This is a genomic window from Shewanella submarina, assembly GCF_042646185.1.
Taxonomy (GTDB): domain Bacteria; phylum Pseudomonadota; class Gammaproteobacteria; order Enterobacterales; family Shewanellaceae; genus Shewanella; species Shewanella corallii.
Window position 1 is genome coordinate 807399 of record NZ_JBHRTD010000006.1, and the last position, 57671, is coordinate 865069.

Annotated in this window: 45 protein-coding genes (2 of these 45 cut by a window edge); 25 read left to right on the plus strand and 20 right to left on the minus strand. The window is 50.1% G+C overall.

All coding sequences use genetic code 11. The features are described from left to right. Nucleotides 1-1081, minus strand: the 5' portion of a protein-coding gene (locus tag ACFOE0_RS06560) for a DUF294 nucleotidyltransferase-like domain-containing protein (RefSeq protein WP_248934936.1). Its footprint begins 809 nt before the window's first position; only the first 1081 of its 1890 coding nucleotides appear in the window; it begins with the start codon at nt 1079-1081; its stop codon lies off the left edge, out of view. Nucleotides 1082-1336: 255 nt separating this feature from the next. Between ACFOE0_RS06560 and ACFOE0_RS06565 the strand changes: the two genes are divergently transcribed. Then, nucleotides 1337-1696: a YajD family HNH nuclease gene (locus tag ACFOE0_RS06565; protein ID WP_115135650.1), complete on the plus strand. Its 360-nt coding sequence runs from the start codon at nt 1337-1339 to the stop codon at nt 1694-1696. A 216-nt stretch (nt 1697-1912) separates the two neighbouring features. Beyond that, complete coding sequence (locus ACFOE0_RS06570) at nt 1913-3442, plus strand: peptide MFS transporter (protein ID WP_248934935.1); 1530 nt, start codon at nt 1913-1915, stop codon at nt 3440-3442. A gap of 5 nt (nt 3443-3447) precedes the next feature. Here ACFOE0_RS06570 and ACFOE0_RS06575 read toward each other — a convergent pair whose 3' ends face one another. Together ACFOE0_RS06575 and ACFOE0_RS06580 are read right to left on the minus strand one after the other, a co-directional pair. After that, nucleotides 3448-5067 (minus strand): diguanylate cyclase domain-containing protein, encoded by a 1620-nt coding sequence (locus tag ACFOE0_RS06575; RefSeq protein ID WP_248934934.1) that lies wholly within the window; start codon nt 5065-5067, stop codon nt 3448-3450. Between the two features lie 70 nt (nt 5068-5137). Then, the gene (locus ACFOE0_RS06580; RefSeq protein ID WP_248934933.1) at nt 5138-5365 is read right to left on the minus strand and encodes a DUF1289 domain-containing protein; all 228 of its coding nucleotides are present in this window, start codon (nt 5363-5365) and stop codon (nt 5138-5140) included. 132 nt (nt 5366-5497) lie between these two features. Here ACFOE0_RS06580 and ACFOE0_RS06585 point away from each other — a divergent pair, with 132 nt between their 5' ends. From ACFOE0_RS06585 to ACFOE0_RS06625, 9 genes are all read left to right on the plus strand, one after another. Continuing rightward, nucleotides 5498-6664: a chemotaxis protein gene (locus ACFOE0_RS06585; protein WP_248934932.1), complete on the plus strand. Its 1167-nt coding sequence runs from the start codon at nt 5498-5500 to the stop codon at nt 6662-6664. A gap of 130 nt (nt 6665-6794) precedes the next feature. Then, complete coding sequence (locus ACFOE0_RS06590; protein ID WP_248934931.1) at nt 6795-8141, plus strand: methyltransferase; 1347 nt, start codon at nt 6795-6797, stop codon at nt 8139-8141. A gap of 98 nt (nt 8142-8239) precedes the next feature. Then, entirely contained in the window at nt 8240-9283 is a 1044-nt protein-coding gene (locus ACFOE0_RS06595; RefSeq protein WP_248934930.1) for a 3-oxoacyl-ACP synthase III, read from the plus strand. Then, nucleotides 9283-10197, plus strand: coding sequence for an alpha/beta fold hydrolase (locus ACFOE0_RS06600; RefSeq protein ID WP_248934929.1), 915 nt, complete (start codon nt 9283-9285; stop codon nt 10195-10197). Before ACFOE0_RS06595 ends, ACFOE0_RS06600 begins: the two co-directional genes overlap by 1 nt. Continuing rightward, nucleotides 10194-11879, plus strand: coding sequence for a fatty acid CoA ligase family protein (locus tag ACFOE0_RS06605; RefSeq protein WP_248934928.1), 1686 nt, complete (start codon nt 10194-10196; stop codon nt 11877-11879). The genes ACFOE0_RS06600 and ACFOE0_RS06605 overlap by 4 nt, the downstream gene beginning before the upstream one ends. Then, entirely contained in the window at nt 11840-12937 is a 1098-nt protein-coding gene (locus ACFOE0_RS06610) for an NAD-dependent epimerase/dehydratase family protein (RefSeq protein WP_248934927.1), read from the plus strand. Before ACFOE0_RS06605 ends, ACFOE0_RS06610 begins: the two co-directional genes overlap by 40 nt. Before the next feature lie 149 nt (nt 12938-13086). Continuing rightward, nucleotides 13087-13314 (plus strand): hypothetical protein, encoded by a 228-nt coding sequence (locus tag ACFOE0_RS06615; protein ID WP_248934926.1) that lies wholly within the window; start codon nt 13087-13089, stop codon nt 13312-13314. A gap of 76 nt (nt 13315-13390) precedes the next feature. Next, a complete protein-coding gene (locus tag ACFOE0_RS06620) occupies nt 13391-13894 on the plus strand; it encodes a GNAT family N-acetyltransferase (protein WP_248934925.1) in 504 nt (167 codons plus the stop codon). Nucleotides 13895-13953: 59 nt separating this feature from the next. Continuing rightward, a complete protein-coding gene (locus ACFOE0_RS06625; RefSeq protein WP_248934924.1) occupies nt 13954-14664 on the plus strand; it encodes a phosphatase PAP2 family protein in 711 nt (236 codons plus the stop codon). A gap of 67 nt (nt 14665-14731) precedes the next feature. On the opposite strand, the gene ACFOE0_RS06630 is transcribed toward ACFOE0_RS06625, so the two are convergent. Continuing rightward, nucleotides 14732-15940 carry a NupC/NupG family nucleoside CNT transporter gene (locus ACFOE0_RS06630; protein WP_248934923.1) on the minus strand — a complete coding sequence of 403 codons (1209 nt, stop codon included), beginning with the start codon at nt 15938-15940 and terminating at the stop codon, nt 14732-14734. A 484-nt stretch (nt 15941-16424) separates the two neighbouring features. Here ACFOE0_RS06630 and ACFOE0_RS06635 point away from each other — a divergent pair, with 484 nt between their 5' ends. Then, a complete protein-coding gene (locus tag ACFOE0_RS06635) occupies nt 16425-17528 on the plus strand; it encodes a YjgN family protein (RefSeq protein ID WP_248934922.1) in 1104 nt (367 codons plus the stop codon). Further along, nucleotides 17525-18541 carry a M48 family metallopeptidase gene (locus ACFOE0_RS06640; RefSeq protein ID WP_248934921.1) on the plus strand — a complete coding sequence of 339 codons (1017 nt, stop codon included), beginning with the start codon at nt 17525-17527 and terminating at the stop codon, nt 18539-18541. Before ACFOE0_RS06635 ends, ACFOE0_RS06640 begins: the two co-directional genes overlap by 4 nt. A gap of 58 nt (nt 18542-18599) precedes the next feature. Here the strand turns inward: ACFOE0_RS06640 and ACFOE0_RS06645 are convergent, their stop codons facing one another. Then, entirely contained in the window at nt 18600-19136 is a 537-nt protein-coding gene (locus ACFOE0_RS06645; RefSeq protein WP_248934920.1) for a GNAT family N-acetyltransferase, read from the minus strand. Nucleotides 19137-19345: 209 nt separating this feature from the next. Between ACFOE0_RS06645 and ACFOE0_RS06650 the strand changes: the two genes are divergently transcribed. From ACFOE0_RS06650 to ACFOE0_RS06660, 3 genes are all read left to right on the plus strand, one after another. After that, on the plus strand, nt 19346-21064 hold the full coding sequence (locus tag ACFOE0_RS06650) for a phospho-sugar mutase (protein ID WP_248934919.1): 1719 nt from the start codon (nt 19346-19348) through the stop codon (nt 21062-21064). Nucleotides 21065-21232: 168 nt separating this feature from the next. Next, nucleotides 21233-21616 (plus strand): VOC family protein, encoded by a 384-nt coding sequence (locus tag ACFOE0_RS06655; RefSeq protein WP_248934918.1) that lies wholly within the window; start codon nt 21233-21235, stop codon nt 21614-21616. A gap of 94 nt (nt 21617-21710) precedes the next feature. Continuing rightward, nucleotides 21711-22430, plus strand: a complete 720-nt coding sequence (locus ACFOE0_RS06660; RefSeq protein WP_248934917.1) for a helix-turn-helix transcriptional regulator — start codon at nt 21711-21713, stop codon at nt 22428-22430. Between the two features lie 98 nt (nt 22431-22528). On the opposite strand, the gene ACFOE0_RS06665 is transcribed toward ACFOE0_RS06660, so the two are convergent. After that, a complete protein-coding gene (locus ACFOE0_RS06665) occupies nt 22529-24490 on the minus strand; it encodes an EAL domain-containing protein (protein ID WP_248934916.1) in 1962 nt (653 codons plus the stop codon). 223 nt (nt 24491-24713) lie between these two features. Here ACFOE0_RS06665 and ACFOE0_RS06670 point away from each other — a divergent pair, with 223 nt between their 5' ends. Together ACFOE0_RS06670 and ACFOE0_RS06675 are read left to right on the plus strand one after the other, a co-directional pair. After that, complete coding sequence (locus ACFOE0_RS06670; protein WP_283106365.1) at nt 24714-25070, plus strand: alpha/beta hydrolase-fold protein; 357 nt, start codon at nt 24714-24716, stop codon at nt 25068-25070. Continuing rightward, the gene (locus ACFOE0_RS06675) at nt 25034-25810 is read left to right on the plus strand and encodes an alpha/beta hydrolase-fold protein (RefSeq protein ID WP_283106364.1); all 777 of its coding nucleotides are present in this window, start codon (nt 25034-25036) and stop codon (nt 25808-25810) included. Before ACFOE0_RS06670 ends, ACFOE0_RS06675 begins: the two co-directional genes overlap by 37 nt. On the opposite strand, the gene panP is transcribed toward ACFOE0_RS06675, so the two are convergent. The 12 genes from panP to ACFOE0_RS06735 all read right to left on the minus strand — a co-directional run bounded on the left by panP (nt 25778) and on the right by ACFOE0_RS06735 (nt 44050). After that, complete coding sequence (panP, locus tag ACFOE0_RS06680) at nt 25778-27439, minus strand: pyridoxal-dependent aspartate 1-decarboxylase PanP (protein WP_248934915.1); 1662 nt, start codon at nt 27437-27439, stop codon at nt 25778-25780. The two genes, ACFOE0_RS06675 and panP, sit on opposite strands and share 33 nt — an antisense overlap. A 177-nt stretch (nt 27440-27616) precedes the next feature. Beyond that, the gene (locus ACFOE0_RS06685) at nt 27617-28789 is read right to left on the minus strand and encodes a glycerate kinase (RefSeq protein ID WP_248934914.1); all 1173 of its coding nucleotides are present in this window, start codon (nt 28787-28789) and stop codon (nt 27617-27619) included. A gap of 83 nt (nt 28790-28872) precedes the next feature. Next, nucleotides 28873-30231 carry a GntP family permease gene (locus ACFOE0_RS06690; protein ID WP_248934913.1) on the minus strand — a complete coding sequence of 453 codons (1359 nt, stop codon included), beginning with the start codon at nt 30229-30231 and terminating at the stop codon, nt 28873-28875. Between the two features lie 231 nt (nt 30232-30462). Further along, complete coding sequence (locus tag ACFOE0_RS06695; protein ID WP_248934912.1) at nt 30463-31611, minus strand: sugar diacid recognition domain-containing protein; 1149 nt, start codon at nt 31609-31611, stop codon at nt 30463-30465. A gap of 1 nt (nt 31612) precedes the next feature. Continuing rightward, a complete protein-coding gene (locus ACFOE0_RS06700; protein ID WP_248934911.1) occupies nt 31613-32233 on the minus strand; it encodes a uracil-DNA glycosylase family protein in 621 nt (206 codons plus the stop codon). Nucleotides 32234-32267: 34 nt separating this feature from the next. Further along, nucleotides 32268-32858 carry a hypothetical protein gene (locus ACFOE0_RS06705; protein ID WP_248934910.1) on the minus strand — a complete coding sequence of 197 codons (591 nt, stop codon included), beginning with the start codon at nt 32856-32858 and terminating at the stop codon, nt 32268-32270. Nucleotides 32859-33017: 159 nt separating this feature from the next. Beyond that, complete coding sequence (locus ACFOE0_RS06710; protein WP_248934909.1) at nt 33018-33617, minus strand: hypothetical protein; 600 nt, start codon at nt 33615-33617, stop codon at nt 33018-33020. Between the two features lie 76 nt (nt 33618-33693). Beyond that, nucleotides 33694-36027 (minus strand): M4 family metallopeptidase, encoded by a 2334-nt coding sequence (locus tag ACFOE0_RS06715; protein ID WP_248934908.1) that lies wholly within the window; start codon nt 36025-36027, stop codon nt 33694-33696. Between the two features lie 333 nt (nt 36028-36360). Continuing rightward, nucleotides 36361-38469 (minus strand): MtrB/PioB family decaheme-associated outer membrane protein, encoded by a 2109-nt coding sequence (locus tag ACFOE0_RS06720; RefSeq protein WP_248934907.1) that lies wholly within the window; start codon nt 38467-38469, stop codon nt 36361-36363. Nucleotides 38470-38482: 13 nt separating this feature from the next. Beyond that, the gene (locus tag ACFOE0_RS06725; protein ID WP_283106393.1) at nt 38483-39424 is read right to left on the minus strand and encodes a DmsE family decaheme c-type cytochrome; all 942 of its coding nucleotides are present in this window, start codon (nt 39422-39424) and stop codon (nt 38483-38485) included. A gap of 104 nt (nt 39425-39528) precedes the next feature. After that, nucleotides 39529-41514: an OmcA/MtrC family decaheme c-type cytochrome gene (locus ACFOE0_RS06730; RefSeq protein ID WP_248934905.1), complete on the minus strand. Its 1986-nt coding sequence runs from the start codon at nt 41512-41514 to the stop codon at nt 39529-39531. Nucleotides 41515-41788: 274 nt separating this feature from the next. Continuing rightward, nucleotides 41789-44050, minus strand: coding sequence for an OmcA/MtrC family decaheme c-type cytochrome (locus tag ACFOE0_RS06735; RefSeq protein WP_248934904.1), 2262 nt, complete (start codon nt 44048-44050; stop codon nt 41789-41791). Between the two features lie 418 nt (nt 44051-44468). Here ACFOE0_RS06735 and ACFOE0_RS06740 point away from each other — a divergent pair, with 418 nt between their 5' ends. The 3 genes from ACFOE0_RS06740 to glnS all read left to right on the plus strand — a co-directional run bounded on the left by ACFOE0_RS06740 (nt 44469) and on the right by glnS (nt 48834). Beyond that, nucleotides 44469-44708, plus strand: coding sequence for a FeoA family protein (locus tag ACFOE0_RS06740; protein WP_115135619.1), 240 nt, complete (start codon nt 44469-44471; stop codon nt 44706-44708). After that, nucleotides 44701-46998: a Fe(2+) transporter permease subunit FeoB gene (feoB, locus tag ACFOE0_RS06745; protein WP_248934903.1), complete on the plus strand. Its 2298-nt coding sequence runs from the start codon at nt 44701-44703 to the stop codon at nt 46996-46998. The genes ACFOE0_RS06740 and feoB overlap by 8 nt, the downstream gene beginning before the upstream one ends. A gap of 165 nt (nt 46999-47163) precedes the next feature. Then, entirely contained in the window at nt 47164-48834 is a 1671-nt protein-coding gene (gene glnS, locus ACFOE0_RS06750) for a glutamine--tRNA ligase (protein WP_248934902.1), read from the plus strand. Nucleotides 48835-48924: 90 nt separating this feature from the next. Here glnS and ACFOE0_RS06755 read toward each other — a convergent pair whose 3' ends face one another. Next, nucleotides 48925-49521: a Yip1 family protein gene (locus ACFOE0_RS06755; RefSeq protein WP_115135616.1), complete on the minus strand. Its 597-nt coding sequence runs from the start codon at nt 49519-49521 to the stop codon at nt 48925-48927. A 325-nt stretch (nt 49522-49846) separates the two neighbouring features. Here ACFOE0_RS06755 and miaE point away from each other — a divergent pair, with 325 nt between their 5' ends. Together miaE and ACFOE0_RS06765 are read left to right on the plus strand one after the other, a co-directional pair. Continuing rightward, nucleotides 49847-49978 (plus strand): tRNA isopentenyl-2-thiomethyl-A-37 hydroxylase MiaE, encoded by a 132-nt coding sequence (miaE, locus tag ACFOE0_RS06760; RefSeq protein ID WP_380711637.1) that lies wholly within the window; start codon nt 49847-49849, stop codon nt 49976-49978. Nucleotides 49979-50018: 40 nt separating this feature from the next. Next, nucleotides 50019-51800, plus strand: coding sequence for a recombinase family protein (locus ACFOE0_RS06765; RefSeq protein WP_248934901.1), 1782 nt, complete (start codon nt 50019-50021; stop codon nt 51798-51800). A gap of 186 nt (nt 51801-51986) precedes the next feature. Here ACFOE0_RS06765 and ACFOE0_RS06770 read toward each other — a convergent pair whose 3' ends face one another. After that, nucleotides 51987-52232 carry a hypothetical protein gene (locus ACFOE0_RS06770; protein ID WP_248934900.1) on the minus strand — a complete coding sequence of 82 codons (246 nt, stop codon included), beginning with the start codon at nt 52230-52232 and terminating at the stop codon, nt 51987-51989. Between the two features lie 806 nt (nt 52233-53038). Between ACFOE0_RS06770 and ACFOE0_RS06775 the strand changes: the two genes are divergently transcribed. Next, nucleotides 53039-53917: a hypothetical protein gene (locus ACFOE0_RS06775; protein ID WP_248934899.1), complete on the plus strand. Its 879-nt coding sequence runs from the start codon at nt 53039-53041 to the stop codon at nt 53915-53917. A 545-nt stretch (nt 53918-54462) separates the two neighbouring features. Then, nucleotides 54463-57671, plus strand: the beginning of a protein-coding gene (locus ACFOE0_RS06780; RefSeq protein WP_380711640.1) for an Lcl domain-containing protein. The gene runs 7456 nt beyond the window's last position; 3209 of the gene's 10665 nt are visible here — the first part of the coding sequence; its start codon is at nt 54463-54465; its stop codon lies off the right edge, out of view.

Sequence of the window (57671 nt, forward strand, 5' to 3'; positions counted from 1 at the left end):
CCATGGCTACCAGACAGTAGGGCACAGGCGCAGCGCCCAGCGCCTCTTCGGCCAACTCCGCCAGTCGCTGCTTGAAGCTACGGCCAATAACCGACATGGCGGTACCCACCATATGGGCGTTGGCATCTTCATCCACCATGCGAACAAAGCAGTCTTTGACCTGGTGGGAAAGAGACGCCAGCTCCTCTTTGGTGTGACAGGTATAAATGGAGTTAACCAGCAGCAGGCTGTTTTGCGACTCGTAGCGGACGATATCTGTCATACCGATTACGCCCACTGGTTTCTTATCCTTGAGAATAGGCAGGTGGTGCAGGTTGTATCTGAGCATCATCATCATGGCTTCAAATACGTAGGCGTTGTAGTCCAGAGACACAACATCTGCGCTCATTACCTCAGATACAGGAGTTTGGGTATCTATACCATTGGCTAGTACTCGAATGCAGAGGTCACGGTCGGTAAGGATCCCCAGCAAGATATCTGTATCTTCATCTTCAATGTCTTCAGGGTTACGGACCACGATAACCGAAGTCACGTTCTCTTCAGCCATCAGGTTGGCGGCGGTTTGAATACTGGCATCCGGGGGTAGGGATACTGGATCGCGGGTCAGTAGTTTACGGGCTTTCACCGTGGTGAGGTCGTTGCCTTCGGCGCGTGTGGAGATGGCATTGCGCAGCTGGGTGCCATCCTGCCACTCCATAAAGTCGGCAAAATGGTCAAATTCATCACACAGACTTTTAAATAGAGGATCAGGAATACAGTAGACCAGAGTATCTTCTATCGCTTTGGCCGGCATACGCACCTTGTTGTTCATCAACAGGCCTTTCTGGCCAAATACAGCGCCTGTATCCAGCCGATTGTAAAGCTCACCCTTGTCACCCTTACGCAGATAAACTTCCACCACGCCGCTGCGGACCATATAGAGATCTTTGATGATATCGCCGTTGTTCAGGATCATGCTGTCAGCCCTGTAGTAAGCGACTTCAGTATTGAGAGCGATCTCTTTGAGCTTCTCTTCCGGCAGCTCATCAAAGGGGGCATATTGGGAAATAAAATTCAGTACTTCCAGTTGTTCGGCTTCCATCTACGATTCCGGTCGTTTTTTTCTGGATGTGATAGCTATCACTCTGCCCTGAATGATGCAATGATTTCCACCTCTAGAGTTGGGGGATAGGTCAGATCCTGATATGAATGTGTGAACTGGATCCGCTTCTAGCCCTGAGAAACAACAGGCTGTGCTGGACGTTAACGCAGCGCAGTGTTAGAAGGTGTGTACAGGTAATAGATGATAATTTGCGACTGAAAGTGATGACTTTCGGTCCGGTAAGATGAGAGCAAAATGACTCAGGCAGGACAAAGTAAACTGGATCGTGTGTTGGCCCAGCAAAGAGAGTACAAGGCACAGCGTGAGAAGGGGTATCGTGAGCAGGCCCTGAAGCTGTATCCATGGATTTGTGGCCGTTGTACCCGTGAGTTCACCCACAAGAATCTGAGTGAACTGACTGTGCACCACAGAGACCACAATCATGACAACAATCCTTCAGACGGTTCCAACTGGGAATTGCTGTGTCTGTATTGCCATGACAATGAGCACTCGCGTTATGAAGAGCTGGTGCAGTATGGCGATACCACAGAGACCAAACAGCAGGCTGCCACCTACAATCCTTTTGCGGATCTCAAAGCGATGATGAAGAAGTAAACAGAAATCTGTACAAGGTTTCATGATAAAGCGGGCGATATGCCCGTTTTTTTGTGTCAGGACGGGCTCAAACCCAATAAAGACGGGAGTTTTAGTTAAATACTAATTCACTTTTAACAGGTCGTTTCAGTTGTTATTGTGCTGAACAATTGTCTTTGTCCGGCGCGAAAATCCTGTCCGCCGTGCTGTTCACCCATTCAATATAAGGCGGAATGAATGACTACTGCCAATTCCCGGGTGAGTCAGACCAAGTCTTTTATGACAGTCTCTCTCATCGAGCTTTGGGAGCGCTTTGGCTATTACGGCATGCAGGCGCTGATCGTTTACTTTATGGTGCAACGCCTTGGTTTTGAGGATAGCCGTGCCAACCTGGTCTGGAGTGCCTGTGCGGCGCTGATCTATGTATCCCCCGCCATAGGTGGTTGGGTTGGTGACAAGGTGCTGGGAACCAAACGCACCATGCTGCTTGGTGCTGGTATTCTGGCCATAGGTTATGCCCTGATGACAGTGCCAACAGAGAATACCCTGTTCCTGTTTATGGCGCTGGGTGTGATTGTGGTGGGTAACGGCCTGTTCAAACCCAATGCCGGTAATCTGGTCCGTAAAATTTACGACGGCGAAGATGCCAAAATCGACAGTGCTTTCACCATCTACTACATGGCGGTGAACATTGGCTCCACCTTCTCCATGCTGTTGACCCCCTGGATAAAAGACTATGTGAGTCATCACTATGGGGAGCAGTTCGGCTGGCATGCGGCTTTTGCCGTGTGTTTTATCGGTCTGCTGGTGGGGATGGCCAACTACATGGTAATGCGATTTACCCTGGATGCTTATGGTTCAGAGCCGGACAAACATCCGGTAGACAAAAAGAAGCTGATGATGGTGCTGGGCGCTTCTGTGCTGATTGTGCTGATGTCCACCATTATCCTGGAGTCAGAGACCATAGCCCGTCTGTTTGTATATACCGCTGGTGCAGTGGTATTGGGGATTTTTGCTCACCTTATCCGCAGCAGTGAACCCAGTGAGCGCGCAGGCTTGATTGCGGCGCTGATCCTGACGGTACAAACGGTATTCTTCTTTATCTTCTATCAGCAGATGTCCACGTCACTGGCACTGTTTGCCCTGCGTAATGTGAACTGGGACTTTACTGTGTTTGGCGCGCACCTGTGGACCTGGTCTCCGGCTCAGTTCCAGGCGCTGAACCCCATTTGGATTATGATTCTGAGTCCTATTCTGGCCTGGGTATATGCCACCGCCGGTCGTAATAACAAAGATATCTCCATCGCCGCCAAGTTCGCGCTGGGCTTTGCCGTTGTGGCTGCCGGATTCTTTATTTACGGCTTTGCCGGTAACTTTGCGGTTAATGGCAAGACCTCATCCTGGGTGATGATTGCAGGCTATGGCGCGTATTCGCTGGGTGAGCTTTTGGTGAGTGGTCTGGGATTGGCTATGATAGCCCGTTATGTGCCAGCACGCATGGGGGGCTTTATGATGGGGGCTTATTTCGTCGCGTCAGGGATTTCTCAGTACCTGGGGGGCGTGGTGGCGAACTTTGCCAGTGTGCCTGAGGGGCTGACCAATCCGCTGGAAACCCTGCCTATCTATACCAGCCTGTTTACCAAGCTGGGTATTGCGGCACTGTTCTGCACTCTGCTGGCGCTGGCTGTGTTGCCTTTGATGCGCAGGCTCACTGCCACTCATCAGGCTCATGCAGCAGCGAAGGAATCCAGCCCTGCTGAGCAGTAACAAGTCTAATCCTGTATGCCCGGATTGCTGATGATCCGGGTTACCGGCTGATGTTCATTGTGATAGCGGATAACCCGGTTTCTGCCAGACTCTTTTGCCATGTATAGCGCTTTGTCTGCCTGCTCCAGTGCCAGATCTCTTGGTATTCCAGCTTCCGGGCTGATACTGGTAAAGCCTGCACTGATGGTCACTATGTCAGCGACAGGTGAGTCTTCATGTCTGAGTTTCATGCAGGCCACACCATGACGGCAATCTTCGGCAACTGTTTGGGGGTTCTCGGTATCTGTCAGTAACACCACAAATTCTTCACCTCCAAGTCTGGCAACCAGATCCCCTGGGCGTTTGGCGTGACGAGACAGTATTGAAGCAACTGCTTCCAGACAATGGTCACCTGCGAGGTGGCCATACTTGTCATTAAAGCGTTTAAAGTGGTCAACATCGAAGATAATGACAGAGATTGTTGTTTTGTTCCTGACTGCCCGTTGCCACTCTCTTGCATAAAACTCCTCAAAACCCCTTCGGTTATACAGAGAGGTCAACTCATCGATTCTGGCAATCTGTTGGAGTTTTCTGTTCATTTCATTCAACTCTGCCGTGCGACTTTTAACCTCTCTCTCAATCAACCTTGTTCGTTTGCTCAGCAGATAAATATAGAGGTTAGTGAGCAGGGTAAAGGTAATGCCTACCAATAATATGATTCCTGCATAAGGCGCTTGTTTGGAGTCTATATAACCTTGTGTGGGGATTGATTCGATAACCCATTGGCGACCCCATATCAGGGGCAATAGCTGGGTTTTGCTGTAGTCGTCAGCAAGTGTATATGGGGCAAGAGGTTGGCTGATGAAAAAGGGGGCTTCTTCCGGTTCAGTGGTGATATCGGTCAGTCTGAATTGAATGTTGGAGGCGATACTGGGCATAGAGCTGATATCGAATATTTCATCAATATAAAAGACCCCAAGTACAAACCCCTGAAGGTTCTCTCTACGGGCGTCCAGGGTAACAGGCATGCCCTGGTAGTGTGGCAAAAAGGCCAATATACCTGAACTTTGAGAGTTTCCCTGTACTAAAGACAAAGGAGCACTGGCCGAAGGAGAGGCGTTATCTCTTGCGTTGTTGAGTGCACTGAGGCGAACCGGGTTGGAAGCCAGATCAAAACCGAATGCATTTTCATTACCGATAAGGGGTTCGACAAAGTAGACGGGAAAGTACTCTGGCCGCTCCTCAACGGGTTGCAGGTTGTTGTTCTTATCCAGTTCGGTAAAGGTAAATCCAGGATAACGTTGCTTTTGCTGCTCCTCCAAATCTGACTTTTTCGCCAGCTTGACTCTTGGGATCCACTCCAGAGCCTGGACGCCGGGGTGACGATTGATCACTTGTCTTGCGGTAAAATGAAACTCTGCCCGGCTGGGGGCTGATTTATCAGTCAGCAGAGCAGATAGAGAGTATAGGGACTCAAGGGAGACCTGTATCTCCCGATGCAGCGCTTCCGCCTGAAGTTGGCTTTCGTGTTGAAACCTGGCGTCGATATAAAGCTCTTGATCATGCTGAAGTTTCCAACTCAAAAGCGCAGATAACCCAAGCCCTGCAGCCAACACCAGTAGTTGTACAGTCTTTGCTTTCAACATATTTATGACAGCGTTAGTTATTATTAAGAGTTTCAATAACTCTAGTTCAGCCGTCGCAAATATCCAGCAATCAGGACTTTAGCTTTTCTTCAGTTACCAACCATTTATCTCTGCCCAGTTTGTGCGTATTGGTTTGGCCGGTAAACCTGGCTTTACGTGCGGGCAAAGCTTCAATGATCTGCTGCTTTTGTTCATTTGAAGATGAAGACCAGCCCACTATCTCTTCAATGTGGCGGAAGCAGCCCATACAGTAGTCTTCATCATTCAGGCCGCAGTGGGCAACACAGGGGGAACGCATAGTCATCCTTGTCGTGATTAGTGGGAAACCAGTGTGAGATGGCTCACCCTTTTTTCGTATCGTTCGGGGGAAAAGTCGGCATAATGCTAGAATCCCCGGGTGTTTGCAATCGTCTGCTGTGGTGGAGTTCTCATGGGTTCTTTAAGGTCTTTTGGTCTGATTTTATGTTTGTCGCTAATGACTTCCGGCTGCTCTTTGCTTGAGGTGAAACTGGAAAGTGGTATTGAGCCATTGCCCCAGGAGCAGTTGGGGATGCGGGTGTTCACCCGTGAATATGCCACCACCTTCTACGCCGGGGTAGAGCAGAGCGCCGATGTGATGTTGCAATCTGACGACATCATGGTGAAGTCCAATGCCCTGATGTGGAAAATTTATGCTGAGCAAACCCTGGGACAGACGATATTTCAGGTTTCTCCGGTCGCGGCTATGGTCGATACCTGGGCCTTTACTGCGCAGATGGCGGACTTCTTTGAAAATGGCAAAGGTCAAGCCCTGTTTGGTGAGCGTACCGATCTGGCGGCCAAAACCAGCCAACAGTTACTGGCGGACTATGAGCGCCGCATGCAGGGGCTGATGAGCCAATCTGACTTTGCCACCAATAAAGCCTTTATCAAACAGTATGTTGCAGCCAACCCTTTGTTTGATATTACCTTCCCAAGGGTGTCTGCCTTTAATGACTGGCTGAAGTATCGCAACATAGGTGAGTTTGAAGCGGTGAAAACCTTCGGCAGTGTGCCAGAGGTGATGAGTGATATGTCGGACCGCATGGCGATGCTGGCGGGTCAGACTCCCAAGATTCTGGGGTGGAAAGCAGAGCTGTTTGCCCTGCACTCCAATATTAACTCTGCCGAGGTGCAACAGACTTTAAAAGATATCAGTGAAACTTCGGCCAGGTTCCAGGCATTGATGGCCCAAAGCCCTCAGATGATGTCTGAACTGGCGGTGGATTTGCGCCATGAATTGACCCCTCTGCTTACGCAGCTGGACGCCAGCGCCGAGCGTAATCTGGCTCAGTTGTCAGTGGAACGTCAGGCACTGGAGAAGATGGTGGAGCGTGAGCGGATGGCGCTCGAGCAGATGGTGGACCGTGAGCGTCAGGCGGTGGCCAAAGAGGCGGATGCCCTGGTGCAGCGCACTGTGGCTCAGGTGTTTGAAGAGATCACCAATGTGCTGAAAAGCCTGATCCTCTATATCGTGCTATTTCTGGTGGTCGTCTTCTTCGCGCCTCTGGGGCTTGGGGTATGGCTGGGTAAACGTATTGGGATGAAACAGGCCAACAAACAGGCGGATAGAGCTTAACCTCAGTACAGCCAAGGCCACTGGCTCATTGCTCAGGCTTTGAATCATAGCTGGCAAAAGTTAAAATCGGGGCGTTGCGGACTGGTATTCGCAGCGCCTTTTTGATTGCATCACTTCAGGAAACCATTACGTGCTGTCTTCCCGTGCCTATGAACACTATTCCCACAGCGAACTGCTGCTTAGACTGACGGCTTTACTGAAGATGCTCAGTCCACTGTGGCGTTTGCGCACCTTTGATTGCAGTGATTTGCCCTGGGCTGAGCACTTTCCTGAACTGGCCTGCGTGGTTAATGCCATTAATGATGATGAGTTGGATGATATAGATGCCGAGCCGGAACGCCTGCTGCGCACCTTGTTGCCAGCCCTGAAAGCCGATTTGGCCAAAGCGGATACAGTCTTTATTGAATGTGGGCTCGAGAGTTTGTTGGGGATCTGTTTACCCAGTCCTCTGCCCGTACAATCCCTGAATATCGACGATAAAGAGTTGGCCCATTTCAGCGCCCACATCAAAGGGCGTAAGTGGCAGCAGATCACCGATTTTGTGCTGGCGCTGCCTTTTGCCAGCAGCCCTGAATGTGAGGCCAGCAGCGCTGAGCTCGGGGGAATCAGCCCTGAGTCTGAACTCAGTCAATCTGAGCCCAATTCCAGTGTGCTGGAGTGGTGCGCAGGGAAAGGCCATCTGGGCCGTTTGCTGGCAAAATCCACTGGGGTGCCAGTGGTTAGCCTGGAGTGGCAACAGGCGCTGTGTGATGCGGGGGAAAGCTTTGCCCAGCGTTGGCAGTTGCCTCAGAAATTTATCTGTGGCGATGCTTTTAACGCACCAGCAGAGTTGTTTACCGGTAGCAAACATGCCGTGGCGCTGCACGCCTGTGGAGACCTGCATGTCAGCCTGCTGAAACAGGGCACCAAAGCCGGTATGAACTCTATCTCTATCTCCCCCTGCTGTTACCACCTGATCCGTGATAACCAGTATCAGCCCCTGTCGACAGCGGCCAAAGCCACGGGGTTTGAACTGTCAAAGCAGGAGTTGCAATTGCCATTGCAACACAGTGTGATTGCATCAGATACAGCCAATCTTCTACGCAATAAAGAGATGGCCTGGCGTCTTGGCTTTGACCGATTGCAGCGAGAGGTCAGAAATGAAGAGACCTACCTGCCTTTGCCCACAATCAAACAGTCTCAGCTAAGCGGCAGTTTCACTGAATTTGTACGCTGGGGAGCGCAGCGCAAGCAACTGGAATTGCCCTCAGAACTGGAGATAGCCGGTTATGAAGCTATAGGCTCTGCACGGCTTGGATTGGTGCGCAGGCTGGATCTGGTGGCGCATTTGCTGCGTGGGCCATTGGAGCACTGGCTGCTGCTGGATCGTGTCTGTTTTCTGGAAGAACAGGGATATGAGGTCGATATCAGAGCTTTTTGTGACCAATCCGTCACCCCCCGCAATGCTCTGATCCAGGCCCGCAAAACTCAGGTCTGATAAGTGGTTTTGTATTGAATTCACGGGCGATTCTTGCTCAAATGTGACCCAGTTAACAATAAGTGCGCAATTGGATTGCCGCCGGAGAACCTGGGTCCATGAATTATTCCCGAGTTTTTGTCAGTGGGTTGGGATATGAGTTGGCCCCTGACATTATCAGCAGTACTCAACTTGAACAGCGGTTGCAGCCGTTGTACGAGAAGTTTCGTATTCCACCCGGCCAGTTGGCCGCGCTGACAGGTATTGAGCAGCGCCGTTGGTGGCCTAAAGGATTTAAAGTCTCTGACGGTGCTGTCAGTGCTGCCCGTAAAGCTTTGTCCGCATCAGGCGTCGCCATCTCTGATATCGGTGCCCTTATCTATACCGGCGTTTGCCGTGAACAGCATGAGCCAGCGACTGCCTGTCGTGTGGCTGCCGAGCTGGGTACTTCCCGCCAAACCGTAGTGTATGACATCAGCAATGCCTGCCTGGGCGTGTTGTCCGGTATGTTGGATGTTGCCAACCGCATTGAGCTGGGACAGATACGCGCCGGTGTCGTTGTCGCCTGCGAGTCAGCCCGTGACATTGTTGAGTCCAGTATCAATAAATTGCTTAAAGTACCGACCATGCAGGGCTTTGCCTCTACGCTGGCCACCTTGACCGGCGGTTCTGGCGGGGTGGCTGTGGTGCTGACCGACGCGTCCCTTGCATCAGCAGGGGCTCACAAGCTCAGGGGCGCAACTCAGCTGAGTGCCCCGGAGCACAATGGTCTGTGTCATTGGGGAATGGCACCTGCCGGAGAAGATCTCTACCGGGACGAGATGCGCACCGATGCAGTGTCCCTGCTCAAGCATGGGGTGGCACTGGCGCAGGATACCTGGCAGCAGTTTTTGACTCAGAATGCCTGGTCCCATGAGCAGGTCGATAAGGTGATTTGTCACCAGGTGGGTGAGGCCAACCGTAAACAGGTTCTTTCGGCGCTGGATATCCCGGTGGATAAGGAGTTTCCGACGTTTGCCAGGCTGGGCAACATGGGAAGCGTCGCTTTGCCTGCCAGCGCCGCCATGGCTTCCGAGCAGGGCTTTCTCAAGCCCGGTGACAAGGTCGGTTTTCTGGGGATTGGCAGTGGCCTGAATTGCATGATGTTGGCGCTGGAGTGGTGATGGAACACAGTAAACTGCAACTGGCTGAATATCCTTTTCAGCGACGATTTTTCTCCTGCAACGGACATAATCTCCACTACCTGGATGAAGGTGAGGGCGAAGCCGTGGTGATGGTGCACGGTAACCCCAGCTGGAGTTATTACTATCGCAATCTGGTGACAGAACTGTCCCCCCTGTTTCGTTGTATCGTGCCGGACCACATTGGTTGTGGTCTGTCAGATAAGCCTGATGACTCAAGTTATGACTACCACCTTGAGCAGCGTATTGATGATCTGGACGCGCTGCTCAGCCATCTGGGGGTCACGGATAATATCACTCTGGTGCTGCACGATTGGGGTGGCATGATAGGCATGGGCTACGCAGCCCGTTATCCGCAGAGAATTAAACGTCTGGTACTGCTTAATACTGCAGCATTTCATTTGCCCGCCAGTAAGCCACTGCCCCTGGCTTTGAAAATTTGCCGCGATACCTGGCTGGGAACCTTGTTGGTGAGGGGCTTTAATGCCTTTTCTTCCGCCGCATCCAGAGTCGGTGTAAAGCGACATCCTATGTCTTCTCCTGTGCGTAAAAGCTATGTGGCCCCCTACAACAACTGGGCCAATCGGATAGCAACCCTGAGATTTGTACAGGATATTCCACTTAAGCATGGCGACAGGGGCTATCAACTGGTGTCAGACATTGAGGCGTCATTGACTGATTTTGCCGAAATACCAAAGCTTATTTGCTGGGGGCATCAGGACTTTGTGTTTGACCGTCACTTCCTGGCCGGATGGAAACAGCGCTTTCCCGAGGCGGACTACAGGGAGTTCCCCGATTGTGGTCACTACATTCTTGAAGATGCCAGCGACGAGGTGATTGCCGCCATTCGTGGGTTTATGGCCGGTGGCTCCCAAAAAGACGGTGCCGCAGCATGACGCCGGGGGGACACGAACTCCCGCTGGCCACTCCCAACAATCTTTGCGAACACCTGAAAACAGCGGCGCTGACCCGACCTGATGATTTGGCCGTTGCGCGTCAGCTGGCCAATGGAGAGTTTGAGGAGCTGACTTTGGCGCAGTTGGAGCGCCTCAGTGACAGAATCGCACTGGCGCTGCGGGAGCAAGGCATTGTCGGTGGAATGAAAGCTGTGCTGATGGTGACGCCGGGACTGGAGTTTTTTGCACTGACCTTTGCCCTGTTTAAAGCCGGTATTATCCCAGTCATGGTCGATCCCGGAATGGGGACCGCTAACCTGAAAACCTGCCTTGCTAAAGCCCGGCCTGATGCTTTTATCGGTATTCCCAAAGCTCAGCTGGCGAGGCGTTTGCTGGGCTGGGGCAAAGAAACAGTTCAAAAAGTAGTAACGGTTGGAGGAAGCGGGATTTGGGGCGGCAAGTCCCTTAAACGCTTGTTGGCAGATGTTTCGGTTGATGCCGTGTATCAGCCACAGCTGCCCGCTGAAGATCAGCTTTGCGCCATCCTGTATACCAGTGGCTCCACAGGTGAACCCAAGGGCGTTGAGTACACCCATACTATGTTCAACGCCCAGATCCAGTCGTTAAAGCAGGACTATGGTATCAAGCCCGGCGAAAGGGATCTGGCTACTTTTCCTCTGTTCGCCCTGTTTGGTCCGGCATTGGGCATGGCGTCCATTATTCCGGATATGGATGCTTCCAGGCCAATTACTGCCGATCCTGAAGTGTTACTGCGCGCCGTTGAGCGTTATCGGTGCACTAACCTTTTTCTCAATCCTGCGCTGCTCGCCAAGCTGGCAAACTATCCGGGAAATGAGCAGGAGGAAGCCAGCATTCGAACCCGGCTTGCCAGCGTACAAAGAGTGATCTCAGCCGGTGCTCCGGCAGATATTGGTCAGATAACCAGACTGCGTAAACTGCTTGCTGATGGTGTTGAGGTGCTGAACTCCTATGGTGCCACCGAAGCCCTGCCTGTGAGCATGTTTCCCTCCAGTCAGCTTGCTTCCACAGCGCCACAAACCGATACCGGAGGTGGAATTTGCGTAGGCTATCCGGTTGCTGCCGAGATTCGTATTGCCCGAATAGATAACGGGACTATCGGTAACGTTAAAGACGCTGAGTGGCTCAGTGAGGGGCAGATTGGTGAGATATGGGTAAAGGGGGCAGTGGCAAGTGCTGCGTACTATGACAACCCTACCGCCACAAGCAAAGCCAAAGTCGCTGACGGGACCGAGTTTTGGCACCGGATGGGCGATGTTGGCTATCTTGATAGTAAGGGGCGTTTATGGATGTGTGGCCGCATGGGTCACAGGGTCTGCGGCGCTGAGAAGACCTGGTTTACCTTGCCCTGTGAAAGGATCTTCAACACCCATCCCGGTGTGAGTCGCACAGCACTGGTTGGGGTGGAAATTGAGGGGAGTATTACCCCGGTATTGTGTGTTGAGTTGGCCGCAGGTATTGATGCCGATACTGTTTTCAGCCAGCTTGCTACGCTTTCACAAGAGTATTCTCATACCCTTGGGATAAACCGCTTTATTCAACATGACGGCTTCCCGATGGATGTTCGCCATAATGCAAAAATATTCAGGGAGAAACTGGCGCAATGGGCGCAGAAGCGTTGGCAAAAAGCCTGGACGGCGTAAATCTGGTGTCTGAAGAGACACAGGTACTTCAGCAGATAGCAACAGCTGTCGACAAAGTTCTGGTCACAGGTGGTGGTGGTTTTCTTGGGTTGGCACTTTGTCGCCGATTGCATGCTGCCGGTATCGAAGTGGTTAGTCTCAGCCGCAGCCAGCATGCCAGTCTGGACGAGCTGGGGATTGAGCAAATCAGTGCAAGCCTGACTGATATAGATGCGGTTAAAACGGCCTGTGAAGGCTGTCAGCTGGTGTTTCACGTTGCTGCTAAAGCCGGAGTCTGGGGGCCCGAGCGGGAATATTTTGAGACCAATGTGGATGGTACGGCTAATATCATTGCCGCCTGCCAGCAGGCCGGAGTTACCAATCTGGTGTACACCAGCACCCCCAGCGTGACCTTTGCCGGTCATGATGAAGAGGGCATTGATGAGTCAACGCCTCATGCTGAGCGGTATCTCAATGCGTACGGCCGAACTAAATCTCTGGCAGAGAAGATGGTGCTGTCTGCTCAGGGAGCCGAAGTTAAAGGCGGGCAAAGGCTGAATGTGGTGGCCCTGAGGCCTCATCTGATTTGGGGGCCGGGTGATCCGCATCTGGTGCCCAGGGTGCTGGAGCGTGGCAAGCAGGGCCGACTGCGGCTGCTGGGTGATAAAGACAAGCTGGTAGATACCATTTACGTGGACAATGCTGCCTGGGCGCATCTGTTGGCAGCCAAAACCCTGCTGCAACAACCTGAAAAAGCCGCAGGCAAGGCCTATTTTCTCTCCAATGATGAACCTATGCCTATGGCTGAAGTTCTGAACCGCATTCTGGCCTGTGATGGTCTCCCAGGTGTCAGCAAAAGAGTTAACTCGGGTGTGGCCTACTGGGTTGGGGCTGCGATGGAGGTTTTCTATACCCTGCTTGGGATATCCGCTGAGCCGCCAATGACACGATTTGTTGCCAGGCAATTGAGTTGCAGTCATTTTTACCGTTTGGATGCCGCCAAATCAGATCTGGGTTATCGACCTTTGGTGTCTGTGGATGAGGGGATGCAAAGACTCAAATCCAGCCTGAAAAAATAAATTCAGCAAACTTCCTGGTTACGTGTTGTTACATTGTTTTTACATGTGGTAATGTCTTACATCGTGAGCAGGGATTCACTCACATTTAATTTGCCTGAACGGACAATAAAAGGTGCGCCTTTTTGACGCAGAATATAAAGGAGCAGGTAATGAGATTAAGGTGGGTTGCGGGATTTGTGGGGGTCAGCGTTATGCTGCTCAGCTCCCTCAGTACTATTCGCAACGAAGCCGGGGATGTGGACCCCGGTTACTACTCTCTGTCCGCTGAAGTTGCCCGTATCACGGATAAGCCGGACTCGGTAACAGTAATGAATAATGACAACAATATTGAGACGCTAATGCTAACCGGAGATTCCGCTTCCGGGGCATCGCGCTGACTTTTTGTTTTAATCAAACCACGTCAAGCGCCCCGGAAGGGGCGCTTTTTTTATGTCCTGAGAAAATGGAGCAAGTATGGAAAACAGGAATTGGCATATACGTAGAAGTGAATTTAATGATATTGCTCAGATAAGAGCGATCTACGCTCAGGCATCCTGTTATTCAGGGACGCTGCAGCTGCCTTTTCCGTCCCAGCAGCTCTGGGAGAAGAAACTTGGACAGGTGACACCTGGATTTTACAGTCTGGTCGCAGAGCGGGATGAGCGCATTCTGGGACAGCTGGGGATGATGGTGCATGACAATCCCAGGCGTAAGCATGTTGCCAATTTGGGGCTGGGGGTGTGTGAATCTGCCCGGGGCCTGGGAGTGGGCAAAGCGCTGATGCAAGCGGCGATGGACCTGGCTTTTAATTGGCTGGCGATAAAGCGTATCGAGATTGAGGTATACACGGACAACCAAGCTGCTATAGCCCTTTATCAAAGCCTTGGGTTTGAGCTTGAGGGCAGAGCCAAAGGCTATGCCTTTCGAAATGGTGAGTATGTGGATGTGGAGCTGATGGCTAAAACTGTTGGGCTTTGACTTCCCTTGGCGGGTAGTGGGCGTATACTTGTGCGCCTGACTACCCGCCGGAGACAAGTTTGTCTGCCACCAACAAAGATCGCAGTGAGATTTGGTCACTGCTTATCCTTCCTACCTTACTGTTTGCGTTGTTCAATTTGCTCTCCGAGTGGCGGGAGTGGGACCTGAAACTCTCCTTGTGGTGGTTTAAGTTAGAGTCTGGTACTCCTGAGTCTGGTTGGCCATGGCGACATAGCTTTATTCCCGATACCTTGCTGCATGGCGGTGGTCATGATCTGGTGGTGGCCATCGCAGTTATTGTGATGGTGTTGATCGGTCTGAGTTGGAAGGTCCCCAGGCTCACAGCGGCCAGAGTTCCTCTATGTTATCTGCTGTTGTGCTTCCTGCTGACTGTACTCCTGGTGGGCGTGCTCAAGAGCCTTACCCATGTCAACTGCCCCTGGGATTTGTTGCCATTCGGAGGCAGCCAGATTTACGTACCTACCTTTAGTTTTTTGCCCGATGATGTGACACCCGGACGCTGTTTCCCCGGCGGCCATGCGGCTGGCGGATACGGCTGGATTGCGCTGTTTTTTGTCGCCAGGGTTTATTGCCCCCGTTTGCGTTGGGTCGCACTGGTGTCGGTGTTACTTTTGGGGGGCAGTTTTGATTTGGCCCAGCAACTCAGAGGGGCCCACTTTATGAGCCACGGCCTGTGGAGTCTGATGGTTGCCTGGTGGATTGCGGCAAGCTTGTATTTGTTGTGGTTTAAGCGGGTAGCTAAAGATTAAGCCTCTGTTGTTCAGACCAATAAAAAGGGAGCCCAGGCTCCCTTTTCGTATTCATGCGGGTAAATGCTTACAAGCTGATAAAGATACCTGCCAGCGCAGCACTCATCAGGTTGGCCAGAGTTGCTGCCAGTACGGCACGCAAGCCCAGGCTGGCAATTTCACTGCGACGCTCTGGAACCAGGGCACCGATAGAGCCAATTTGTACTGCAATAGAAGCCAGGTTGGCGAAACCACACAGTGCGAAGGTGATGATCACCTGACTGTGAGCACTGATGGTGTCTTTAAAGCTGGTAAAATCCATATAGGCCACGAATTCGTTCAGGATAAGCTTCTGGCCGATCAGCGAACCTGCCTGCGCCATTTCGTTGGCCGGGATACCAATCAGGAAGGCAACCGGGGCAAATACATAGCCCAAAATACTTTGCATGCTCAGGTTGTCGATGCCAAACACAGTCCCCAGGCTTTGTAGGCCGTAGTTCACCATGGCGATAATACTGATCATGGCAAGCAGAATGGTACCCACGGCCACGGCCACCTTCATACCATTCATGGCGCCCGTGGCCATGGCGTCCAGCACGTTGCTTTGCTGGCTGCTTTCCATTTCTACTTCGTGCTGAGGAACTGGTACGTCACGCTCGGGGATCAGGATTTTGGCCATCATCAAGCTGCCCGGAGCCGACATAAAGGCTGCGGCAATCAGGTACTTCATGTCTACGCCCATGGCGGCATAACCACCCAACACTGAGCCTGCTACCGATGCCATACCACAGGTCATCACGGTAAAGAGTTCAGAGCGGGTCATGCGGGAAAGGAAAGGACGAACCAGAAGTGGGGTTTCTGCCTGTGACAGGAAGATGTTGCCGGTGGCTATGATAGATTCGCTGCGGCTGATACCCAGTACTTTTTGCAGGCCGCCACCAAGTACGCGGATAACCCACTGCATAATGCCCAGATAGTAAAGAATGGAGATAAGTGCACTGAAGAAGATGATCAGCGGCAGTACGCGAATAAAGAATACAAAGCCGTTCTGCGCCAATGGACCAAACAGGAAGTTAATGCCTTCATCGGCAAAGCTCATCAGACCGGCAGCCCCATTACTGACAACAGCCAAAGCACTTTGACCGGCAGGGAAATAGAGCACCAGTGCCGCAAAGCCGGTTTGAATGGCAAATGCACCAAAGATGGTACGCCAGTTAATGGCTGTGCGCTTTTCAGAAAGCAGCCAGGCAATGGCGATCAGTGAAACAACCCCAAGCAATCCCATAAGCAATTGCATCTTTACTCCTCAAAAATTCAAACCAAAACCGCAGGTATCAGGTCGCCAGCTGCGGCGGTTTTGAGGAAGCAAAGCCCATAAGGGGTTTGTCCGATAAGAACCGGCCATAAACAGATCATGGAAGTCACCTTGATAACAAGCATAAAGTGATGCCGGTCCGGCTCCTTGGGGTCACTCACATCCAGGTGACAGCTTGAACTAGGTGGCTTATGGGGAGTTAGGCTCCCCAGGCCGGGAGCGGAGTCTACTGCATGCTCTTCACAGGTGACAAGTTAATCATCATCAGTAAAGTCTAATTTTTCATCCCATTAATCAAAGCGTTCCGAGCTCGATAAAAGTAATCCAAATTTCGCCATCAAAGTTAACAACTGGTGGCGGGAGAACTAGCCCTAAAGAGAGAGGCTGCACCGTTTAGACTGATTGAAAGGATGTTGGCTAAATGTTACAAGTTGTGCCAATTGGGCGAAGTTAATAAGAGGCTGTAATGGAAGACGTAAAACAATTAAATATTAAACAAGAAATACCTGGTGAAAGTGACCAGAGTCCAGGCAGAACCGTACCGGTCAACTTTTCTGGTCAGGCGGGAGAGTTCTTTGGGATCTGGATAGTCAATATCCTGTTGTCCATAGTGACTTTGGGTATCTATTCCGCCTGGGCCAAAGTGAGAACCCATCAATATTTCTATTCGAATACTGAAATTGACGGTCATAGATTCAATTATCTGGCAACGCCAATGCAAATTCTGAAAGGGCGGATTCTGGCACTTATTCTGTTTATTGCTTACTACGTGTTGACCAGTTACTTTCCCGTTGCCGGGGCAATAGCCATAGTTGTGATGTTGTTTCTCTCCCCTTGGTTGATTAATCAGGGAATGAGATTCCATCTCCGTATGACTCAGTACCGTAACGTAAGGTTCTCCTTTGAGGGCAGCTATGGTGGTGCGCTGGCGCATTTTATTCTGCTGCCTATTATGGGCGTATTTACTCTGTACCTGGCTTTTCCATGGGTATTGAAAAAGATCGATGAGTATCTCTACAGCAATATTCGATATGGGGATTTGCCACTGCAAACCAAGCTTAGCAGCTCACAGTATTACCTTGCGGCGTTAATCGTATTTGTGGTGAGCGGTATGTTTGGCGTTGTTGCGATGACAGTACTTACCGCCAGCATGGGGATAGCGGCAATGGATCCGGAAGCAACGGCGGCAGCAGATCCCAGCCCTTTTGCCATGGTTGCTGTCTTTGCGGTTTATATCGTGATGATTGGATTGGTCACAGGTATTTATGAGAGCTATATCCGTAACCACATTTTTGCCAACAGCAAGTTCGATGATGTTGCAGAATTTGAGTCTGAACTCTCTCCATTTGGTTATGGCATGCTGCACGTCACCAATGCATTGGCGATAGTTTTCAGCCTGGGATTGGCTTATCCATGGACCAAGGTCAGAAAGTCAAAATATCTGGCTGATGCCACCAAGGTCACTGTGCTGCCGGGGGCAGAGCAGGTTGTGGATGATAAACAGGATGGAAACTCCGCCTTCGGTGAGGAAGCTTCCCAGCTGTTTGATATGGATATTGCACTGACGTGATCACAGGACAGTATTACCGTGCCGGCCATTCGGAATGTATTGAGGCTGTGCTTGAGTATTCCGGGCAGGGGATAAAGGTCATTAATGGTGACACCTGCCTGGAACAGGTGGGTTTGGATGAGGTCAAGGTTGCTTCGCCTATTCCCGGTGTTGCCAGCGAGGTAGTGTTTATCAGTGGTGCCCGATTTGTGCCCCGGGATAAGCACCACAGATGGCAGTTTGGTCAAAGTCGACTGGCGGAGAAACTGGAGCGCAGTAAGGCTGTGATTATCGGCGCCGTGATTGCGGTACCTGTTGCCTTGTATGTGATGTTTTTTCATCTTCTGCCAGCCGCGGCTCAGGCCAGTGTTCACTTTGTCCCTGATGAAGTGATCGAGCAGATGGGCAGTCAGGCCTTTCTCATCATAGAGAAGACCATGCTCGATCCCAGTGAGCTTGAGGCGTCGGTGAAATCGGATATCGAGTCTGATTGGAATAATGCTCTCGATACCCTAAAACTGGACCGGGAAAGGTATCAACTGGGCTTCTATCGCTCAGATGTGCTTGGAGCCAATGCTTTTGCCTTACCCAATGGTCAGATAGTGATGACTGACGAACTGGCCGAGTTGCTTAAAGATAACCGGCATGCCTCTCTGGCTGTGCTGCTGCATGAGATTGGCCATGTGAAGCATCAACACAGCGTTAAAATGGTTGCGCAAAGCGCCGGAGCAGCCATTGTTGTCGCCATGCTGTTTGGCGATTTGGAAACGTCATCTGAAGTATTGCTTGGCACAGGCTCAGTGTTGATTGAAAGTGCCTTTTCAAGAGATATGGAGCGGGAAGCCGATGACTATGCGCTGAATAAGCTGGTGTTGTTGGGGATATCGCCCGTAGCCTTCGCCGATGCTATGAGGGCTCTGGCGAAGGCACATCAGCTGGAACTGGGTGATGGTGAGGAGAGTAGTCAATACCTGTCTACTCACCCGGGGATCTCGGAGCGCATTGAATACGCGGAGCAGTTTACTCCCGAGTAAAATACCGGCTGTTATTTGAGAAATGAAGTAAGGGACCAAATTCGAATTTGGTCCCTTTTTATTCTTGTGATAATGGCTGGGTCAATGACGGCTGCTCAGATTGGTAAACCATGACCAGCTCTCCCTTGCTGTCCTGTTCGCCGTTAAAGGCAAACCCAAGCTTCTGATAGAGGTGAATAGCGGCATGATTATCGCGGTAAACACTCAGATAAACAGTCTCTGTTTGATAGTGCTCACAAAGAAATGCCTGCATTAACTGGCCAAAGGCCTTTCCCAATCCCTTTCCCTGGGAGCTGGTATCCAGCATAAAGCGATCGAACCAAACCCTTGGGCCATGGGCTTCATCAAACAGTCCATACATGGCAAAACCGACAACCTGTTGGTTCAGTAGCAGCGCGGCTGGAACGAAACGCCTATCTTGCTCTGCCTCAGCCAGACATTCGGGGATGGATTCAATATGTTGCAGCTGATCTGAAGCCAGTGTCAGGGCGTCCAGAGCCGGGCGGTATACCGCCAGCTTGTCCCTGGTAAGAGGGCAGATAGAAAGGCTGTTGTCAGTCATGGTTACTATGATGGGAGGGCAGGCTCGCATCATACGTCGGCGCCTGACGACCACCAAGACAAATTTGTGCTCGGGCGGATGGCAAGGCTGAGATGAGATCAATCTGTCAGGCGGATTGGTATAAGCCCTGAACAGCCAACATGCCTATTAAGTTAATCGGAGGATTTGAAACAAATTTAACTTGTTTGGCCCCGGGGTTTTTTTTAGGGTGAGTAAAGATATCTTAAGACAGGCAGTCAAGTATGAACACTCATTTGCATTTTCAGGTCAGCCGCTGGCTTGAGCTGGATCCAGACGCTCACACCAAAGCTGAAATTCAGTCCCTGCTGGATGCCGGAAACGAGTCCGAATTAGCGGAGCGATTCAGTGGTCGCCTGGAGTTTGGAACCGCTGGATTGCGCGGGGTAGTGGGAGCAGGACCAAGCCGAATGAATCGTCTGGTGGTACAACAGACCTCCGCGGGCCTGGGGCAATACCTGTTGCGGCAGGTTAAAGATGCCAAAGTAAGAGGAGTGATCATTGGCTATGACGGTCGTAATGATTCTCGTCAGTTTGCCCACGATGCAGCCGCTGTCCTGACGGCGTTGGGGATAAAGGTCAGGTTAACCTTTAAGGTGGCCGCGACCCCTTTGGTGGCGTTTGGTGTAAAGCACTTTAATGCAGCTGCCGGTATTGTGGTGACCGCCAGTCACAACCCCCCTGAATACAATGGCTACAAGGTGTATTGGGAAAACGGAGCCCAGATCATTCCTCCCCACGATGCCGGTATTGCTGCCTGTATCGAAGCTGCAGCCAACACTGAGTTGAAATTGGCGGACCTGAGTGAAGCCACCAAGGCCGGAACTTTAGTGTGGCTGCAGGACGATTACTATCAGACCTATAGAAGAGCTGTTGAGGCATCTCCTGAGCTTGAGCCCCACGGCAAAGCCAACGTCAGTTTGAGTTACACCGCTATGCATGGCGTCGGGGCTGAAATGGCTGAGACTCTGTTGCGCGATGCCGGTTTTGACAACGTCTACTCAGTGGCCGCTCAGCGCTTGCCTGATGGGAATTTCCCGACGGTTGCCTTTCCCAACCCTGAAGAGAAAGGCGCTATGGACCTGGTGATTGCCGAAGCGGTTAAGCATGACGCTCTGCTTGCCTGTGCCAATGATCCTGATGCAGACAGGTTTGCCGTGGCGGTGCAGGCCGGCCCCGGACACTATCAGATGTTGACCGGAGATCAGGTCGGTGTGCTGCTGGGGCATTATTTGCTGTCCCATGCGCCAGCCAATCAAAAGCTGGTGGGCAATACTATTGTGTCTTCGAGCTTACTCGCCAAAGTGGCTTCAACACTGGGTGGTACACCCTATACCACTTTGACCGGGTTTAAATGGCTGATGAATGTTGGGCAGGCGTTGCAGTCAGATGATGCAGCGTTTCTGTTCGCCTACGAAGAGGCACTGGGTTATACCGTGGGCTCTACTGTATGGGACAAAGATGGCCTGACGGCTCAGCTGGCTTTTGTACAAATGGTGGCAGAGCTTAATGCTGCCGGGCTGACGGTATGGGACAGACTGGAATCCATTTATCGTGAACATGGTTTCCATTTAAATGATCAGGTGAGCATAAAACTCAGACCGGAAACGCCGGATATCGGTGCTTTTCTGCGGCAAAACCCGCCATCTCATATAGGTGATGCTGCGGTGACCTTGATTGAAGACATCAAGCATGGCAAGAGAAGCTTTGCCGACGGCAGAACGGAAGCGATAGATCTTCCTGCCAGCGATGTTCTGACTTACTGGCTGGACAACGGCAGCAGGGTCATCGTCAGACCGTCAGGTACTGAGCCCAAGATTAAATGCTACTACGAGGTCGTGACGGCTATGGACGATTCTGAGTCCCTGAAAGAAGCGCAACTGCGCGCCAGAGAGCTGATGGATAACTTTATCTCGGCTCACCAGGCGTCATTGCCTCAATAAAAGGCGCTGTCTTATTTTTGTTTTCAGCTTATAAAGTAAAAGCCCGGTACGCCGGGCTTTTTTATATCTTAAGAAGCTGCCACTCATCACTACTGACACTATGCTGTCAGTAGCCCCGGCTTATGCTCTTTCCATCGCCAATTCCGGCGACAGAAAAGGAGAAAAGCTATGTTGCAACAAGCAGTGTTGGTGTGGGGAGAGATCCCAGTGGCAGATATGGATAGAGCCGTTAAATTTTATCAACAGCATTTGGGGCTGACCTTCAGGCATGAGTCTATGGAGGGGATGGAGATGGCTTTGATTGAACAGGAAGATCAACAGGGAGCAGGTGCTGCTTTGGTGAAATGTGACATGATGACACCGTCCATGGCGGGCTCTTTGGTTTATCTGCATCTGGGAAAACCTGTGTCTCAGGCGGTGGCCAGGTTGGAGCAGGGTGGGATAGAGGTTTTGTTGCCACCAATGCCAATCAAAGACGGTGAATGCGGCCATATCGCAATCTTCAAGGATTGTGAGGGCAATAAGGTTGGCCTGTGGTCAATGGAAGCCTGATCTTCAGCTGATACCAGTTTGTTGATGCCTGAGTTTATGTACAATTTAATCAGACTGTGAGTTATCGGAATCGCTATGAGTAAATGGAGCCCCAATGCGACGCGCTGACCGACTGTTTCAGATCGTACAAATTCTCAGGCACAGACGCCTGACCACGGCGCAGCAACTGGCTGACAGGCTGGAGGTATCGGTTCGCACTGTCTATCGCGATATTCAGGATCTGTGTTTGTCCGGCGTGCCTATTGAAGGCGAGGCGGGAGTGGGCTATCTGCTCAGGCAGGAAGTCAATATCCCACCTTTGATGTTTAATGAGGCAGAACTGGAAGCGATACAGGTAGGGATGCGAATGGTGGAAACCTGGGGCGGTAAATCGCTGGGCAGTGCAGCAAGACAGGCGTTGATCAAGGTTGAAGCTGTGCTGCCGGAGCGTCTTCGGGACTACCACTCTTTGATGTTCTCTCCTGACTTTTACATAGATCAGGATGAGTTTAAATTTCTCGACCCACTTAGACTGGCCTGCCAGCAAAGACACCCTGTGTTGATGAATTATCGGGACGCCGATAAACAGGACAGTGAACGGCAGATCCACCCTTTGGCGATCTATTTCTGGCGTGGCACCTGGACACTGCTGAGTTGGTGTTTATTGCGCAATGCCTTCCGTAATTTCCGGGTTGATCGTATTCAGGAGCTGACAGTGCAGGTGAAGCCCTTTCCCGTAATACCGGGGCAGGAACTCTCTGATTATATCGCACAGATGGAGGCTAAATATGAAGAGGATTGCAGCTTTAACCTGCACTCTGATAAATCCAGTTAGCCCCACGAGAGGCCAATGAGACTGTGCCGTCTAAGGAAGGTGCGAACCAGTCCTCGCGGCACATCAGCAGAGTCTTTTATTGAGGGATCAACCGGTTTCTATTTGTCCAGAACAAACCGTTTGGCTTCATTCGCTGGCATCGCTTTGGCGTAACGCCATCCCTGAACGTAATTGACACCAGCCTGACAAACAAATCTCTCTTCCTCTTCGGTTTCTATCCCTTCAGCAACCAACTGCAGATCCTGGCTTTGGCACAGCTGACAGATCTGACGGTATAAAAGCTCTCCTTTACCATCACAGGCCTGAGTCAGTATGCTTCGGTCCAGCTTGACCCCATCAACGTCCAGCTGAGTCAGTACCCCAAGGCTGGAGTACCCGGTGCCAAAATCATCCAGCAGGAACCGGAACCCCATATCCTTCAGTACAGAGAGATATTGATTTACCTTTTCAACATCATCCATCACAGCTGTTTCGAGTATCTCTATCTCTATCTGTTGTGCTCTTGCTCCAAGCGAGTTCTTCAGCAGCAAGATTATCTCATCATTCACCAGGCTGGATGGATCCAGGTTGATGGCCACAACAGGGGTAAAGCCGTCAGCTGCCCATTGCTCCAAGGTTTCAGCAACCGAAGTAATGACATATCTGTCCAGCGTCGAAGCATAGCCACATCGCTGAAACGCATCGATAAAAAAGGGCTTGGAAATACTGCCATCCTGCTCCTTTAGCCTGATCAGCGCTTCAAACCCCACTACCTTTCTTAGAATGAGATTCAGCTTGGGCTGAAAATAGACCTGCAAATCGCCAGCCAATACCCGCTGGACAATATTATGAACCCGATGATTATCTGCCAGCCTGGAGAATTGCTCATGGACGTAATTGGACTCAGCCTGCAAATCAAGCTCATCGCCTATGGCCAGCCGTTTGACGACATCATTATGATGATGGTCGGATACCGTCTCCCATATGGAAGCCCGGACGAAAGGCAGGTAGATAAACACACCAATAGCGACTAACAGCAGTTGAAACAGCACAACCGTCACATTGTGGCTGATTAACCAGGCATTGAGTAAAGGCGGGGTTATCCAGGGAAAAGCCTGACCATTAAAACTCAACCAACCCCACTCCAGCGCCTGATAAGTCAGCAGTATGTTGACGCAAGGTACCAACATAAAAGGCAACATCAATCGAGGGTTGAAGGCGATCGGCAGGCCGTAAAGCAGGGGCTCATTAAGGTTGAACAATGAAAAAGGCGCAGCTACTTTGGCGACCTTGAGACTGTGTCCCTTTCCGCGCCAGAAGATTGCGATAAGGAGCGACAGTGTCGCACCACTGCCACCGATACCGGCGACCAGATCGATAAAGTTACGGTTACTGATCCCCTTTGCCACAGGTTGCATCTCCTGAACGACATGAGGGAACAGCATATACGCGCTGTCGCCATGAATACCCAGACTCCAGAAAACCAGTCGTACTCCGCTCAGTCCCAATAGTTGTTCCCGGGGCGACATGGTTTGCAGACTGGTTCTCAATGCCTGTTCCACTCCTTCCAGAGAGATAGCCAACAGGGTAAAAAGTACCAGCAAGAATACAAATCCCAGGGCAATGGGTACTGCCAGGTTAAGGTGCAATGCCAGATATGAACTCAATCCATGTTTGCGGGACAACTTAAACAGCTTGATACCTGTCAGCCATTTAAGGGTATAAGCCGCAGCAACGGGGAGAATAAACACTCTGGGATCATTCAATATCTCAGGCGCGTAATCGATAAAGGGGTTGCCGGGTTGAATATGGGCATGTAACGCCAGCAGCACCATTAAAGACAAGGTCACAACGCCAAGCAGGGACTGCCTGAGATACTTGGCAAAGTGAACAGACAAAGACACCATCACCACCAAAGGAAAGGCGAAATTCAGGGTCAGGGAAAAACTCTCAAGGGCACCAACTGGTTTGCTGTCAGCGAATTCAGGGAAGAAGGCAATCAGCAGAATTTCAGCTAAAGAAACACTTGAACTGATTAGAATAAAGGGCAGCAGCGCAATAAAAGACTCTCTGGCTGCCAAAAAGAAATTACTGCTATTTAAACGTAAATACGCACGCATATAATCAGGCCAGAACAAGCAAAGCTGAAATTATACAGTTGAGTTGTTATTTAAAAATGACCTATTTGTCTAATTAACCTGAATTTAATCTTAAGGGCAATCCCCTTGGTGTTTGCTTTATGATCTAGTGGCCCCGTAGGATAGTGGTTCAGGGATGGCTGAAATACGACAGGGGATGTTCGCTATGCAAAGAATTGCATTACTGGTTTTGTTTTCGATCGCATGTTTGTCAAATGCTTTTGGTGCCTCGATTGATATTGAATCCAATGCACTTGGCCACAGCCTGAAAGTCGAAGTGTTTACACCTGACTCCTATGATACTGCTATGGATCAGGTCTACCCTGTGCTTTATGTACTTGATGGTGCTCGGCATGGTGAACATACCGCCATCAACGCAAAGTTCCTTGAATCCACTGATGTGATGCCGGAAATCCTGGTGGTAGCCATCCCGGGGTCGACAGATTTAAGTTCTTCACGCCGACCCGGGATAAACAAAACCCCCGAATGTCAGGTCAGGCAGATACCTATCTTAGCTTTTTGAAACAGGAGCTGATGCCTGCAATTAATCAAGGCTTCCGGACGTCAGGCTATGACATGCTGGCCGGTCATTCATTGGGCGGCTTGTTTGGCGCGCACGTGCTTAAGCAGAGCCCAGAGCTGTTTGATGCCTATCATCTGTTCAGTCCGTCGCTGTGGTGGGATGAGCAGGTTTTGGTTAAGAGCATTTCAGCCACAGACTCCAGTCACAAGCCTTATATCTTTTTGAGTTTGGCCAATGAGCAAGGGCGGCAGAAACAGGCCTATGATGCTTACCTGGACAAGCTGGTGGCGGTTTATCCCGATATTGAGACCTATGACCTGCCCGATGAAGACCATATGACCACGCCGCTGCTGTCACAGATCCTGGCCTTTCGAAGTCAATTTAATGGTTGGCTGTTGGAGTTTGATGAGGTGGTGGCTAACCCGGGAGTGTTTAAAAGTCACTTCGAGCAGCTTAACGCCAGATACGGCACCAGGGTAAAAGGTGCGGAGTGGCAAATTGGCCAGCCAATACAGCAGATTATTGATGTGGAAAAAGACCCTGCCAAAGCTCTGGTGGGTGCTCAAATCTATTTGGAGAGCTATCCGTATTCTCCGTGGGCTCACAAAGCGATGGCAGATGCGCTGGCACTGACAGGTGACAGAGAGCAGGCTCTTGGCTATATGCAAAAGGCGGTGATTGCTCACCGCCTTTTTATTGGATTGGCATCAGGCTACCGATGTTCTGGTGGCCAGCGCTAGTAGCTTGGCGAGATTCTGCCGACTTCGGGCGGCAATCTCGCCCTGCTCAGCCAATACCTCTTCAAGAATGGCTTCTGTGGTCAGGGGGTTGGCCAACACCACACGGAATACTGTGGTTTTACGGTCGGGGTAGAGTTGAGCCGGAATCCGGGTACGGGAGACAAAAGACTTACCCTGTTCACGCTGGCTTTTTTGGATGAAGCGGGTGAGGCTGTCCAGCAGAGAGTTAAATTGCTCCAGCAGCTCTGCATTCCCTTCGGCCCTGGCCTGAGCCATTGCCTCTTGCACCTGGGCTGGTACATATCTGTAGGTGAGCAGGCACAGTTCGGGATGGCTGGTGAGTTCAAAGTCCGGGTGGGCATCAATGGCATCGGCAAAGAATCTGGCTTTTTCCAGACTGTTGTTAATCAGTATTTCATAGCCCTGCTGGCCGATAATCTGCAGACAGGCGTGCACCAACATCGCCATTCCCGGGCGGGATCCTTCCAGCGTCTGACTGCCCAAATCCTTGGAACCTTTACGTAGAATATACTCGGCGTGATGCTCGATACTGCCTGCAGAGGCAGGGTCTTTAAACAGCACCATACCTGCGCCCATGGGCACATACATCTGCTTGTGGGCATCAATGGTGATGGAATCAGCCAGTTCTACACCAGTCATCAGATGACGGTATTTGTTGGACAGCAAAGTGGCGCCGCCCCAGGCTGCATCCACGTGGAAATGACATTCAAGCTCGGCAGCCAACTGAGCAAGTTCTGCCAGAGGGTCGATATTGCCGGTTTCCGTGGTGCCGGCGACGCCGACAATAGCCATGACTCTGATATTTCTGGCGCTCAGCTCGGCAGCTTTGGCACGCATGGCCATCATATCTACCTTGTTATTGGCATCGGTCGGTACTGTGTAAATATTACTGCGGCCTATACCCAGCAGGTCGGCCGCTTTCCCCAGCGAATAATGGCCCCGCTGTGACACCAGAATCGCCAGATCATCCCAGCCATAATGCTTGAGTGAGCGGTGCAGGCCTTCTCTGGCGATACCTTTAAAGCTGCCTTTGGGGCCAAGTAATTTGTTACGGGCAATCCATAAAGCAGTGATATTGGCCACTGTGCCGCCGGAGCAGAAAGCCCCCAGCGCATGATTGGCACTGTGCAGCCAGTTCTTGTAGAAGCCTTCATTTCTGCCATAGACCAGATGGTGCATCATCCCCAACACCTGACGCTCCAGTGGAGTAAAGGCTTTGGAGGTCTCGATTTTTACCAGATTCTGGTTCAGGCCCACCATCATCTTGGACAGTGGCAGCACAAAATAGGGCAGCGCTGAGGTCATATGCCCGATAAAAGAAGGTGCGGCCGTGTGCACCGAGTGGGCTACCAGATTCTGCATCATCTCGTCGACGTAATCGGAGACAAATCTGGGCTGCTCGGGAATAGTATGACGCTGGAAGTCTTTTTCCACTTCTGACAGCGGCTTTTCCAGCGCGGCGATGCTTTCCTGCAGGAAACCCGCAAGATCCCGGGACAGCTTGCTCTCTATCTGTCCCAGAGTGGATTCTGGCTCTTCCGGCACGGTGAACACGCGCATCAGCGCAGCTTCAGAGGCCGTGGCGTGACGGAGTTGTTTTGGCGTCATCAATGCTCTTGTAATTATGTGTTCCAGCCCTTGATTTATCAGGGGGAAGGGCGATTGTCAAAATGTTGCAACTTTACTGCATGGTCATTCATGCGGCAAGTTTCCGTGGCGGTAAATGAAAAAGCCCGCATCCTTTTGAATTAAAAGGGCGGGCTTAGAAAGAGCGTCAGTAGTGGCTCAGGGCTGGGCTAAACGCATAATACCGGCCACATTGGCTGCTGTGCGCTCCAGGTTGGCTGCACCGGTAGCCAGTGCTTGCTCCAGCGTGACGGAGGCGGGCACGATGGGAAAGATTGCCTTCATTCCATGTGCTTTGATGGCGTCGGCTTCCTGCCCAAGGCATCCCGCCAGTGCAATACAGGGAACATTGTGGCGTTTGGCGGTGTTGAGCACGCCCATAGGCGTCTTGCCATAGACTGTCTGCCCATCGATACGGCCTTCACCGGTAATAACCAGATTGGCACCAGCAATGGCGGCATCCAAATCCAATGCGGTTATCACCAATTCCACGCCTGGCGTCAGGCTGGCGTCCAGCAGCGCCACCATAGCATATCCCATACCACCGGCAGCGCCGGTGCCGGGAAGCAGGGCCATAGGCGCTTTATCAGGCCATTGGTGGGAAACCACATGGGCAAATTGCCCCAGGGCTTTATCCAGCAGGTGCACCATTTCCTGAGTTGCGCCTTTTTGTGGACCAAAGATATGGGATGCACCGCGAATACCGCACAGAGGGTTGTCCACGTCGCAGGCCACATCGATGCGGGTGTGTTTCAGGGCCGGATGCAGCTCACTGAGATCTATGGCTGCCAGCTCCAACAAGGCCTCCCCCCCCGCAGGCAGACTTTGACCCTGAGCATTCAGCAGTTTGGCTCCCAGCGCCTGCAGCATTCCAGCGCCACCATCATTGGTGGCGCTGCCCCCCAGACCGAGGATCAGATGACGAACTCCCTTATCCAGCGCATCGCGGATCAGTTCACCTGTGCCGAAGCTGGAAGTCAGTAAAGGATCTCGCAAGTTTTGCGGTACCAGATGTAATCCCGAGGCTGATGCCATCTCAATGATGGCTGTCGCAGCGTTAATCTTGTCGGCTGAAGAGGCACCGTTATCTCCAAGAATGCCGTATCTGGCCTGGACTCTGTTGCCCAGAGGTCCGGTGACATCCAGGTGGACCAGTTTACCGCCGGTGGCGTCAACCAAAGCATCGACAGTGCCCTCACCGCCGTCGGCCATGGGAACAATCTGATAATCCGCATCGGGAAATTCCCGCTTGAATCCCTTCTCAATAGCTCTGGCCACTTCAAGGGCGCTCAGGCTTTCTTTAAATGAGTCTGGGGCAATCACTATCTTCATGATATTTCCTGTAGTGGGAGCAGGACTGTGAGTCTGGCTCCCACTCTGGTTGTATGATCAGAACCTGTCGGTTATCGCCGACATTAAAGCAGGAACAGGGACAGGATATAAACCAGTGCCATCGCAGTACAGCCCTGTACGGCCGTTGCCATGGTTTGGGCGCGGTACGCCTGAGATACGCTCATACGGCTGAACTGAGTCACCACCCAGAAGAAGCTGTCGTTGGCATGAGACACTGTCATGGCACCGGCACCGATCGCCATAACGGTCAGCACACGACCCATTTCAGTGCCCAGTCCAATATCGCCCAGCATAGGGGCAACCAGTGCAGAGGTGGCCACCAGAGCTACGGTTGAGGAGCCCTGGGCAGACTTAAGTGCCGCGGCCACGACGAATGGCATAAAGATACCTATGCCCAGTGCAGACAGGCTGGACCCCAGGAAATCGCCAATCGGAGTGGCTTTAATAACAGCGCCGAACGCGCCACCGGCACCGGTAATAAGCAAGATAGGCGCGGCGATCACCAGACCCTGGCTGATGCGGTCGCTGAACTCTTTCAGGCGGTCATCACTCTTCAGCAGACCCAGAGACAGAAACAGACCAATCATCAGTGCGTTCAGTGGCTGACCCAGAAAGTTCAGAACCTGCCACATCACCTCCTCGCCAAATGGCTTGGATGGGAAGTTGGCAATAGAGCCCAAACAGATCAGCAGGATTGGGACCAGAATGGGGGCAAACGCCGGCAGTGGCTTTGGCAATTCGCCATAGCTGGCTTTCAGAGTTTCATACTGTTCTGCCTGAGCAGTCAGCTCCTCGGCTCCTTCACCATCAGGCTCGACACCGGCAAAGCGGTTAGCCCACCACAGGCCAGCCAAAGCAGCAATAGCAGCCACAAACAAACCAATCACAATCACCAGGCCCAGATGAGCTTCAAGCCCCAGGTTACCGGCAGCGGCAATAGGGCCTGGCGTAGGTGGAACAAAGGTGTGAGTAGCATACAGACCTGTTGCCAGCGCCACACTCATGGCGACGCTGGAGACCTTCATGCGGTTGGCAAGGGACTGTTTAAGTGAGTTGAGGATCACGAAGCCGGAGTCGCAAAATACCGGGATTGAAACGATATAGCCGATGATGGACATGGTCAGGTTGGGGAACCTTTGTCCCAGCACCCGAATCACTACATCAGCCAAAGTAATGGCTGCGCCGCTTTTCTCCAGAATGGTACCGATAATGGTACCCAGTACGATTACCAGACCAATATAACCAAGGATACCGCCAAACCCAGAGGTGATGGTTTTGGCAATGTCCGCTGCCGGCAGGCCAAAGGCGAATGCCGCCATAAAGGTTGCCAGCAGCAATGTCAGAAAAGGATGCATTTTCAGTTTGGCAGTGGCAAACACGATAAAGGCCACCACAGCCAGCAGGGTAAGGATAAGGGTCATAGGGTTCTTCCATTGATATTATTGTATTGCCGTCAGGCCTCAGCGCTTCTTTGAGTGCTTATTGAGGAGGCGACAGAGACGGTCATTATCAATGATGACGGGCGCTTTTACTTTGTGGCGCCACACGGATTTCAAGCGAATATCGCCCCATTTTTTGTGCAAATGCACAAAACGTGATCCTGTCCTTTTATCAGGCCCAGCCTGAAAGAACTCAGGCCCGGATGGGCTAAATCACTCGTTATTGGCGGGAAAACGGCTTTGGCTCAGCAATCTGGCGAGGTTAAGGCGCAGCAGTTGATCCAGGTTGCTTAAATCCAGGCCGGTGATCCGGCTGATTTTGTCCAGCCGGTATCTCAGGGTATTTCTATGGATATAGAGGGCATCTGCACAGGCTCCTGGCTCCCCACCCGAAGCAATGTAGGCATCCAGCGTTTTACAAAGCTGGCCGCTTTTGTCGGATGCCAGCAAGCTGACATAGGGGCGGCTGAGTTCTTCTCCGCGCCAGCTGGCAGCCAGTTCACTGAGCAGCACCTGGCTTTCAAACTCCTGATACAAATATTTATTCTGTGCAGGTTGCAGTCTCTGCCCCAGAGTCAGAGTTTCCAGTGCGCTTTGATAGGAGCGGGCGATACCACCGTCTCCGGGGAAGAAATGCCCGAGCGCAATTTTCAACTTGTTGCGTTGCGCCCTGGGCAGACGTTCGAGCAGGCGATCGATACGTTCGCTTTCAGCTTCACTGCTCCAGCTTTTGCCATCCAGAAATGCGGGTTTGAGAATGACCAGTCTGGACAGAGAGGTCATGGCCACCAGATTGTCCCGTTCGGGAAATTGCAGCAGGTGCAGGATCTGTTTCAGCTCATCTCCTCCGGCAGAGTTCACCTCAATAATGGCTGCCACTCTGGGCTTGCGGATATCCAGATCCAACTGTCTGGCCCAGTTTGCCAGTTTGGGTATATCACCGGCGCTCGCCTTGATTAACTGCAGAATAAACTCTTCCCTGCGACGGTTTTTCCATTGCAGCTGATCCATCAGGTTGGCCTGTTCGACAATCATTTCGGCGGTCATCTTAAGCAGTTCACCGTAGTGACTGAGCTTCTCCGGCTCTCCCGTGATCCCGATAACACCGATAATCTGCCCCTGAAAGGTGAGTGGCAGGTTGATACCGGGTTTGACGCCACTGACTTCACAGTTAGAGGGGATTTCAACCACTGTTCCCTGGGCGATGGCCTCACAGGCCCCCTGATGACACTGGCCGAGACGACTGACATCACCTGAGCCCAGGATCACGCCCTCACCGTTCATCACATTGATGTTGTGACCGATAATTTTCATGGTGCGGTGAACAATTTCACCGGCGATGGTGGCATCCAGTTGGTACATATCAGGAGTTAAGTATCTCGTGTACCCTGCGTCTCAGCAGTGGTAGCAGGGTTTGTTCAAATTCAGGGTGGCGCTTCAGCCAAAGGTTGTTACGGGGACTGGGGTGGGGCAGCACCAGCTTGTGGGGCCAGAACTCCTGCCAGCGTTCAACCGCCTGGGTGACGTTAATCTTACTTTCGCTTTCCGGCAATAAAGGCTGAATATGATAATCGATGGCGTATTGGCCCAGCACCAGCGTGAGCTCTAGCTGGTTAAGTTGGGGCAGTAACCTGGGGTGCCAGTTAGCGGCGCACTCTGGCCTTGGTGGTTTGTCACCCTGTTTTTTACCATTTTTCTCAAAGGTACCGGGAAAGCAAAAGCCCATGGGGATGATGGCAAACAACTCGGGATTGTAGAAGGTCTCTTTATCTACACCCAGCCAGCTTCGCAGCCTTTCACCGCTGGCGTCATCGAAAGGGCGGGCTTTTTGATGGGTCTTGATCCCTGGGGCCTGACCGGCAATCAGAATTTTGGCTTTGTCGCTGGCTTGCAATATGGGCAGAGGAGAGAGCGGCAGAGATGCTGTACAAATGGTGCAATCCCGGATCTGTTCGAGAAGCACGTTACATTCCCGGTTGCTCATCTCTGCCTCCTGTTTTTGTTGGTCTCTGTTTATATCAAGCGCCACCGGCCATAAGCAAACTAACCTTTTGAACAGTCCAGTACAGGAACATACTGATGGATGGGATGAGTGCGATGACAGCAACCAGTCGTGCTTTGAGGTCCTGAGCATATTTAAGTGCCACCGCTGCGACGGCAGCAGCAACTATGCCTATTACCGGGATAATCATGCCGGGCAGCATGAGTGCAAATGCCCCCAGGGCGATCCAAAGCCCACTGTTGGGTGTAGGTTGTTTGGCTGAAGATTTCAGCAGCAGCGGCATCAGAGCAAAGCCGCTGGCAATCAGTATGGCACCCAGTTTAAGTATCATATCTGCGGTGCCGGCATTATCCTTTACTGCCAGAACCATTGCCGCTAATGGCATCAGGATACTGATCCCTGCGTGGATACGGGCAAAATCTCTTCTGCTGTATGGACCTGTGAAGTAAAACAGCCCCTGCAATGCCATGTTGAGCAGGGTGAAACTACCCAGCCCCAGAATGATAAAAATAGACGCCATGGTGCCGGATGGATCAAATGCCATTGCCGGAAAAGTGGGTAACATCAAGGCTGCTACTGCAGCCAGAGTGATAAAAGGTGTACGCATCTACTGAGAAGTTTGATTTGAGATGAGCTTAAGATGTGTGAAACCCTGATTTGAATCAAGTATCAGTAAACGCTTTTTCAGGGAGTTTGAATTCGGTCACAGCGGTGAGGTCGGGTTTTGGCGGGGAGAATAACCCGGACAGAGTCCGGGAACAGCCAATTATTCCTTTGCCTGCTCTGGCTCTGAATTGCTTGGTTCTGCTTTGGATGGGCGGTTCAGTATCAATCTGACGGTCAGTCCTCCCAGCATAAGGTAGAAGAATATCAGGTTGGATTGCAGCTTTTCCATTAATGTCATGGGCTGATATGTCGTGTCCAGATACAGGTAGTTTTGCCCGGGAAGATCCTTTTGGAATGCGGATTTGATTTTGTCCGGCAGTGCGTCGGAGGACTGCCGCAGGCCGGTGAAGTCGGCTATGGTGATTATATCTTCCAGTGGCGGGAGTTCGTTGGTTTGCAGAATGTAAATTGTTTCTCCCGAGTTGGGATTGACCACCGGGGTGTAATAATCGGAAGAGAGGTTGATATTGGTTTTTCGGGTACTGCGGCTCAACTCATAGGTATTGGATAGAACCATCAGACCTCCTTTAACATTGACCAGCGCGAGTCCTGACTCGGGTTCGGTCAATTGTTCCAACTGGACCTCGACAGCAGTGGTATCGACATTGCGCTCTTTGTATATGGTCCATAATCCGTAAAGAGACATCAGTAGCCCGATAAAAAATGCGTAGTTGGCTATTTTCAGAATAAAGTTCTTCATTGGTTTTCCAGGGTAAGTATTGTCGCTATATAAAAATGGGGCCAATAAGGCCCCATTTGGACAAGTTCAGCTGCGATCAGTCAATGGTGACATTGATGGTGTTGGAGCAGGCTCCATCGGCTTCACACACTCTGTAGTTCACATCCACAGAGTCGTTGCTGCCCACGCGGAAGCGATCTGTGTAACGCTCACCTGAAGTACTGCCTACCAACTCTTCATCGCGGTAGATCTCATACATATCGGCGCTGCCACCGGCCCATTCCAGAGAGATACGCACACTGCCGCGGCGTGACTTCAGTGCCCTGGTAGACTCCAGCGTGATGTCTGAGTCGGGAACTGTAACGTCAAAGTTCTGAGTCACTGAGTCCTGAGCACCATCATCATCGGTGACCGTCAGGGTTACATCATAGTTGCCTGAGGCTGTGTATCTGTGGCTGACAGATTCACCGCTGCCGGTTTCACCATTACCGAAATCCCAGCTCCAGGAAGCAATAGTGCCGTCACTATCGGTACTGGTGCTCACAAAGCTACCTACTGCACCGTCCCAGGTTACATTGAACGACGCAACAGGAGGTTCGTTTGGCGTTGGCTCATCACCATTGTAACTACCGGTCAAAGACAGGTCGGAATAACCACTGTAGGCATTAATCATTACCCAATAGGTGCCTTCAGCTGCTGGGTCTATGGCGCAGGTTTCGTTACTGCTGCCACTCCAGGAGCGACAGTCGAAGTCACTGGTGGTTGGTGCCTGGCCAAACTTCACATACAGATCAGCATCACCATTGTCACCGGCGGTAACAAAGTTCAGATCTGTCGCACCAGCAGGTACTTCGAGGGTAAAGTACTGCTTGTTGCCCGTAGCGCCGGACAGTCCGGTGACCGGAACGCCATTGGTCAGCGGGTCAGCTTCCGGTGGTGGCGGTGGTGGTGGCGCATCACAGGGAGTGAGACCAACAACTGCGAACGCTGCATCAACGTCTGCCGTGCTGTAACCCTTATCGGATGCTGCGGTCTGCACACCACAGGCACCTTCATACATCAGGCTGTTTGGCTGCCAGTAAAGTTGGTTGGCGACAACAAAGACTTCGAAAGCTTTGCGAACATCCCAGCCATCTGTGTTGGCCAGGGTATAGAAAGCCTTGTTGAATACACCGGAACTGAAGTGAACATCCATACCATCGGTATAGTCGTCGATATGACCGATTGAACGACCATCCCGGGTCGGGTCGTCGAAGTAACGCAGCGCACCATCGCCTTTGAAGATGGTACCGCCGACCAGCCAGTCATTGGTGCCATTCATAAAGAACTCGGCAGCTTCACCCGCCATATCCGAGAAGGCTTCGTTCATACCACCGGACTGGTTGGCGTAAACAAGATTGGAGTTTTGCTCGGTAAAGCCATGGCTCACTTCGTGAGAAGATACGTCCAGTGAGACCAAAGGATAGAAGGTGGTAGCACCATCACCAAAGGTCATGGCACTGCCATCCCAGAAGGCGTTTTCATAGCTGTTACCGTAATGAACCCGCATAGTCAGCTGGAAGGTCAAAGGCGCAGTGTTATACCACTCACTGTACATGTCATACACCACACCACCGAAGAAGTGAGCGTCATTAAGTGGTGAATAGGCGCCATTGATCTGCTTGACTGTGTTACGTGGGCAGTCATAGCTGAAGGCTGTGCTGCCTGAGGTGCCATGGTTAAGGTTGACCGTTTTAACGTTGTCGTTGTTCATGGTGCAGGTGCTGCCACTTTGCTCAACGTCGTTAAAACCAAAGTCAGTGCCATACTCGTACTGGCCGGTTTTCTCATTACCACCCGGGCCTGTACCGATTTCAGCATGGTTGATGCCATCCCAGCTTTGCAGGACTTTGCCTGAGTGGGCATCGATAATGCTCATTGGACGGCTGACGTGATGACCATCTTCAACCACATATGAAGTGATATAGACCAGATGGGTTTCACCTGAGGCCATTGGGTACAGCCAGAGTTTGGCCTGTTCATTGCGGATATTTTTGGCGGCCTTTCCGGACTTAAAGGTCTTGGCCAGATTCAGGGCCTGAGCCTTGGACAGTGAAGGCTTAACGAACTTTTCAGCGTTATTAATGCCAGTCAGTACCTTGCCACTTAAGTCGGAGTACCCTTTATTCGATTTGGCGGCGGCGACAGACATACCATAGACAGGTACCCCTGACACATATTGCTGCAGACGCTCTTTGGTTAAGCCTTTTGAGAGGCTGACTGAGCGAACTGCTTTCAGCTCATTTCCTTTGTCCAGCCCCAACATGGCCACTGGGCTGTTGCCACTTTTCAGCATCTGAACCTGAGATACATCGACCACGTTGGCGGCGTGAGCCAACGACAGGCCGCATCCCATTGCCAGCGCAAGGGCGGTTAATTTGGTTTTTATCATGTTATTGATTGCCTTCTTCCTGTGAATGAATACGGCATTGAATGGCGCTTAGCTGCAGCTGAAGGCGGGTTCAAAATCCATTCTGTAATTTGACATCCTGTATTACGGCAAGGCCGTATAGAAAGTTGACGCTTCATTCGGAGGGAAGGTCGTAATCACTATGCTAGTGCTGGCGTGAGTCGGGGGACAACTACACCAAAGCTCTATTTTGAGCTCTGTAAGTCATTGAAAGTGGCAAGTGACTCCTTTTTGGTTAGGAGTTAGGTATTAGGCGGTGGGAAGGCATTTGGGCAATGAAAAAGGCCCCGCAGGGCCTTTAATGTCAGGTTTTGACTAGAGTTTATATTGCAGACTCACCATCACCAAATGCGCATTGTAGTCATGGTTCAGGTTGCCAAAGCTCAGCACATTCCAGATGTCGTCTGGAGCCAGGCTGTTGGCAGGGTCATTGTCTTTGTACTTCTCCATGCGGTAATCCATACGCAGCGTCGCCTGCTCACTGATAAGGTACTCACCGTACAGGTTCAGGCTGTGGGATCTGGAGTAGTAGTCACCATAGTTACCCGTGATGCCCTGAGTCACCTGAGTATTGCTCTTGGAGTCGCCATAGTTGTAGTCGACACCCAGAGTCAGCTTGTCTGCCATCAGGTTGTCGTAACGGGCTCCGGCACCGATATAGCTGAACTCATCTTCGATGTCACTGGTCCAGGTTGGGCCGCTGAAGTTGCTGGAACCATTTTGCTGTGACTCTATGGTTTGAGCGCCATAGAAAGCGGTCAGCAACAGATCTTTGCCAGCTTGCCAGCTGAGACTCAGGTCGTAGCTGAAATCTTCAGACTCAGTCAGACCAATCTCAGTTTCATCGTAGTCATCCAATGCATAACGTGTGCTCAAATCCAGGGTGACAGTGTCGATTGGCGTATGAGTTACGGTGAACTCAAAGGCGGTACGTTGACGGTCGGCCAGATTGTAACGGCGCAGCAGTTCGTTATTTTCAGTGGAGGTCAGTTCAGAAGCCTGGAAGCGGGAACCATCTCGCATACCATAGTCAGCTTTTAAACGGAAATCCCAGTTTTCCAGGCTGGTGTAGTTCAGGCGAGCCCAGAGGTTGTTCTCATCTGTGACTTCACGATCCTGATAACTGCGGTCATCACGACGATACTCATAACCACCGTCCAGCTTCACACCTGAAGTAATACGGTAGTCAGCCTGGAGTTTGGCACGATGACGGCTGTGATCATAAGGCACGTTGTAGGCCACAGTACCGTTGACGTTGTTGATGCTGATCTGGGTCCACTCTTCGACCTGGGTCTGGTTATCTCTGTCGTAGTAGTCATAGCTACCCTGGAGGCGCAGACTGCGGGTCAGGCGATAAGTGACCCGGGTATCGATACCGGTCAGGTCAACCTGGGCATCGACAGCTTCTGCCGGCAGTTGATAGCCATAGCCAGAAGTGACCAGGGGCTCATCCTGACTCATCTGACCCAGATAGGCACGGCCCTGCAGCGACATGGTACCGTCGTTATATACACCCGCCAGAGAAACTGTATGGGCTTCATTGTCAGGGTCCAGCGCCATATAGCCTCTGGTTTGAGCACCAAAGGTTGGGTTAAAGGCGTTATCAAAGGCCAATACGCTGTATTCATTTTTAAATACAGATCCTGAGTAGGACAGGGCGGTAAACCAGTGGTCGCCACGCAGCTTGATACCGGCTTCGAGAATATCTGTGGTGTAGTCCACAGGCTCTGCTAGCATCATAGACTGATTGAAGAAGCTGCCGGAGGCCGTCTTCAAGCCTGTTTTGTTTTCACGCTGGTAATCCACATAGGTACTCCACAGGGAGTCACCCTCGAGGTTAAAGCCAATACCTGCGCGCTCACGCTTCAGTGACAGCTCTACGGGGTTAAGGCTGGTGGCCAGCATAGTCATGCCGTCTGTAGTACCGGCCGTCACCCAGTTGGACGGCAGCGTCAGATCATTACCACCAACACCCTGATAAGGGGTCAGTGCATCATCTGTCGTGTAAGTCTTAATGGTGCGGTAGTTCAGGTTGATATCGTACTGACCTGCTTTACCGGCACTCAGCTCGGCGCGGCTGGAGTCCATGCCCAGGTTCAGGGCGTTAAACTCGGCCTGGTAGCCGGACTCAGACTTGTAACCAACATCTGCATTGAGTTTGTAGGCAAAGGTATCATCAGTACCCAGAGTATTGGCTGCGTGTACGTCATCCGCATCGGCATAACCAACGCCAACGGCGATAGTGCCTTCAGTACCAGTGTTGGTTTCGCAACGGTCACACTTCCAGGCCGCAAATTTTACTTTGGCTGTATTGGCGTGGGCCAGACCATAGCTGACGACCTGTTTGGTTTCAGTTTCAGCCGCCATCGCGCTGCTGCTTGCCGCCAGCAGGGCGAGGGTAATCAGATTGAGATTAGCTTTCATCCTTGTCTCTCCCTTAGCGCTGCAGCAGTTTGCCGGATGGGTGGTTGGAACCGTGAACCTGGCTGTGGCAGTTCAAACAGCTGCGTCCGCCGGTAAAGGCATTGTTACCTACCTCGCCACCGAAAGGCGTGTTGCCCAGATAAGCGGCAGAAGCGTGGCCATCACTGGCGTGGCACTGCTGACACAACTGAGGTGCACGGGTCTTGAGCATGCCGTCATTCACGCTGCCATGAGGGTTATGGCAGCTGACGCAGTTTTCGGTTACCGGTGCATGCTCCCACAGCTTTGGGCCGCGCTTTTCAGCGTGGCACTCGTAGCAGGACTCATTGATAGAAGGCTTGTTCAGATCGGCTTCAGCCAATGTACCGTGTGGGTTGTGACAGTCGCTGCAGGTCATTTCAGCCCACTTCATTGGGTGAGCAGAGCGCTTGTTCAGATCGGCCTTTTGCTTGGTATGACAGTTGGTACAAACTGCCACTTCAGTCTGCTTTTCCAGCACAGGGTCTTTAGCTGCGTGAATGTTATGACAGTCGGCACAGGCAACATCTGCGTTGTCATGATGTCCGCCATTCCAGTTCATGCGTTCATCATCCTGGTGGCAGGACATACAGACACTGTTCTGCTTTTCCGGTGACAGGCTTGATTCCGGGCCAAAGGTGATCATCGGCTCTTTACCGCCACGGTTGTGGCTACCCATAGGGCCGTGACAGGCTTCGCACTGAAGACCAGCCATTGGTCCCTTGCTGTGGGTCATATCGCCGTGAGGACCTTTGAAGATATCCATGACACCTTCGCCCTTGCGGTGACACATCAAACAGGAGTCTGCACCTTTGGGAGAGTACTTACCTTCGACGAATTTTTTGTCGAGAGCAGCCTCGACTTCCTGAGGGGACATTTTATCGTCCCATTTGGCGGCTGTAGCAGGCATGGCGGTGGCGAAAGCCATTACACCCATTGCCAGCAAGCCTTTTAGAGTTTTATTGATTTTCATAGTGATTCCCTGCGAATGCGTTAAGTGACAGACAGGGGCAGCAAGGCTGCCCCTCAGGTCGTCAGACCTTACATCTGCACCGCACCGTGGTTGGCAACGGTAGGCTTGTGGCAGAACAGACAGGTTTCGGTTCCTGCTACTGCAGCGTCATTGGCTTCTGCGAATGTACCGTCAACAATTGCACCGAAGTTTTTCAGGTCGTTCAGACTATGGCCCATATAGTCGCTGCTGTGACAGGAGGTACAGGTGGCCGTGATTGGAGTGGTGTAACCACCTTCAGTTGCCAGAGCACCTTTCACTTTGTAGGAATCCAGGTTGAAGTCGTTATGACACTGAGCACAATCACCACCGATCAGGCCGTAGAAGTCGCTGTGAGTCTTGTGAAGTTTCATTTCCAGCGCACCGCGATTACCGCCAGAGGCATAGGTGCCGTGTGGTGTATGGCAGGATACGCAGCCATCAACACCAACCACTTCTTTGCCGTCTACGATGCGGGCCAACTGGTCACTCAGTACGAAGCCTGGGTGACGGGAGCCTTTGTGGATATCAAAGCTATCACCGTGACAGTCGATACAGGCTGCATAGTCCACAGAATCAATATGACGCGTTGAAGGTTCTTCACCGGTCTTGGTAGCGAATACCAGGTCAGCTTTCATACCGGTAAAGGCAATGTTCTCACCGCAATCCACAGCTTGCTTGCCATCGTTACAAACGCCCAGACCAATGAAGGTAAAGGCTGTGTCTGTATCTGCGCCAGAGGCTGTGACCGGCAGCGCTGTGGTGTTGGCAACCAGACGGTTGTCGACAACTTCTACGCCATCCTGCAACTGACCTGCTTTAACCAGGTTAATCACCACTTTTTTGTAGTCTGTGTCCGGAGCAGGGTTATAACCCATGATTGGGAAGTTTGGTCCAACGTTGGTAATGGTTTCCAATTGCTGGATCTGGCCAATCATCTTCTGCACATCGACCGGGTTACCGTTGGCATCGACAATACCAACGCTGATGGTACCTATGCTATCTGCTGAAACGCTCAGGCTTGAATCCAGGCCGTAGCTGTTAATGAAGTCACGCTTATCAGTTGACTTGGCCAGATGGATCTCTTCGGTCCAGCTGGCGTTGTGACAGGCGATACAGTTGGAGTTATCACTTTGGGCTGGGTGGCCATTACCTGTCTTGAAGTCGATGTCAGTGTGACAGCTGGAGCAGGTTTCCATGGTTGGTACACGTGACCAATTGCCCCATTCTGCCAGTTCATGGTTGTCATCTGCAGGCTTGATGTGGCAAGCCTGACAGTTGTCCTGCACGATAGCGTGGGCGGCAACGGCATCTTTGCTGCCATCTTTGCCCCATGATTTGGCGCTGTTATGAACATTGTGGATCAGGTGATTGAAACCAGCTTCTACTCTGCGACCTGCTGCCAACTCATCATTGTGACAGGTGATACAGGTATCGAGATCGGTATAGCCGTGGTAAATCTTCTTGGTATCTGTGTGACAGGAGTTACAGGTTTCTGCTGCGACTACATTTTTTGTGTACTTGGCGTCGCTGCCATCGCTGGCCATGTCTTCAGTATATTCAGTGCGCGGAACTGCAGTGATGCCGTCCTGCAGCGTTGATGCAGCAGCGATAACATTGTATCTCTGGGTCAGCTCAGGATTGAAACCTTCAGTTTCAACGGTAAATGTATAGCTGCCATCTTTGTTATCGGTGAAAGTCTTTTGAGAGCCGATGATCTGCCAGGACGCTGGGTTACCCGCACCACTGGCTCCCACTGGGATCAGTTGAGCGACTTTTTTAATTTCAAAGTCTTTAAGGCCAACAACGGGCATATCTTCTTCGTTGGTGGCAAAAACAGTAATGACGGAGCTATTACCCTGGTGAGCAACCTGAGTAACGTCCAAATTGAGTTGAGCGATGGATTCTGCAGCCGGACCTCCGGGATTGCCGGGGTTACCCGGATTGCCATCATCTCCACCACAGCCAGATAGGGCGACTGACAGAGCGCCTGAAGCGACCAGCATAGCCAATTTAGTGTATTTAGTGTTCATCATATGTTTCCCTGCATAGTGATGCATCTTCCGGTCGGCGGCTGCATTTATTGCGCAACTCTTTTATATTTTCTATTAACGACTTAGAAGGATGCCGGAAAAAATTCCCCACATGAAAAGTACCTTTTTACGCTGGATAAATCTCCACCACAGGCTTGAGAGTGTGAGCTGGATCCGGCTATTTCTTTAGGGGTATATTCATATTTAGGATTAGCGGGGGATAAATAGAAAAAAGGAGGCAAATGCCTCCTTTTTTGTATCAAAACGTCACTGCAACTTAGTTGCCGTGCAGTTGATTGATTTGGGCAGGAGTATGGCAGGTAGAGCAGGACTCCTTCTGACGGTTCAGTACATCTTCTTTACTGGTTCCATCAATGATACCGCCGAAGCTTTCGATGTGCGCTTTACCCGCATCAGACAGGTACTTCTGGTGGCAGCTCAGACAAGATCCTGCGTCAGAGGATACCCAGACATCAGCACCGTTGTTGTTGGTATCACCATAGCGCCATACGCGGCTTTCGGCGCGGCCCAACTCAATACCGTCATCGGCATGGCAGGTAGCACAGTCAGTTTTGACCACGGTTCCTGAACCCAAACCTGAATATTTCAGATAGTGGCCTGATGCCAGGTGCGCTTTGTACGCAAAGCTGGTTGGCTTCTTACCACCTGGATACTTGTCGTCAGACTTCAAACCTTTGTCTTCGGTATGACAGGCCTGGCAGTTGACGCCATTGTCATAGTGGTAAATTTCCTGATTGTGACAACCCTGACATTTGGTAGTGTCAATGATGGCACGTCTGGCTGTAGCAGGCTCACTGGTGTCTTTGGCATTCCAGGTAAAGCGCAGAGGTGCATCCTGAATATAGGCATAGTCAGTGATTACCGGTTGCATGAACTCTTCCATGTTGTATTCACAGGCCTTTGGCTCAACCAGCGGGCGACCATAACCACCAGATGCGAAGCAGGTCGCTACACCAGCGAATAACTCTACGCTCTTACCTTCCAGTTCGGCTGGCAACAGCAGGCTTGCGTTGGCAGAGCTTACGCTAAAGGTTTTGGTAGTCTCGTTATAGTTCGTGATGCTGGTATCCAGCAGTCTCAAACCTCGGTCGCTGTACTTGCTGCCATCTTCATAAGCTGGGTAGTTAGCATCGATATCCCATGAGAAGTAGATGCTGGAATGAGTGTAACGACTTGGGTTGGCGATAAACTCTTTGGCAACAGGTTGGCCTTCGCCATCCAGAATCTGTACATCAAAGGTCAGCACATCTTTGGTGCCATTGTTGGTGACGTTGATATTAGAGAATGAAGCAGAATATCCGATGCTTGCCTTATAACGTTTGGTTGCATCGCCATGGGCTTCTTCCGCACTGCGGGCATAGCCTTCGGCCACGTGGCAAGAGATACAGTTTCTGTCGTCAGGATCATGGTATGCCTTCGGCATTGTGGTGTGACAGGCGATACAGGCTTCATTGCTCTTGTCTGCTTTAAACAAATCAGCATTGGCTGGTGCACCTTCACCTTCAACGTGACAGGCTGCGCAGTCTGCAGCAGGTTTTTGTGGGTACATAACCTTGCTGTAATCATGAACCGAGCCTTTATAGCCAATTACCTTGTAAGGCGCAGGAATTTTGCCGTCAGCATCAGGTAATGGGTCAGTAGAATCCGGTGCGTAGGTCTTACGGTTTTCGCCCTTGTGGATAGCATGGATCATATAGGTCCAGTCAACGCTGTTGCCACTTTCCGGATCACCTGAAGTTGGGGTGTGACAAGAGGCACAGTTTTCCAGATCGATGCGGCGGCCACCATGGAATGCCAGGGTTTCAGGTTGGTGGCAGGTGTAACAGCTTTCGATAGATACTACATCGCGGGTCTGAATGCCTTCGGTCAAACCGCTTGAAGGTTGCCAGTCATAGTGAGCGTTGGCAACGGTTTGTGGCAATTCAAGTTCCAGTGTGGCCCTGTGTGTGTTATCGGCCCCGAAATCAATGGCCACGGGCTCAGTCACTTTGGAAATGTCTATCTGATAAGTGTAGTGGTAGCTACCATCCCCATTATCCACAAGACAGTCATCACAATCGCCGGCCTTTTCTACGCCGGCCTGGGTTTGTGTGCTTGGGTTCAGGTGAGAAGTGTCGTCAGGTAAGGTACCCGGCTCTTTGGAAGCATTGATATACGCCTGCCATTGCAAGCCGTTATCAAACTCAGTAGTCACACCATCTTTGTCAGTGTATGAGGTTTTGGTTTCAGCCAACTGAGCGATGCCAAAACGCAGATCATGTTCTTTGGTCAATCCCAACACCGCAACGCCATTGGCGTTGGCCAGTTCGAAATCAACGGTCACTTTACCGTTTTCCACGGTCGCGCTGGTGAAGTTTGCCTTTAACGTACTGGTACTGTTGATATTAACGCCTACAACACCATCTTTACCGTCTTCACCGTCTTTGCCATCACTGCCACAGCCCACCATCGCCATGGACAAGATACCGGCACCCAACAGCGCTGAGTAGCTGCTCTTCAGGTTAAACCGTTTCATCATATTATTTCCCTGCAATTGTTATATTCATCACCTTTTTCATGGGTTTACATTTAAAGCCACGAAAGGTGTATGGAAATAGTTTTCCGATTGCAAGGCTAACAAATGGGCAGTATTTCGCAGGTGTTTTAGGGTGGATATGTGAGCTGGATCTGACTATTTCTTTATGGGTATGCGTGGTGCTGATTTCGTTGATTGCTAAGTCTTTTTTTGAGCACGAGATTCAGCCCCCAAAGCGATGCTTTTGCCGTGTTAACAAATGCTCATTCGCCTGCTTGCAGGGGGAACTGGTAATCACAATTGAAAACCATTATCGTTTTCGCTTGAAAGCTTGATCAAGATAAAACTTTTCTCTGATTGGCTGGGGTAGAATCCCCTCAGTTTTTCTGGCAACCCGTATTGCCAAAGGTGGAAATCGTACATGAAGTTAAGTGAACTCAATCCCGGTGATATCGCCGTGATTGCTGAAATTGGGCATATTGAGCTGCCTCAAACAGTCAAGCGCAAACTCCTGTCTATGGGGATTACCCCCCAGACCAAACTTACCCTTATCCGTCGTGCGCCAATGGGCTCGGGACTGGAACTGGATATTCGTGGCAGCAAGCTTTGTATGCGTCGCGATTTGGCCGACATTATTGAGGTAGTAAAAACCAATGACTAAGCAGTTCCATTGTGTGACGGTCGGTAACCCTAACGCCGGTAAATCCACGCTTTTTAATGCTTTGACAGGTGCCAACCAGCAGGTGGGTAACTGGTCTGGTGTAACCGTTGAGAAAAAAACTGGTCAGTTCAGCCTTAACGGCGCTGAAGTGTTCCTGACTGACTTGCCGGGGATTTACGATATTTTGCCTGCTGGCAACCAGTGTGATTGCTCTTTGGATGAGCAAATTGCGCAGCAGTATCTGTCTGAGCAGCAGATTGATGGCATTATCAACCTGGTAGATGCGACCAACCTGGAGCGTCACCTGTACCTGTCTGTACAGCTGCGTGAGCTGGGCATTCCTATGGTGGTGGTGATCAATAAGATGGATGCTGCACTGGAGCGCGGTATCGAGATTGATTTTGCCAAAATGAGTCAGGCACTGGGTTGTCCTGTTATTGGTGTCTCTGCTCGTGAAGGCACTGATATTGATCAGGTTCAGGCCAAGTTTGTTGAGCTGCTGGAAGGCAAAATCGACGAATCACCTTTGATGCTGGATTATGATGCAGCCATCGAAAGTGCTGTGTCTGCGGTGCGCGAACGTCAGCCGGAGCTGGGTCGTGGACGTGCACTGGCCTTGTTCGGTCACGGTCTGGGATGTGGCGCTTGCGCCAATGGGCAACTGAGTCATGAAGTAACGGATTGCGCCGACAAACTCAAGGCCGAGGGTAAGGATATCGAAGTGATGATCGCTGGTCGTCGCTACGAGTTCGTTGAACAGATTTTCAATACTTCTGTGGTGACCAAGCCCCACGAAACCTTTAGCGCCAAGTTGGACAAGGTGGTGTTGCACCCGATTATGGGCGTACCTATTTTCCTGTTGGTGATGTATTTGATGTTCCTGTTCGCGATTAACGTGGGCAGCTCTTTCATCGACTTCTTTGATATTACTGCGGGCGCTGTGTTTGTGGACCACTTCGGTGCTCTGCTTGCCAACATCGGCGCTCCTGAGTGGCTTATCACTATTCTGGCCGGCGGTGTCGGTGGCGGTATTCAAACCGTAGCGACCTTTATCCCGGTGATTGCGGCGCTGTTTCTGGCGCTGTCTGTATTGGAAAGCTCAGGCTATATGTCCCGCGCAGCATTCGTCATCGATGGTTTGATGCGTCGTATTGGTCTGCCGGGCAAAGCTTTCGTACCTATGATTGTAGGCTTTGGCTGTTCTGTGCCTGCCATTATGGCGACCCGTACCCTGGGTAACGAACGTGAGCGTATCGTAACGGGTATGATGGCGCCGTTTATGTCTTGTGGTGCCCGTCTGCCAGTGTATGCCCTGTTTGCAGCGGCCTTCTTCCCGGAGAGCGGTCAGAATCTGGTATTCCTGCTGTATATCATCGGCATTCTGGCGGCTATCGGAACTGGTTTGCTGCTTCGCCATACTTTGCTGCCAGGTAGCTCAAGTGCGGTGGTAATGGAGCTGCCAGACTATGAAATGCCAAAGCTGAAGCCAACCTTGAAACGTGCCTCTAAGCGCACCAAGGGCTTTATTATGGGCGCAGGTAAAACCATTGTGGTGGTGGTGACTCTGCTGAACTTTGTTAACTCAATCGGTACTGATGGTAGCTTCGGTCATCAGGACAGCCGGGATTCTGTGCTGAGTGTGGTGAGCCAGAAGGTAACTCCTGTATTTGCTCCTATGGGTCTTGAGCAGGACAACTGGCAGGCAACTGTGGGTATCGTGACCGGTATCTTCGCCAAAGAAGCCGTGGTTGGTACCCTGAATAGCCTGTACTCACCAGCAACTGGCGGTGATGAAGGCGATCTGAAACCGCTGAGCGAGAGCTTTACCGAAGCGCTGCATACTATTCCTGATAACCTGTTTGGAATTAATTTGCGAGATCCTATGTCTCTTGATGTGGGAGATGTTTCAGACCAGCAAGTTGCGGCAGAAGAGCAGGGTGTTGATACCTCTACTTTCAGTGCGCTGCAGGTTGGTTTTGGCACTACGCTGGCAGCCTTCTGTTACCTGCTGTTTGTACTGCTTTATACGCCATGTGTGGCAGCAATGGGTGCGCTGGTTAACGAATTTGGCATGCGCTGGGCTCGCTTTGCAGCCCTGTGGACCTTCGGTCTGGCTTATGGCGTTGCTACCTTCGTTTATCAAGCGGCCAGTTTTGCGGCCCACCCTGTAAGCAGTGCAGCCTGGATGGTTGGTTTGGTTGCAGCATTGGTTGCCTTCTTCTTCTGGCTGAAGCGCAAAGGACGTCGCACCCAGCAGATTATTCCGGGTGTGAAAGTGATTACCGGATAATCATGTCGGGTTGTTAATGTGCAAAAGCAGCCTGCGGGCTGCTTTTTTGTTATGCTTTTCGGCCATAGTTTGGCGGCATTTTTTCTAACAGCCATTGTGTAAAAGCAGGATCTGTAGGATCATGCGCCATTGATTATTTTGCCACTGTTCACCAAGAGGAATTCCATGAGTCACGTGGACAACGAAGTTCGTCCAAGCAACTTCATCCGTAACATCATCGATGAAGATCTGAAAAGCGGTAAACACTCCAGTGTACACACCCGTTTTCCGCCTGAGCCGAACGGCTTTCTTCATATCGGTCACGCTAAATCTATCTGTTTAAACTTTGGTATCGCCCGTGATTACCAGGGTGAGTGTAACCTGCGTTTTGATGATACCAATCCTGAGAAAGAGAACATCGACTATGTGAACTCTATTCAGGCAGACGTCCAGTGGCTGGGATTCCAATGGAGCGGTGACGTTCGTTACTCGTCCAACTATTTTGACCAGCTGCACGGCTATGCGGTTGAGCTGATTGAAAAAGGTCTGGCTTATGTGTGTTTCCTCAATGGTGAAGAAACCCGCGAATACCGTGGCACCCTGAAAGAGCCTGGTAAGAACAGCCCATATCGTGACACCCCTGTTGAAGAGAACCTGGCGCTGTTTGAAAAAATGCGCAAAGGCGAATTCAAAGAGGGTGAGTGTACCCTGCGTGCCAAGATCGACATGGCGTCACCATTCATGTGTATGCGTGACCCGGTTATCTATCGCGTGAAGTTTGCCCATCACCATCAGACTGGTGACAAGTGGTGCATTTATCCAATGTACGACTTTACTCACTGTATCTCTGATGCGCTGGAAAACATCACTCACTCCCTGTGTACGCTGGAGTTCCAGGACAACCGTCGTTTGTACGACTGGGTGTTGGATAACCTGAACGATTTCCAGGCTCCGGACCGTACCCGCCAGTACGAGTTCAGCCGACTGAACCTGGAATACACCCTGATGTCCAAGCGTAAGCTGAACGATCTGGTGGTACGTGAACTGGTTTCCGGTTGGGACGACCCTCGCATGCCGACTATCGCTGGTCTGCGTCGTCGTGGCTACACTCCGGCATCTATCCGTGAGTTCTGCAAGCGCATCGGCGTGACCAAGCAGGACAACCTGGTTGAAGTGGGCATGCTGGAAGCCTGTATCCGCGAAGAGCTGAATGAACATGCACCTCGTGCCATGGCTGTTATCAAGCCAATCAAGGTAGTGATTGAAAACTTCCCTGAAGGCGAGCTGGAATATGTATCCGCCCCGGTTCACCCTAACCACCCGGAGATGGGTAACCGTGAACTGGCATTTGGTCGTGAAGTTTACATCGACGCTGCAGACTTCCGTGAAGAAGCCAATAAGCACTACAAGCGCCTGGTGATGGGCAAAGAAGTGCGCCTGCGTAACGCCTATGTGATCAAAGCTGAGCGTTGCGACAAGGATGCAGAAGGTAATGTAACGACTGTTTACTGTACCTATGATCCAGAAACTCTGGGCCAGAACCCAAGCGACGGTCGCAAGGTGAAAGGCGTTATTCACTGGGTAGAAGCCACTACTGCTGTACCGGCCGAGTTCCGTCTGTATGACCGTCTGTTCAGCGATGCCAACCCAGGCGCAGCAGAAACGGTTGACGAAGTACTGAACCCTGAGTCACTGGTAATTGAGCATGGTTTTGCCGAAGCTGGCCTGGTTGACGCCAAAGTCTGCGAAGCTTATCAGTTCGAGCGTGAAGGTTACTTCTGCGCTGACAGCAAGGATTCCACGCCGGAAAACCTGGTGTTCAACCTGACAGTTGCACTGCGTGACTCTTTCGCGTAATCGTGTCATTTGACTAACTGCTGAAATTGAAAAGGCCACCCATGGGTGGCCTTTTTGTTGTTTGCGTATGTACTCAGGTATTTGTCATGTCTATTGGATAGCAGGGCCGAGGCCGTAGGACCAGAGAATGACACTGGTCGCCATCAGCGCAACCAGCAATACCAGGCCACAGGTCACCACAGAGCTGGCGTAGATAAAGCCCTTCTCTTCAGGGATCTTCATCAGGATGGGTACGCCGGTATACAGCAGATAAACTGAGTAACTTAAGCCTGCCAAACCAACCAGCATAATAAACCAAAGTATTGGATACAGAGCCGCAAAGCCCACCATAAACAGAGGTGTTGCTGTGTACACTGCCAGTTCAAGTGCCTGGGTATAACTTGGGTCGGCGTCAAAGGTTTTGGCCATCCAGAATACCAGATAAGCCAGTGCGAATACGCCTGCGATTAGTCCGAAGTACATACCTACGGACATGAACAGAGCGCTTTGCTCAGTTAGAAACAGTGGCTCACCTGCACCCGGGTTCCAGCCAATACGGGTATTGGCAATATAGCTGCAGATTGCCGGTATTAGAGAAATAAGGAGGATGTGGCTCAGACTGCTGCCGGTTTTTTCGTGATTGCGTTCAATTGCTTGCCATTCCTGCTTGGGATGAATATACAACCCCATCAAGTGATTCAATATCATTATAATTATCCTCGTTTAGCTGAAACCTTGTGCTCGCCAAACATCAGACGAACTGATACTGCACACCTCTAGTTATTAACTAAATTTTAACTTGGGTCAAGAGGCAAGATGTGAGTGATCACTCTGTATATACATCTGAAGCTGTCAGGTATTTATCCTTCAAACTCATAGGTTTCTGCACTAACGCCAAATCATGCTTTAAAATTACCCCTATAAACCATAGGGATATGTGCGCCCTCCAAGAGACGGTTTTGTGTTACAAGCTTGCCTGTCGATGATGTGAGTGGGACAATTCGCCCGGATTTATATAAGTTGAGAGATAGGTATGTTTCAGCAGTTACTCGCGCCGGTGAATAATTTCCTTGGTTGTCCAACCCCACAAGCCTGGATTGATTTCGCCAAACGTCCTGAAAATCTGGCATTAATTCTGATTGATCACTGCAACTGTGAGAAGTAGTGTATAGTGTGCAAACATAAGTTGTTAACAAGGAAGACACATGACTAAAGCCTATCGATACGTCAGGTTTAGCTTGGCAAATCAAGCAAATGGTGCATCTTACGAGCGGCAGTTGGAGGCCGTGCAGCTATGGAAAGATGAGAATCAGGATGTCGAACTTTCTGGTGAGAGCTTTGAAGACTTGGGACTGTCAGGTCACACTGGTAAACATCTTGAGAATGCATTCGGGCGTCTGTTGTTAGCGATTGAAACCGGAAAGATAGTAAAAGGGGATTACATTCTGGTTGAGGCCGTTGATAGGCTTGGGCGTTTGCCAAATTTGGATATGTTCGACATCCTCAAAAAGATTGTTGATGCTGGGGTTACTATCGTTACCTTGGATGATGGAAACCACTACAATCTCGATAACTTGAATCGAAATCAGGGGCTGTTGGCATCATTGGTTGGGAAGTTTGAGCAGGCTTACAACTATTCCAGAATTTTGAGTCACAGGGTCTCACACTCTTGGGAGCTTCGTAGACAAAAAGCCAGGAAAGGAGAGAGTGTGAAAATGCGAACGCCTTTCTGGTTAGATAAGAGTAACGAGGTTATTCCCGAATATAGTGAAATCATCAAAAACGTTTTTGAATGGTATTCACTGGGGGATGGGCAAAGAGTGATTTTGCGGAAGCTTAGGGAGCGTTGGCCTGAGGTTGTGGGTGACGGTTTCAGAAAGGACTTTCTTCTCAAAACTGCTGGTAATAAAACCAAGATGGTCAATGCAGGAACCGTTAAAAAATGGCTTCATAACAAGGCTGCGATTGGTTACTGGGGTGATATTCCCGGAGTATATGAGCCAGTGGTATCACAAGAGCTGTTTTATAAAGTTCAGGCTGAACTGAACTCCAAAGTTAAGAGGACTTCTGAGCCTAAGCGATACTTCGTAACTGGCCTTGCAAAGTGTCGTTGTGGTAGCAACCTTACGTTCGTTAAGAATACTCGCAAAGGCGGAAAAGTTAATATCAATGGCCGATGTACCACTCGGGGACGTGTTGGGTACGGGAAAGACAAGCACGGCAATGAGTATGGCTGTGATAACGGTAAGACCATTCCAGCCGTCGTACTTGATGTCATTGCTCATCAATGCTTACCTGATATCGTCACGCAATTAGCCGCAGCAAATCACGATAAGAAACTGTCAGATGAACTCCATTTGGTAGAAGGGAAACTGTCAGAAATTAGCAAAAAAATTGAAAGGCTTTCCTCAGTTTTGCTGGATTCAGATGATGCAGAGAACCTCCCAGAAGTCGGTTCCAAAATTCAAATGCTAAGCTCCGAAAGGCGAGTATTGCTGGACAATAAAGACGCATTATTGGCAAAAATTGGCAACTCGGGAAGAATGGATGATCTTGCTTTTATGCTTGAACATGAAGGTGAATACCGAAAGGACTATCCAAAATTCAATCGCTTGCTTCAAAAAGCTGGATACCGCTTAGTTTGCGACGGCCATAATATTACCGTCTATATCCCTAATGGGCGGACCTACCGGTTTGAATACTTGGGATTTGATCGTAAACCAGCTAATCAGGGGGGGCAGCAATACAAGCTTAAGATTACAGATCATAACAAGGTTTTGCCGATCCCAAGAGATGAACCCATAACAAGTATTTCCGGTGATGATTTCGTAACGGTTGAGAGTGTTATACCGATCGAAGCTGACACATTAAAGGGGAAGACTCCTCAGCAGATTGCAAGCTCCTCTGCGCTGCTTCAGGAGTTTGAACTGAACGTTGCTGAACAACTCGTTTCTTTGGCAACAAGTGCACTGAAAAAAACAGAATAAGTGTCTGAAAGTGACAGTAAAGGCGACTACATTGAGTCGCCTTTGTCTGAGTGGTCTTTCTTAAGCTTATCTGTTTTCTCAAACTTTTTTACCCTGACTACTACAAGGTAAAAGCCGATGGGGACTAGCGTCAAAACGCACAGCAGCAGAGCAAGTTCCCACAATTCAGTATCAGCACTTGTCATGCTAAAAATCGTCCATGAAGCCACTGTCGCATGATGAAAAGCTGTCATCAGAGCTAAATCCGAAGTCTGAATCATAACTGCTATCCATGCTGCTATCGGTCGTGGTTTCGATTTCTACAACACCATAAGGGTTGCCTTTGATGTCTACATCGCCACACATTGGTGTGCCATCAACATTAACCATTGGCTTGACCATTTCAGTATCGCTTTCAGTGTTAAGTGCGGTCTTGTTATCGCTATCTGACATACTTGCCTCCTGGCTGGTTCTCAATGAATTCGCTACCGACATTAATGAAAGAGATCCCAACTTCAAGTGCTAAAATAACTCACCTGAAAATTGTTTTAAATTCAATTAAAACAGTGTTATAGGTGTTTTTCTGGGTTGTGTTTTGTTGGTTGGATAAGAAAAATCAGTCTAAGGGATGACTCCGCTGCTATTCACTGAAAGTGCTTTTCTTCCAGCAAAAATCGGCATCGATTTTCTGCGACAACAGCGCGTGTGAAACACGTTAACAGCTCGCGTATTTGTCTGTGTTGCGAAGCAAACGGGCAAAGTAGCCGCGCATGTACAGCTGGTCTGTACTAACCGTATTTGGGTTTTGCGTGAGCAAAATTCGGTGGGGAATTTGGGACAAATTCAAGGCGAACCATTCACTTTTCGCTAGAAAAGTTCAGCACCCAGGGTGGGGAGATACAATGGCACATTGCCCCCACTCCAGGTGCGGCCAAAATGCGGTTAGTACAGAGCGTAGCTCGGTACATGCGCGCCTGATGCGTTGAAGTGCCCGAACTGAGTTCGAGAGCCTGCGTCGGTGACGTGTCACCAGAGCTGGCGTGCGCTTCAAGGTATCTGAGCACTTTGCAAGGCAAAGGGCTCATCTGCCGAAGGCAGGCTTTTTCCCGACAGGGATGACGTGAATCATTCAGTTCGCGGATAAACAACAGCTGGCAATAAAAACCGGGATAAAAACCGGTAACTTACTCTAATTCGCTTAACCTAACGCTAGTTATCGGTATCTCTACTTCACACAATCTTCATTGGGAGAAACCGACATGTCTTTAAATGACAATCCAGAATACCCATCGTCATCTCAGTCGCCGTACCGCGCAGAATACGGAAACTATTTACAAATCCCTATGCAGTATCAGCTTGGAGTCAACAACCACCAGACTGGCAAAGCTCGACGGGAAATGACCATCAAGTTAGTGGCACGTTTTGGCCTGACTTCGCCCTCGCTTATTGCGTGGTTGTATTGCATTCCTAAACGGCAGGCCCTGGAGCATTTGAATGCCTTGGTTGAGCAAAAAGCCCTGTGCCTTGTGAAGACACACAGGTCACCGGATGACAGGGTATATGTGCTGGACTATATCGGGGCGAAATATGCAGAAGAGTTGCTGTCTGTAGCCGTGTATTTTCGCTCTGGCGGCGAGCCGTCACTCAGGGTAAACCAGAATACGATAATGCACGATTTGATGATGCAATATGTATTGCTGCGGGGCATACATAACTGGACCAAATCCGGTGAGTATCATCCTTACTGGCAACGTTTTCTCACTGAGCCTGAGTTCAAGCGCACCTTTACTTCGAACCAAATACGTAATGTCGATGGCATCGTGCAGGAGCCAGACGGCAGGTTTGCCGCTATCGAAATGGAGCATTCGCTTAAGACCAAAGCCAGTCGTGAAGCGATTTTGGGCAAGTGGCTCTCCGGCCTCAAGCAAGGCTATTACCAAAAGATGATGCTGTTTTCTCACTCCAGCCAGATATTCGATGACATCAAGCGCCTGCACACTCAGCTGTTTGAGGAATTACCAAACCGAAAGGGGAGGAAAGGGCAGAGTATCACTGCTCATGACATTGAGCTGCTGGAGAGTGCCATTGTCTATCGTTCAGCGCTTTGCAATGAGTTGATGGCAATGTTCTATCCATAGCTGACAAAAAACGCCACCGCAATGGTGGCGCTTATATGTCCTAGCCTGGCTGGTAATGGCAGCAAGCCATCACATGACGCCCATTGACGTCGCTATCACGCTTTTGGATAGCAACGACACAACATCCAACGCTGTTGTACTTTGAGTAATTGCCCGTTGGTGCAGCTTTCAAAGTTATGGACGGGCTTAACGGAGATTGTGGTAAAGGCCTCAATCATATCTAGTCATCGCCGATGGAAATTAAGCTTGTTTGGAAGTTGTTATCTGGGGACTATTTGTACGGATCCCAACGGGAACATACTGACTATCAGTTGTGGGGGTAACTTCATCAGTAGGTATATTTTCATTAAGCATAAATTAAAAGCGGTAATCAAAGTTACTATAATTTAATAGTGTTGTATTTTTGCCAGGCGAATCAGTAGGTAATGCTTCTTTAGTGTAAGACTTTTTGGTTTGTCAGTGGCTACTAGCTTGAACGGGGTGTGAATGTAAGGTAAAAGTGATGTTAACAAGATGTTTGCGCTATTATCTCGGGGACGGCAGATATGTGTTTTCTACGGATGGTTATAATACTAGCCCTAGCTTTTTTTACTCCATTTTTCTCTTTTGCAGCTAATGATACTCAAACTTGTGAGGTATACCCCATAGCTGTTCCTTATTCATTAGTTGGAGGGGGGGCTACCGGTACATCTTTTGAAGGCATTACGTTTGGCAATACTTCTAATAGTCATTCTTGGCTGACATGGAATGGGGATACAAGTGATAGTGCCGCTGCGATAAGCCTTACTCCCCCTGGAAATGATAGCAGCTATGTTAACCCCAATGATGAATCGGATGTAATTCTTGGAGTGAATGATTGGGTGTTTGGATTATCTTCATTTCCAACTTCGGGAGAAGTTACTAACGCGTTGGACATGCAAATTGGCAAAGACATCATCGTTCCTTTGTGGTCCCAACAATCAACAACGTCCGGCTTTCAGCAATACAGAGTCCAGGAATTTGGAGTCATAAGCCTCACAGCCTATAAGTTAAAAGGTAAGGCTCCGAGTATTTCATTTGTTTATAAAGGAATCGCCTCTTGTGATAGCGCTGGCTCGGGCCCGGTCGCTGAAAATGACAACTTTATTACAGTTGGTGAAGCAGAGCTATCAATCGGATTGAGTGCTTCCACTCAATCCGGCGAGGATATGACTTACACGATCATAGATGCACCAGTGAATGGATCGCTAGTTGGTAGTGATCAAAACTACGTCTACGTCTCAAACGCCGGCTTTGAAGGAATCGATGCGTTTACCTTTAAAGCTAATGACTCAATTGAAGACTCAGCCCTTGCAACTATTTTAATTGAGGTACTCGCTCCGACACCAATAGGGCAATGTGAGCTTTATCCAATTACAGTCCCATACTCGCTATTGAGTACGAGCAATGCAGGTGACTTATTTGAGGATATTAAGATTGGAAACAGTTTAACTAATTTCAATTGGCTTAGTTGGAGTGGGGGGAATAGTTCGTATTATTTTGAGAATATGACGACTCCCCCTGGCAATAGTGACGGTTATAGAAGTCCATCAGATGTCGGTGATACGTTTCTTGAGAAACATGATTGGGTTAGGGTGCTAGCTGGTTCGATAAGTGATACCACATACTCATCTGGACTAACAAAATTACTAGGCAAGGATATCGTTATACCAGTATGGTCTCAAGTTAATGAAGAGGGCTATCAAGTTGATGGTTTTGCAAGTATCAATTTGACGAACTTTTCCTTAAGGGGACAGGATAATATTTCTTTTACATACAAAGGGATGGTTAATTGTAAAAATAATGGAAATCCTGTTGCTACAGACACAAGCTTACAAATAAACGAAGGTGTCGCGGTAACAGTTTTAGCTAATGCTATCGATCCTGAAAATGATCCGTTGACTTTTCATATTGAAAGATTTCCACAGAATGGAGTTTTAGTTGAAAATGGGGTTAGTTTTACCTATACCCCAAATGAAGGTTTTTTCGGAATTGATAGCTTCAGCTATAGGGCAAGCGATACCAAAGAACTGTCTAATGAAGCGATAGTAACAATAGAAGTGTTAGAAAGCGCATTTATTAATAGCCAATATATTAAAACATTAGAAAATGTAGATGATAACGGAGAGCCATTAAGCTTTGAATTGTTACAATATCCTATGGGTATGACTATTGACTCAGCTGGTGTTATTACATGGAGTCCACAAGCTTCGGATGAAGGCTTGGTTATCGTCGAAGTGTTAATTACAGATGTCAATGGAAATAGCAGTATATACTCATTTACGCTTAACGTTACTTATACTGATTCGGACAAAGATGGTGTATTAGATAATATTGATTTATGTCCAAATACTCACATTATGGAAACCGTTAATGCAGATGGTTGCTCACCCGCACAGTTAGATGATTTTTATCGTTTCAAAGCATCAAAGTTACCTCAAACACGTTCTGACGCAATCATTGAAGCTCGCGACGATGCATTTTATCGCTCAGGGTTAGTGAGGCAGTTTAGTCGTGATGACGATAACGATATAGTTACGGATCATATAACTAATTTAAAATGGTCAGATAATTCAGATATTATTAATTCCAACTATGATTGGCAAAGTGCTCAAAATTACTGCTCTAATTTAGAACTTGGTGGAATTACTGACTGGCGTTTACCTTCTCCATATGAGCTGGCCACGTTAATTGACTTCACCTCGACTAAGGTAGGTTCTTTAGATTTTTCAATTTTTGATGAGTTTAAGCAGAATATTCAATATGGGTTTTATTGGTCTTCTGGGGTATATACAATGAATTACTCTGATGGACCGCGAGATGAAGCCTATGGTGTTTTATTTGATTACGGTTGGCCTCAACTGAGAGATATCACAAGTTCCTATAATGAAACTGTACGCTGTGTTAGTGGGGATATAAAGCAAATAAATTATGAGCAGATCAATGATAATACGGGATTTGATAGAAATGTTAACTTAATGTGGCACGCCAACTCGAGTTTAAGTGACAATTGGCTGGTTTCAAAGGATTATTGTGAGAACTACACAGGGGCTAATAGTGATGATTGGCGAGTCGCCAACATTCATGAGGCTCAATATCTCTATCAGGTTAAACCAGGAAAATATTGGAGTTCGACAACTAGAAATGAATCTTATAATGATGAGGGCTCTCGATATGGTATGGCGTTACATCCCCGTATAAGTAATGTTAATATTCCGTTTCCGTGGGTGGTTAGTTTAACTCTTTATGGCAATGATCAAGGTTTTTATTTAGGCAGTTTGTGTGTTAAAGACTTTGTTCCACCTGTAGCAATTAGTGGTGGAAATAGGACTATTGTAGCGGGCGAGCCAGCGACCTTTGATGCTAGTGAAAGTCATCATCCTAACGGAACCATTGTCGAATATGCATGGTGGGATATCACTAATTCTTCAAATAAAACTAAATTAAGTGATGACGTAGTATTTACGACTAGTTCATTAACCTATGGTCAACGTACGATAGAGTTGATTGTGACCGATGAAAAAGGGGTATTTACAAAAGACACTTTCTCGGTCAACGTACTTAAGGATCCCAATGATCTTCCTCCTGTTGCAAATGCAGGACCTGATCAGTTTATTTTAACAGGTAATGTTATTACATTGGATGGCTCTAATAGTTTTGATGATAATGGAATCGTTACGTATGAATGGTATGAAGATGGTCAACTAATTGCCTCAATGGCTAGGTTCACTGAATC

Coding starts and splice junctions, on each gene's coding strand:
- ACFOE0_RS06695 (WP_248934912.1), bottom strand. CDS start 31,611: ATGTACCAACTGGATGCCACCATCGCCGGTGAAATTGTTCACCGCACC.
- ACFOE0_RS06765 (WP_248934901.1), top strand. CDS start 50,019: ATGACTAAAGCCTATCGATACGTCAGGTTTAGCTTGGCAAATCAAGCA.
- ACFOE0_RS06705 (WP_248934910.1), bottom strand. CDS start 32,858: ATGCGTACACCTTTTATCACTCTGGCTGCAGTAGCAGCCTTGATGTTA.
- ACFOE0_RS06725 (WP_283106393.1), bottom strand. CDS start 39,424: ATGGGTGTAATGGCTTTCGCCACCGCCATGCCTGCTACAGCCGCCAAA.
- ACFOE0_RS06585 (WP_248934932.1), top strand. CDS start 5,498: ATGGGTTCTTTAAGGTCTTTTGGTCTGATTTTATGTTTGTCGCTAATG.
- ACFOE0_RS06740 (WP_115135619.1), top strand. CDS start 44,469: ATGAAGTTAAGTGAACTCAATCCCGGTGATATCGCCGTGATTGCTGAA.
- ACFOE0_RS06610 (WP_248934927.1), top strand. CDS start 11,840: ATGGGCGCAGAAGCGTTGGCAAAAAGCCTGGACGGCGTAAATCTGGTG.
- ACFOE0_RS06600 (WP_248934929.1), top strand. CDS start 9,283: ATGGAACACAGTAAACTGCAACTGGCTGAATATCCTTTTCAGCGACGA.
- ACFOE0_RS06690 (WP_248934913.1), bottom strand. CDS start 30,231: ATGACCCTTATCCTTACCCTGCTGGCTGTGGTGGCCTTTATCGTGTTT.
- ACFOE0_RS06620 (WP_248934925.1), top strand. CDS start 13,391: ATGGAAAACAGGAATTGGCATATACGTAGAAGTGAATTTAATGATATT.
- ACFOE0_RS06720 (WP_248934907.1), bottom strand. CDS start 38,469: ATGAAAGCTAATCTCAATCTGATTACCCTCGCCCTGCTGGCGGCAAGC.
- ACFOE0_RS06565 (WP_115135650.1), top strand. CDS start 1,337: ATGACTCAGGCAGGACAAAGTAAACTGGATCGTGTGTTGGCCCAGCAA.
- ACFOE0_RS06605 (WP_248934928.1), top strand. CDS start 10,194: ATGACGCCGGGGGGACACGAACTCCCGCTGGCCACTCCCAACAATCTT.
- ACFOE0_RS06660 (WP_248934917.1), top strand. CDS start 21,711: ATGCGACGCGCTGACCGACTGTTTCAGATCGTACAAATTCTCAGGCAC.
- glnS (WP_248934902.1), top strand. CDS start 47,164: ATGAGTCACGTGGACAACGAAGTTCGTCCAAGCAACTTCATCCGTAAC.
- ACFOE0_RS06710 (WP_248934909.1), bottom strand. CDS start 33,617: ATGAAGAACTTTATTCTGAAAATAGCCAACTACGCATTTTTTATCGGG.
- ACFOE0_RS06715 (WP_248934908.1), bottom strand. CDS start 36,027: ATGATAAAAACCAAATTAACCGCCCTTGCGCTGGCAATGGGATGCGGC.
- ACFOE0_RS06635 (WP_248934922.1), top strand. CDS start 16,425: ATGGAAGACGTAAAACAATTAAATATTAAACAAGAAATACCTGGTGAA.
- ACFOE0_RS06775 (WP_248934899.1), top strand. CDS start 53,039: ATGTCTTTAAATGACAATCCAGAATACCCATCGTCATCTCAGTCGCCG.
- miaE (WP_380711637.1), top strand. CDS start 49,847: ATGTTTCAGCAGTTACTCGCGCCGGTGAATAATTTCCTTGGTTGTCCA.
- ACFOE0_RS06700 (WP_248934911.1), bottom strand. CDS start 32,233: ATGAGCAACCGGGAATGTAACGTGCTTCTCGAACAGATCCGGGATTGC.
- panP (WP_248934915.1), bottom strand. CDS start 27,439: ATGACGCCAAAACAACTCCGTCACGCCACGGCCTCTGAAGCTGCGCTG.
- ACFOE0_RS06770 (WP_248934900.1), bottom strand. CDS start 52,232: ATGTCAGATAGCGATAACAAGACCGCACTTAACACTGAAAGCGATACT.
- ACFOE0_RS06630 (WP_248934923.1), bottom strand. CDS start 15,940: ATGCAATTGCTTATGGGATTGCTTGGGGTTGTTTCACTGATCGCCATT.
- ACFOE0_RS06670 (WP_283106365.1), top strand. CDS start 24,714: ATGCAAAGAATTGCATTACTGGTTTTGTTTTCGATCGCATGTTTGTCA.
- ACFOE0_RS06675 (WP_283106364.1), top strand. CDS start 25,034: ATGTCAGGTCAGGCAGATACCTATCTTAGCTTTTTGAAACAGGAGCTG.
- ACFOE0_RS06595 (WP_248934930.1), top strand. CDS start 8,240: ATGAATTATTCCCGAGTTTTTGTCAGTGGGTTGGGATATGAGTTGGCC.
- ACFOE0_RS06615 (WP_248934926.1), top strand. CDS start 13,087: ATGAGATTAAGGTGGGTTGCGGGATTTGTGGGGGTCAGCGTTATGCTG.
- ACFOE0_RS06570 (WP_248934935.1), top strand. CDS start 1,913: ATGACTACTGCCAATTCCCGGGTGAGTCAGACCAAGTCTTTTATGACA.
- ACFOE0_RS06730 (WP_248934905.1), bottom strand. CDS start 41,514: ATGATGAACACTAAATACACTAAATTGGCTATGCTGGTCGCTTCAGGC.
- ACFOE0_RS06575 (WP_248934934.1), bottom strand. CDS start 5,067: ATGTTGAAAGCAAAGACTGTACAACTACTGGTGTTGGCTGCAGGGCTT.
- ACFOE0_RS06755 (WP_115135616.1), bottom strand. CDS start 49,521: ATGATATTGAATCACTTGATGGGGTTGTATATTCATCCCAAGCAGGAA.
- ACFOE0_RS06735 (WP_248934904.1), bottom strand. CDS start 44,050: ATGATGAAACGGTTTAACCTGAAGAGCAGCTACTCAGCGCTGTTGGGT.
- ACFOE0_RS06645 (WP_248934920.1), bottom strand. CDS start 19,136: ATGATGCGAGCCTGCCCTCCCATCATAGTAACCATGACTGACAACAGC.
- ACFOE0_RS06655 (WP_248934918.1), top strand. CDS start 21,233: ATGTTGCAACAAGCAGTGTTGGTGTGGGGAGAGATCCCAGTGGCAGAT.
- ACFOE0_RS06580 (WP_248934933.1), bottom strand. CDS start 5,365: ATGCGTTCCCCCTGTGTTGCCCACTGCGGCCTGAATGATGAAGACTAC.
- ACFOE0_RS06685 (WP_248934914.1), bottom strand. CDS start 28,789: ATGAAGATAGTGATTGCCCCAGACTCATTTAAAGAAAGCCTGAGCGCC.
- feoB (WP_248934903.1), top strand. CDS start 44,701: ATGACTAAGCAGTTCCATTGTGTGACGGTCGGTAACCCTAACGCCGGT.
- ACFOE0_RS06650 (WP_248934919.1), top strand. CDS start 19,346: ATGAACACTCATTTGCATTTTCAGGTCAGCCGCTGGCTTGAGCTGGAT.